The 57,671-nt window shown below is 45.0% G+C and carries 53 protein-coding genes, 1 tRNA gene and 1 rRNA gene (1 of these 55 running past the window's edge); 46 read left to right on the top strand and 9 right to left on the bottom strand.

Translation table 11 applies throughout. The annotated features are described in order from the left end of the window. The 6 genes from BUA79_RS12255 to lepB (BUA79_RS07800) all read left to right on the top strand — a co-directional run. A protein-coding gene (locus tag BUA79_RS12255; protein WP_094757370.1) for a diacylglycerol/lipid kinase family protein crosses the window boundary here: on the top strand, positions 1-168 show its 3' end. Its footprint begins 735 nt before the window's first position; 168 of the gene's 903 nt are visible here — the last part of the coding sequence; its start codon lies off the left edge, out of view; it ends in the stop codon at positions 166-168. 21 nt (positions 169-189) lie between these two features. Continuing rightward, on the top strand, positions 190-1,344 hold the full coding sequence (gene rpoD, locus BUA79_RS12250) for an RNA polymerase sigma factor RpoD (protein WP_178138561.1): 1,155 nt from the start codon (positions 190-192) through the stop codon (positions 1,342-1,344). A gap of 22 nt (positions 1,345-1,366) precedes the next feature. After that, positions 1,367-2,749, top strand: coding sequence for an MATE family efflux transporter (locus BUA79_RS07815; protein WP_073993859.1), 1,383 nt, complete (start codon positions 1,367-1,369; stop codon positions 2,747-2,749). A gap of 63 nt (positions 2,750-2,812) precedes the next feature. Continuing rightward, the gene (gene gltB, locus BUA79_RS07810; RefSeq protein ID WP_408633835.1) at positions 2,813-7,369 is read left to right on the top strand and encodes a glutamate synthase large subunit; all 4,557 of its coding nucleotides are present in this window, start codon (positions 2,813-2,815) and stop codon (positions 7,367-7,369) included. A gap of 12 nt (positions 7,370-7,381) precedes the next feature. Then, positions 7,382-8,869 (top strand): glutamate synthase subunit beta, encoded by a 1,488-nt coding sequence (locus BUA79_RS07805; protein WP_073993856.1) that lies wholly within the window; start codon positions 7,382-7,384, stop codon positions 8,867-8,869. Between the two features lie 22 nt (positions 8,870-8,891). After that, positions 8,892-9,449, top strand: a complete 558-nt coding sequence (gene lepB / locus BUA79_RS07800) for a signal peptidase I (RefSeq protein ID WP_073993854.1) — start codon at positions 8,892-8,894, stop codon at positions 9,447-9,449. Here the strand turns inward: lepB (BUA79_RS07800) and BUA79_RS07795 are convergent. After that, the gene (locus tag BUA79_RS07795; protein ID WP_073993851.1) at positions 9,446-10,207 is read right to left on the bottom strand and encodes a GNAT family N-acetyltransferase; all 762 of its coding nucleotides are present in this window, start codon (positions 10,205-10,207) and stop codon (positions 9,446-9,448) included. The genes lepB (BUA79_RS07800) and BUA79_RS07795 overlap by 4 nt on opposite strands. Positions 10,208-10,384: 177 nt before the next feature. On the opposite strand from BUA79_RS07795, the gene BUA79_RS07790 reads away from it, so the two are divergent. The 4 genes from BUA79_RS07790 (at position 10,385) to BUA79_RS07775 (ending at position 13,455) form a co-directional block, all read left to right on the top strand. Further along, a complete protein-coding gene (locus BUA79_RS07790; RefSeq protein WP_073993849.1) occupies positions 10,385-11,323 on the top strand; it encodes an AEC family transporter in 939 nt (312 codons plus the stop codon). Between the two features lie 18 nt (positions 11,324-11,341). Then, entirely contained in the window at positions 11,342-11,881 is a 540-nt protein-coding gene (locus BUA79_RS07785) for a hydrolase (protein ID WP_073993846.1), read from the top strand. 72 nt (positions 11,882-11,953) lie between these two features. Further along, a tRNA-Gly gene (locus BUA79_RS07780) sits at positions 11,954-12,025 on the top strand. Between the two features lie 455 nt (positions 12,026-12,480). Continuing rightward, positions 12,481-13,455 (top strand): magnesium transporter CorA family protein, encoded by a 975-nt coding sequence (locus tag BUA79_RS07775; RefSeq protein WP_073993843.1) that lies wholly within the window; start codon positions 12,481-12,483, stop codon positions 13,453-13,455. A gap of 95 nt (positions 13,456-13,550) precedes the next feature. On the opposite strand, the gene BUA79_RS07770 is transcribed toward BUA79_RS07775, so the two are convergent. Continuing rightward, complete coding sequence (locus BUA79_RS07770) at positions 13,551-13,742, bottom strand: YwbE family protein (RefSeq protein WP_073993842.1); 192 nt, start codon at positions 13,740-13,742, stop codon at positions 13,551-13,553. A gap of 180 nt (positions 13,743-13,922) precedes the next feature. Here BUA79_RS07770 and nrdJ point away from each other — a divergent pair, with 180 nt between their 5' ends. From nrdJ to BUA79_RS07755, 3 genes are read left to right on the top strand one after another with little or no spacing between them, the layout of a single operon-like run. Further along, positions 13,923-16,280: a ribonucleoside-triphosphate reductase, adenosylcobalamin-dependent gene (gene nrdJ, locus BUA79_RS07765; protein WP_330389225.1), complete on the top strand. Its 2,358-nt coding sequence runs from the start codon at positions 13,923-13,925 to the stop codon at positions 16,278-16,280. A 32-nt stretch (positions 16,281-16,312) separates the two neighbouring features. Then, on the top strand, positions 16,313-16,786 hold the full coding sequence (locus BUA79_RS07760) for an NUDIX hydrolase (RefSeq protein ID WP_073993837.1): 474 nt from the start codon (positions 16,313-16,315) through the stop codon (positions 16,784-16,786). Next, positions 16,770-17,447 carry an MgtC/SapB family protein gene (locus BUA79_RS07755; RefSeq protein WP_073993834.1) on the top strand — a complete coding sequence of 226 codons (678 nt, stop codon included), beginning with the start codon at positions 16,770-16,772 and terminating at the stop codon, positions 17,445-17,447. The genes BUA79_RS07760 and BUA79_RS07755 overlap by 17 nt, the downstream gene beginning before the upstream one ends. An 8-nt stretch (positions 17,448-17,455) precedes the next feature. Here BUA79_RS07755 and BUA79_RS12745 read toward each other — a convergent pair whose 3' ends face one another. Further along, positions 17,456-17,692 carry a hypothetical protein gene (locus tag BUA79_RS12745; protein ID WP_094757368.1) on the bottom strand — a complete coding sequence of 79 codons (237 nt, stop codon included), beginning with the start codon at positions 17,690-17,692 and terminating at the stop codon, positions 17,456-17,458. A 112-nt stretch (positions 17,693-17,804) separates the two neighbouring features. Here BUA79_RS12745 and eno point away from each other — a divergent pair, with 112 nt between their 5' ends. The 13 genes from eno (at position 17,805) to ybaK (ending at position 31,515) form a co-directional block, all read left to right on the top strand. Beyond that, positions 17,805-19,130 carry a phosphopyruvate hydratase gene (gene eno / locus BUA79_RS07745; RefSeq protein ID WP_073993832.1) on the top strand — a complete coding sequence of 442 codons (1,326 nt, stop codon included), beginning with the start codon at positions 17,805-17,807 and terminating at the stop codon, positions 19,128-19,130. Between the two features lie 41 nt (positions 19,131-19,171). Further along, the gene (lepB, locus tag BUA79_RS07740; protein ID WP_073993829.1) at positions 19,172-19,741 is read left to right on the top strand and encodes a signal peptidase I; all 570 of its coding nucleotides are present in this window, start codon (positions 19,172-19,174) and stop codon (positions 19,739-19,741) included. A 105-nt stretch (positions 19,742-19,846) separates the two neighbouring features. Continuing rightward, the gene (locus BUA79_RS07735) at positions 19,847-20,278 is read left to right on the top strand and encodes an Hsp20/alpha crystallin family protein (protein ID WP_073993827.1); all 432 of its coding nucleotides are present in this window, start codon (positions 19,847-19,849) and stop codon (positions 20,276-20,278) included. 91 nt (positions 20,279-20,369) lie between these two features. After that, positions 20,370-21,242 carry an ABC transporter ATP-binding protein gene (locus tag BUA79_RS07730; protein WP_073993825.1) on the top strand — a complete coding sequence of 291 codons (873 nt, stop codon included), beginning with the start codon at positions 20,370-20,372 and terminating at the stop codon, positions 21,240-21,242. Positions 21,243-21,252: 10 nt separating this feature from the next. After that, complete coding sequence (locus BUA79_RS07725) at positions 21,253-22,053, top strand: ABC transporter permease (protein ID WP_073993823.1); 801 nt, start codon at positions 21,253-21,255, stop codon at positions 22,051-22,053. A 14-nt stretch (positions 22,054-22,067) separates the two neighbouring features. Then, entirely contained in the window at positions 22,068-22,871 is an 804-nt protein-coding gene (locus tag BUA79_RS07720; RefSeq protein ID WP_073993820.1) for an ABC transporter permease, read from the top strand. Between the two features lie 140 nt (positions 22,872-23,011). After that, positions 23,012-23,491, top strand: a complete 480-nt coding sequence (locus BUA79_RS07715; protein ID WP_242941667.1) for a MarR family winged helix-turn-helix transcriptional regulator — start codon at positions 23,012-23,014, stop codon at positions 23,489-23,491. Next, a complete protein-coding gene (locus BUA79_RS07710) occupies positions 23,475-25,802 on the top strand; it encodes an ABC transporter ATP-binding protein (RefSeq protein WP_073993818.1) in 2,328 nt (775 codons plus the stop codon). Before BUA79_RS07715 ends, BUA79_RS07710 begins: the two co-directional genes overlap by 17 nt. Continuing rightward, positions 25,795-27,639, top strand: a complete 1,845-nt coding sequence (locus BUA79_RS07705) for an ABC transporter ATP-binding protein (RefSeq protein ID WP_073993815.1) — start codon at positions 25,795-25,797, stop codon at positions 27,637-27,639. Before BUA79_RS07710 ends, BUA79_RS07705 begins: the two co-directional genes overlap by 8 nt. A 238-nt stretch (positions 27,640-27,877) precedes the next feature. After that, on the top strand, positions 27,878-28,411 hold the full coding sequence (locus BUA79_RS07700; protein ID WP_143147891.1) for a hypothetical protein: 534 nt from the start codon (positions 27,878-27,880) through the stop codon (positions 28,409-28,411). Positions 28,412-28,414: 3 nt separating this feature from the next. Continuing rightward, entirely contained in the window at positions 28,415-30,325 is a 1,911-nt protein-coding gene (locus tag BUA79_RS07695; RefSeq protein ID WP_073993812.1) for a YgiQ family radical SAM protein, read from the top strand. Beyond that, entirely contained in the window at positions 30,288-31,013 is a 726-nt protein-coding gene (locus BUA79_RS07690) for an HAD family hydrolase (RefSeq protein WP_242941666.1), read from the top strand. Before BUA79_RS07695 ends, BUA79_RS07690 begins: the two co-directional genes overlap by 38 nt. 43 nt (positions 31,014-31,056) lie before the next feature. Then, positions 31,057-31,515: a Cys-tRNA(Pro) deacylase gene (gene ybaK, locus BUA79_RS07685; protein ID WP_334292711.1), complete on the top strand. Its 459-nt coding sequence runs from the start codon at positions 31,057-31,059 to the stop codon at positions 31,513-31,515. On the opposite strand, the gene BUA79_RS07680 is transcribed toward ybaK, so the two are convergent. The 4 genes from BUA79_RS07680 to BUA79_RS07665 all read right to left on the bottom strand — a co-directional run bounded on the left by BUA79_RS07680 (position 31,496) and on the right by BUA79_RS07665 (position 35,757). Next, positions 31,496-32,743: a sensor histidine kinase gene (locus BUA79_RS07680; RefSeq protein WP_242941665.1), complete on the bottom strand. Its 1,248-nt coding sequence runs from the start codon at positions 32,741-32,743 to the stop codon at positions 31,496-31,498. The two genes, ybaK and BUA79_RS07680, sit on opposite strands and share 20 nt — an antisense overlap. Before the next feature lies 1 nt (position 32,744). Then, entirely contained in the window at positions 32,745-33,431 is a 687-nt protein-coding gene (locus BUA79_RS07675; protein ID WP_278308910.1) for a response regulator transcription factor, read from the bottom strand. A gap of 62 nt (positions 33,432-33,493) precedes the next feature. Continuing rightward, positions 33,494-34,030 carry a DUF4342 domain-containing protein gene (locus BUA79_RS07670; protein ID WP_073993801.1) on the bottom strand — a complete coding sequence of 179 codons (537 nt, stop codon included), beginning with the start codon at positions 34,028-34,030 and terminating at the stop codon, positions 33,494-33,496. Positions 34,031-34,137: 107 nt separating this feature from the next. Then, positions 34,138-35,757 carry an MBL fold metallo-hydrolase RNA specificity domain-containing protein gene (locus BUA79_RS07665; protein ID WP_073993800.1) on the bottom strand — a complete coding sequence of 540 codons (1,620 nt, stop codon included), beginning with the start codon at positions 35,755-35,757 and terminating at the stop codon, positions 34,138-34,140. Positions 35,758-35,866: 109 nt separating this feature from the next. On the opposite strand from BUA79_RS07665, the gene BUA79_RS07660 reads away from it, so the two are divergent. Together BUA79_RS07660 and BUA79_RS07655 are read left to right on the top strand one after the other, a co-directional pair. Beyond that, positions 35,867-36,868 (top strand): NAD-dependent epimerase/dehydratase family protein, encoded by a 1,002-nt coding sequence (locus BUA79_RS07660; protein WP_073993797.1) that lies wholly within the window; start codon positions 35,867-35,869, stop codon positions 36,866-36,868. A 12-nt stretch (positions 36,869-36,880) separates the two neighbouring features. Further along, positions 36,881-38,218: an APC family permease gene (locus tag BUA79_RS07655; RefSeq protein WP_073993795.1), complete on the top strand. Its 1,338-nt coding sequence runs from the start codon at positions 36,881-36,883 to the stop codon at positions 38,216-38,218. A 53-nt stretch (positions 38,219-38,271) separates the two neighbouring features. On the opposite strand, the gene BUA79_RS07650 is transcribed toward BUA79_RS07655, so the two are convergent. Then, entirely contained in the window at positions 38,272-38,784 is a 513-nt protein-coding gene (locus tag BUA79_RS07650; protein ID WP_073993792.1) for a ferritin, read from the bottom strand. A gap of 63 nt (positions 38,785-38,847) precedes the next feature. After that, entirely contained in the window at positions 38,848-39,195 is a 348-nt protein-coding gene (locus tag BUA79_RS07645) for a cupin domain-containing protein (protein ID WP_073993790.1), read from the bottom strand. Between the two features lie 204 nt (positions 39,196-39,399). Between BUA79_RS07645 and BUA79_RS07640 the strand changes: the two genes are divergently transcribed. The 18 genes from BUA79_RS07640 to BUA79_RS07555 all read left to right on the top strand — a co-directional run. Next, positions 39,400-40,704, top strand: coding sequence for a dihydroorotase (locus BUA79_RS07640; RefSeq protein WP_073993787.1), 1,305 nt, complete (start codon positions 39,400-39,402; stop codon positions 40,702-40,704). Beyond that, positions 40,694-41,611 carry an orotidine-5'-phosphate decarboxylase gene (pyrF, locus tag BUA79_RS07635; RefSeq protein ID WP_073993785.1) on the top strand — a complete coding sequence of 306 codons (918 nt, stop codon included), beginning with the start codon at positions 40,694-40,696 and terminating at the stop codon, positions 41,609-41,611. The genes BUA79_RS07640 and pyrF overlap by 11 nt, the downstream gene beginning before the upstream one ends. Before the next feature lie 12 nt (positions 41,612-41,623). Beyond that, positions 41,624-42,400, top strand: a complete 777-nt coding sequence (locus tag BUA79_RS07630) for a dihydroorotate dehydrogenase electron transfer subunit (protein WP_073993783.1) — start codon at positions 41,624-41,626, stop codon at positions 42,398-42,400. Further along, complete coding sequence (locus BUA79_RS07625; RefSeq protein WP_178138562.1) at positions 42,400-43,302, top strand: dihydroorotate dehydrogenase; 903 nt, start codon at positions 42,400-42,402, stop codon at positions 43,300-43,302. The genes BUA79_RS07630 and BUA79_RS07625 overlap by 1 nt, the downstream gene beginning before the upstream one ends. Before the next feature lie 9 nt (positions 43,303-43,311). Next, entirely contained in the window at positions 43,312-43,992 is a 681-nt protein-coding gene (pyrE, locus tag BUA79_RS07620) for an orotate phosphoribosyltransferase (RefSeq protein WP_073993777.1), read from the top strand. Between the two features lie 106 nt (positions 43,993-44,098). Beyond that, on the top strand, positions 44,099-44,467 hold the full coding sequence (locus BUA79_RS07615) for a VanZ family protein (protein ID WP_408633833.1): 369 nt from the start codon (positions 44,099-44,101) through the stop codon (positions 44,465-44,467). Continuing rightward, positions 44,464-44,793: a DUF6142 family protein gene (locus tag BUA79_RS07610; protein ID WP_073993774.1), complete on the top strand. Its 330-nt coding sequence runs from the start codon at positions 44,464-44,466 to the stop codon at positions 44,791-44,793. The genes BUA79_RS07615 and BUA79_RS07610 overlap by 4 nt, the downstream gene beginning before the upstream one ends. Before the next feature lie 86 nt (positions 44,794-44,879). Then, positions 44,880-45,392: a 5-(carboxyamino)imidazole ribonucleotide mutase gene (gene purE, locus BUA79_RS07605; protein WP_073993773.1), complete on the top strand. Its 513-nt coding sequence runs from the start codon at positions 44,880-44,882 to the stop codon at positions 45,390-45,392. Between the two features lie 9 nt (positions 45,393-45,401). After that, entirely contained in the window at positions 45,402-46,427 is a 1,026-nt protein-coding gene (gene purM / locus BUA79_RS07600) for a phosphoribosylformylglycinamidine cyclo-ligase (RefSeq protein WP_073993772.1), read from the top strand. Further along, positions 46,421-47,047, top strand: coding sequence for a phosphoribosylglycinamide formyltransferase (gene purN, locus BUA79_RS07595; protein ID WP_073993771.1), 627 nt, complete (start codon positions 46,421-46,423; stop codon positions 47,045-47,047). The genes purM and purN overlap by 7 nt, the downstream gene beginning before the upstream one ends. 1 nt (position 47,048) lies before the next feature. Next, positions 47,049-48,320, top strand: coding sequence for a phosphoribosylamine--glycine ligase (purD, locus tag BUA79_RS07590; protein ID WP_073993770.1), 1,272 nt, complete (start codon positions 47,049-47,051; stop codon positions 48,318-48,320). A 15-nt stretch (positions 48,321-48,335) separates the two neighbouring features. After that, on the top strand, positions 48,336-50,408 hold the full coding sequence (locus BUA79_RS07585) for a dockerin type I domain-containing protein (RefSeq protein WP_073993769.1): 2,073 nt from the start codon (positions 48,336-48,338) through the stop codon (positions 50,406-50,408). Positions 50,409-50,455: 47 nt separating this feature from the next. Further along, the gene (locus tag BUA79_RS07580) at positions 50,456-52,270 is read left to right on the top strand and encodes a cadherin-like beta sandwich domain-containing protein (protein ID WP_073993768.1); all 1,815 of its coding nucleotides are present in this window, start codon (positions 50,456-50,458) and stop codon (positions 52,268-52,270) included. 146 nt (positions 52,271-52,416) lie between these two features. Then, on the top strand, positions 52,417-52,821 hold the full coding sequence (locus BUA79_RS07575; RefSeq protein ID WP_073993888.1) for a GntR family transcriptional regulator: 405 nt from the start codon (positions 52,417-52,419) through the stop codon (positions 52,819-52,821). A 39-nt stretch (positions 52,822-52,860) separates the two neighbouring features. Continuing rightward, on the top strand, positions 52,861-55,311 hold the full coding sequence (locus BUA79_RS07570) for an ATP-dependent Clp protease ATP-binding subunit (RefSeq protein WP_073993767.1): 2,451 nt from the start codon (positions 52,861-52,863) through the stop codon (positions 55,309-55,311). Positions 55,312-55,422: 111 nt separating this feature from the next. Beyond that, a complete protein-coding gene (locus tag BUA79_RS07565; protein ID WP_073993766.1) occupies positions 55,423-55,842 on the top strand; it encodes an endosialidase in 420 nt (139 codons plus the stop codon). Between the two features lie 11 nt (positions 55,843-55,853). After that, on the top strand, positions 55,854-57,212 hold the full coding sequence (gene radA, locus BUA79_RS07560; RefSeq protein ID WP_073993765.1) for a DNA repair protein RadA: 1,359 nt from the start codon (positions 55,854-55,856) through the stop codon (positions 57,210-57,212). 275 nt (positions 57,213-57,487) lie between these two features. Next, positions 57,488-57,671, top strand: a 16S ribosomal RNA gene (locus BUA79_RS07555); the annotation flags it as partial.

The following is a 57,671-nucleotide window of genomic DNA, read 5'->3' as shown; positions in this document are numbered from 1 at the left end:
AACGACCGAATTATAAGTTTTAAAGCAAGCAAAATATTTGTTAAATCGAAAGAACGCCTGCCCTGGGTATTAGACGGAGAATACGGCGGTACCACGAACAAAGTCATAATAAGAAACCATAGAAGAGCCGTAGAAATAATAGCCAACTGGGAAAAGATGTTTTCATGATAGATGGAGAGGGAAAAGATTTTGAGTAAAGAAAAATTTTTAGCGAATTTATTGCAATTGGTGGAAGTAGGCAAGAAGAACAAAAATGAATTGGAGATAGAGCAGATACAGGATTTTTTCAAGGATGCTGAGCTTTCCGTGGATCAGATGGAGATGGTTTATCAGTATCTTGAAGATCATAAAGTGAAGGTTTTGAAGATTTCGGAAGATGTGCTGGCTAAACACGCTGATTCGGAGCCGGACCTGGAAGTGGAAATCGATTTGGATTTAGATTTTCTGGAGCCGGAGGATGAGGATCTTGCTGTAGAGGAAAGCATAGACTTGGATGCAGTCGATCTTCTGGATGCGGTCGGTACGGATGATCCGGTAAGGATGTATCTTAAGGAAATCGGTACAGTCCCTCTGCTTACACCGGATGAAGAATACAAGCTTGCAAAACGGAAAGCGGAGGGTGATGCAAGAGCCAAAGAAATTCTCATTGAATCCAATCTTCGTCTTGTTGTCAGCATAGCCAAAAGATACACGGGAAGAGGCATGAGTTTCCTGGATTTGGTGCAGGAGGGAAATCTTGGCTTGATCAAGGGTGTCGAAAAGTTTAATTATGAAAGAGGCTACAAATTAAGTACATATGCGACCTGGTGGATCAGGCAGTCAGTCACTAGGGCCCTGGCGGATCAGGCAAGGACTATAAGGGTGCCAGTGCATATGGTGGAAACTATCAACAGAATGGTAAAGGCACAGAGAAACCTGACACTGGAACTTGGCTATGAACCCTCTACAGCGGAAATAGCAGAAAGGCTGAATGTCACGGAAGAGAAAGTGCTCGAAATCATGCAGATAGCAAGGGAACCCGCCTCCCTGGAAACACCGATCGGAGAGGAAGATGATTCCAACCTGGGTGATTTTGTGGCGGATGTTCATACGCTCTCTCCGGAAGCCAGTGTGGAATCTATCATGCTCAGAGAGCATATTGACACTATGCTTTTAGATCTGAAGGAACGTGAGCGACAGGTAATCATCCTGCGTTTTGGCCTGGAAGACGGACATCCGAGAACTCTCGAAGAAGTTGGAAAAGAGTTTAGCGTTACCCGGGAGAGGATTCGTCAGATAGAAGCGAAAGCATTGCGCAAATTACGAAATCCAGTACGAAGCAAAAAAATAAAGGGATTTTTATAAGAGTCAAAGGAGCAGGTTGGAAATGGATGAAAGCATAAAAGTTCAAGGGAAAAACCCGTTAGGTTATGAACCTCTGGGGAAACTGCTGATGAAATTCGCGATTCCCTCAGTTATTGCAATGATCGTCAACTCCATTTACAATATTGCGGATCAGATATTCTTACAAAGAGGAGTGGGCTCACTTGGGAATGCGGCGACAACGGTCGCGTTCCCCATGGTGATGTTCACTCTTGCCATGTCCCTGCTTATCGGAAATGGAGGAATTGCCCTGGCATCCATTAAACTGGGAGAAAAAAACAAAGACGGGGCGGAGAGGATCATGGGGAATGTTTTTATTCTTCTGATTATCATTTCAATAGTAATCTGTGTCCTGGGCCTCATCTTTCTGGACCCTCTGCTAAGGCTTTTAGGGGCATCGGACAATGTATTTCCTTATGCAGAAAGCTACCTTCGGATTATCCTGCTGGGGACTCCGTTTATGGCCATCGGAACCGGGATGAGCGGATTTATCCGGGCGGACGGGAGTCCCCTGTACAGCATGATGTGTCTGGTGAGCGGATGCGTAATAAATATTATCCTGGCTCCGATTTTTATAAGCGTTTTGGGATGGGGCGCGGCGGGGGCTGCCTTGGCCACAATCTTCTCCCAATTCATTACGGCTGCGGTAAATGTCTGGTATCTGCTCTTTTTAGGGAAAATCAAGCTCGTTTTTTCAAATTTCAAGCTATCCTGGAGGCTTGTCAGGACCTTCTGCGCTCTGGGTTTATCCAGCTTTATTACGCAGTTTGCCAATTCCATTGTACTGATAGTCACGAACAACTCCCTTAATCATTATGGGAGTCTGTCAAGCGTAGGAGGGGATACAGCCCTGACCGCTATGGGAATCGTCCTGAAGACAAACGGCCTTCTGATAAGCATCTGTATTGGGATTGCGGTAGGCGCCCAGCCGATTCTGGGATATAATACTGGTGCCGGGAATATAAAGAGGGTGAGGAAAGCTTTTTTGATGGCGTTGGTTGCCTCTTCGTCCGTGTCGTTCCTTGGGTGGATCCTGATCATGTTCTTTCCGAAGGCTATTTTGTCGATTTATGGCAGCAATGATCCAGCCATGTTCGAATTTGCGTCAAGAATCATGAAAATATTCCTGGGTCTCGTATTTGCGGCTGGTCTGCTCGTCGTATCCTCCCAGTATTTTCAGGCAGTGGGAAGGGCAAGAGAGGCATTTGTCATTTCCATGACGAGACAGGTGTTTGCATTGTTGCCGCTTCTGATCATTCTGCCCCTGTTCCTTGGACTGGAAGGGATTTTATGGGCCGGCTTTTTTGCGGATTTTCTTTCCTTTGTTGTTGTTGGAAGCATAGTATTCAGAGAAATACGCAGACTGAATCGTAACATAAAAAATTAATCTGACTATTTACAATGTCGGCGGATTATAGTATATTGACAAGAACTCAATATTTTCGAAAGGATGATTAGGATGGGTAGGAATGAATTATTAGAAACAGCTCATGTACAGGGACTTTATGATCCCGCATTCGAACATGACAACTGTGGAATTGGTGCAGTAGTTAATATTAAAGGTATAAAGTCTCACAAGACGGTTGAGGATGCATTGAAGATCGTTGAAAATTTAGAACATAGAGCAGGAAAAGATGCCGAAGGTAAGACCGGGGACGGAGTTGGAATTTTGTTACAAATTTCACATAAATTCTTCCAAAAGACGGTTTCAGCTTCCGGCATCTTTTTGGATACTGCAAGGGATTATGGTATCGGAATGTTTTTTTTCCCGCAGGATGAGCTTAAGCGGAATCAGGCGAAGAAAATGTTTGAAATCGTTGTACGAAAAGAAGGCATGGAATTCCTCGGATGGAGGGATGTGCCTGTAAATACCAAAGAGGCGGGCAGCCGCGCTCAGGAATGTATGCCATACATCATGCAAGGCTTTGTCAAACGTCCAGAGGGAGTTCCTCAGGGGCTGGAATTTGACAGGAAACTTTATGTGGCACGCCGCGTTTTTGAGCAAAGTATAGGTGATACGTATGTCGTATCACTTTCCAGCAGAACGATTGTCTACAAAGGCATGCTGCTGGTAAATCAGTTGCGTACGTTCTATCTGGATCTGATGGATGAAGAATATGAATCGGCAATAGCCATGGTCCATTCCAGATTCAGCACAAATACTTTTCCAAGCTGGCAGCGTGCCCATCCTAACCGCCTGTTAGTCCATAATGGTGAAATCAACACGATCAAAGGCAATGCAGATAACATGCTTGCTCGTGAAGAAAGCATGAAGTCCGAATATCTGGAAGAAGATATGGACAAAATTCTTCCAGTGGTCAACAGAGCCGGGTCGGATTCCGCCATGCTGGACAACACACTTGAATTTCTGATGATGAGCGGAATGGAACTTCCCCAGGCAGTTATGATAACCATTCCACAGCCGTGGGATAATGACAAGACACTGGATCAGAAAAAACGTGATTTCTATCAGTATTACTCGACGATGATGGAACCATGGGACGGTCCGGCCTCCATACTTTTCTCAGATGGTGACATCATGGGTGCTGTTTTGGATCGTAACGGGCTCCGTCCGTCCAGATATTATATTACGGATGACGATAATTTGATTCTTTCTTCTGAGGTTGGTGTCCTGGATATTGATCCAGCCAAAATCATCCTTAAGGAAAGGCTGAGGCCGGGAAGGATGCTTCTGGTGGATACCCTGGAGGGTCGCCTGATTGACAATGAAGAAATCAAAGACAGATATGCAGGAAGAAAACCTTATGGAGAGTGGTTGGATAGCAACCTTGTGCATCTTCATGAATTGAAAATACCAAACAAAAAAGTTGTGGAGTTTTCACCAGGAGATCTTAAAAAACTGCAGAAAAGCTTCGGATACTCATACGAAGATGTAAAATATACAATTATGCCAATGGCATCATGTGGCTCTGAGGCAACCGCGTCCATGGGAACAGATTCTCCCCTGGCAATCCTTTCTGATCAGCATCATCCGCTTTTTGATTACTTCAAGCAGCTTTTTGCCCAGGTAACCAATCCGCCTATAGACTCCATTCGTGAGGAGATTGTTACGTCCACCGCTGTGTACATTGGCAAGGATGGAAACATTCTGAAGGATGTTGCGGAAAATTGCCGTCTGCTTAAGGTGAATAATCCAATACTGACAAGCATTGACCTGCTGAAGATTAAAACCGCCAAGGTGCTTGGGATAAAGGCCTGCGTGGTTCCAATGATATACTACCGGGGTACAAAGCTGGAAGATGCCATCGGCCAGCTGTACGTGGCTGCAGATAAAGCCTATATGGACGGATGCAATATTATCATCCTTTCGGACAGGGGCGTGGACGAAAACCATCTGGCCATTCCATCCCTTCTGGCGGTGTCGGCCCTGAACCGTTACCTCGTAAATACAAAGAAGAGGACTTCCCTGGGGATTGTCCTGGAAAGCGGAGAACCGCTTGCAGTCCACCATTTTGCAACCCTTCTGGGATATGGTGCTTCAGCAATCAATCCATATCTTGTGTATGAGTCAATCCGGGAATTGATTGAAGATAATCTTCTGGATAAAGATCTGAATGCAGCTATAGACGATTATAATGATGCTGTGCTGCATGGCATTGTTAAGATTGCTGCGAAAATGGGTATTTCCACTATTCAGTCATATCGTGGTTCACAGATATTTGAGGCTGTTGGAATAAGTTCTGAATTAATAGCGAAATATTTTACCAATACAGTAAGCCGTATTGGCGGAATAACCATGGAAGATATCGAAAAAGAAGTGGAAAGAATGCATTCAAAGGCATTTGATCTGCTGGGATTAGATACCGACCTGACCCTGGACAGTGTGGGAAGCCACAGATACAGGTCTGGAAAAGAAGAGCATCTTTACAATCCAAGAACTATCCACCTTCTCCAGGATGCTGTGAGGACGGGAAATTACAGGAAGTTTAAGGAATATTCTTCTATATTGAATGATGAAATGCACGCGATGAATCTGAGAGGCTGCATGGAATTTAATTATCCGTCGGAGGGAATCTCCATTGACGAAGTCGAAAGCGTCGCCTCCATTGTGAAGCGATTTAAGACTGGTGCCATGAGTTACGGATCTATTTCGGAAGAAGCTCACGAAGCTCTGGCCATTGCCATGAACAGACTTCATGGAAAGAGCAACAGCGGCGAGGGCGGAGAAAGCCAGGACCGTCTGAAAACTCGGGGTAATGAAACGGACAGATGCTCGGCCATTAAACAGGTGGCATCCGGAAGGTTTGGTGTTACTTCAGAATACCTGGTCAGTGCCAATGAAATCCAGATTAAACTGGCCCAGGGCGCGAAACCGGGAGAGGGTGGTCATCTTCCGGGAACCAAGGTTTATCCATGGATTGCAAAGACCAGACATTCTACACCGGGCGTGAGCCTAATATCACCACCACCGCATCACGACATTTATTCTATAGAGGATTTGGCACAGCTGATTTATGATGTGAAAAATGCCAACAGAGCAGCCAGAATATCTGTAAAACTTGTGTCGGAAGCAGGAGTTGGTACTATCGCTGCAGGTGTTGCCAAAGCTGGCGCACAGGTAATCCTGATTTCAGGATACGAAGGCGGAACAGGTGCAGCTCCTGGAAGCTCCATCTATAATGCGGGACTTCCATGGGAGCTTGGTCTTGCTGAGACACATCAGACTCTTATTGCCAATGGACTTAGAAATAAGGTTGTATTAGAGACGGACGGAAAGTTAATGAGCGGCCGTGATGTACTTGCGGCAGCCCTGCTGGGAGCAGAAGAATTTGGTTTTGCAACAGCACCGTTGGTTGCCTTAGGATGTGTCATGATGAGAGTATGTAATCTGGATACATGTCCGGTCGGTGTTGCAACCCAAAATCCGGAGCTTCGCAAGAGGTTTGCCGGAAAGCCGGAATATGTAGTGAATTTCATGGAGTTTATTGCACAGGAACTCAGAGAATATATGGCAAAGCTTGGCATACGCACAATAGATGAAATGATTGGAAGAACAGATTTACTTGCTTTTTCCGATAAGAGAAACTGCAGGGCCGATAGACTGGACTTATCTGCCATAATAGACTGTGACCTCAGTGATAAGAAAATCCACTATGATCAGAAGAATATCTATGACTTTGAATTGGAAAAGACAATTGATGAAAAAATCCTTCTGAATACATGGGGAGAAGCATTAGAAAAAGGCGAAAAGTCCTCCATGGATATTGAAGTTACCAACACGGACAGAACCCTTGGAGCTATTTTCGGATCGGAAATCACCAAACGGTATGGGTCTTCCCTGCCGGAGGATACATTCACAGTACGTTGCAAGGGAAGCGGCGGCCAGAGTTTTGGAGCCTTTATACCAAGGGGTCTGACCCTCACGCTGGAAGGCGACAGCAACGACTATTTTGGAAAAGGTCTCTCAGGTGGAAAGCTTGCGGTTTATCCTCCGAAAAATGTAACATTTAAGCAGGATGAGAACATTATTATCGGTAATGTAGCCCTTTATGGCGCCACCAGCGGCAAAGCGTTTATCAATGGTGTGGCCGGCGAGCGCTTCTGTGTCCGTAACTCAGGTGCTTATGCCGTAGTAGAAGGCGTTGGCGATCACGGATGTGAGTATATGACTGGTGGAAGGGTTGTTGTACTGGGGCAGATTGGTAAGAACTTTGCGGCAGGTATGAGCGGTGGAATCGTCTATGCGCTGGATGCCAACAGGGACTTGTATATGAAGCTTAACAAAGAGCTGGTATCTTCTTCCGGGCTGGAATCAAAAAATGATATCGCGGAACTGCGCGAAATGATAGAGGAACATGTAGAGGCTACAAATTCCGTCAGAGGAAGGGAAATCCTGGAGAATTTTGATCAGTGTCTTCCATTCTTCAAGAAAATCATACCTCATGATTATGAAAGAATGCTTGTAACAACCGCCAGGATGAAAGAAAAAGGTTTAAGCGACGAAGAGGCAAATATTGAAGCATTCTATGCAGTGACCAGAGGATAGGAGGAAAACGGAATGGGAAAACCAACAGGATTTTTAGATTATAAAAGAGAAGACAATGAAGCAGTAGCACCCCTTGAAAGAATAAAAAATTATAACGAATTCCACGCTCCGCTCTCGCCAAAGGAAAGAAAAATCCAGGGAGCCAGGTGTATGGAATGCGGAGTCCCTTTTTGCCAGTCAGGGATTATGTTCGGAGGGGCTGTATCCGGATGTCCGGTAAACAATCTGATACCGGAATGGAATGATCTGGTATATAACGGAAACTGGAAACTGGCGTATGCACGCCTGAAAAAGACAAACAATTTTCCTGAATTTACGGGCAGGGTTTGCCCGGCTCCCTGTGAGTCGGCCTGCACCTGTGGAATAAATGACAAGCCTGTTACCATCAAACAGAATGAGCTGGCAATTATTGAAATGGCTTATCAAGAAGGTATTGCAGGTCCAAAGATTCCGGCCGTGAGGACAGGTAAGAAAGTCGCTGTTATCGGTTCCGGCCCTTCCGGATTGGCCGCAGCGGACCAGCTCAACCGCAGGGGACACGAAGTTACGGTTTTCGAAAGGGCAGACAGGGTCGGCGGACTTTTGATGTACGGTATCCCGAACATGAAGCTGGAAAAGCAGATCATTGAGCGTAAAACAGAAGTCATGAAGCAGGAGGGAGTCCGTTTTGTTACGAATGCCGATATTGGCAGAAACATGGAGGCCGATGACATCCTGAAGGAATATGACAGGGTAGTTCTGGCATGTGGAGCTTCAAATCCTCGTGATATACAGGTACCAGGAAGGGAATCCGGAGAAATCTATTTCGCCGTGGACTTCCTGAAATCAACCACAAAGAGCTTGTTGGATAACGGGCTTGAAGCGGGAACCTTTATAACAGCAAAAGACAAAAAGGTTATGGTAATTGGCGGCGGCGATACAGGAAATGACTGTGTCGGCACATCCATCCGTCATGGAGCGGCCTCCGTCATCCAGTTGGAAATGATGCCACAGCCTCCTGCAGAGAGGGCACAGGACAACACGTGGCCTGAGTGGCCAAGAGTTTGCAAGACGGATTACGGCCAGGAAGAAGCTATAGCGGTTTTTGGGGATGACCCAAGGGTCTATCAGACCACGGTCAAGAAATTTATTCCAGATGAAAAAGGAAATGTGGCTAAAGCCGTACTTGTAAAGCTGGCAGCCGAAAAGGATGAAACTACCGGAAGAATGTGCCTGAACCCAATAGAGGGCAGTGAATATACGGTCGAGGTTGACCTGGTGCTTATAGCGGCCGGATTTTTAGGAACCGAGTCCTATGTTGCTCAGGCCTTTGGTGTGGAAATGAATGAACGGACCAATGTGATGACTTCTGTCGGCTCATATAGGACAAAGCAGGAAAAAGTTTTTGCTGCTGGAGACATGCACAGGGGACAATCCCTTGTTGTTTGGGCAATCTGTGAGGGAAGAGAAGCAGCGAAAGCCGTGGATCTTGATTTGATGGGGTACACAAATCTACCCTAATAAAAGATGAAGAAGGTATCAGATGCTGCCAGAGGAATTTTCGGATAACAAGATAACAAAGTCAAACAAAAAAAAAGAACTTTTAAGCTTTATCAGGATGATAGTTATTGCCTTCCTGATTGCCCTGTTCATAAATAACTTTATTTTAATCAATGCTACCGTGCCTTCCGGTTCTATGGAGAAAACCATAATGACCGGAAGCCGCATGATCGGCCTGAGGCTGACCTATATGTTTGGACAGCCGGAGCGCGGAGACATCGTTATATTCCAGTATCCGGATGATGAAAGCCAGAATTTTGTAAAAAGGGTAATTGGACTGCCCGGAGAAACCGTGGAAATACGGGATGGGCTTGTATATATCGACGGAAGCGAGGTTCCACTGAATGAGCCATATCTTAAAGAAACACCGATTGGAAGTTATGGACCTTACGAGGTCCCGAAAGATTGTTATTTCATGATGGGAGATAATCGGAATGATTCCCTGGATTCCCGTTTTTGGAAAAACAAGTATGTATCAGATGACAGAATACTGGGGAAGGCCCTTCTGGTCTATTGGCCAAAGCCTTCCGTACTTCATTAACAAAGATATTCCCAGTAGTCTACCTGGTGAAGAATTTGAAAGCCGTTTGTCGTGTAAAGACGATAAGCGGCTTTGTTGCTTCCGGACAGGTGCAGGATTATATTATCCCTGCCGGAAGCCAGCAACTCTTCTAAGACAAGAAGCAGAGTTTCCCTGCCGTATCCCATGCCCCTCAGGGCCGGATGAATCTCGAAGCTGTAAATGGTTGAACTGCCCAGACTGTCGTCAATGAAGCACTCTCCAATATAGCGGCCATCCAGAAAAGTACGGTATCCAGTGACACCATCCTCCGTGAAAGGCTCAAGGTTCAGGAAATGACCGGGAACGGGGAGCTGTGAAGAGTCATATTTAAGGATATAGTCAGAATTATGGAAGGAAGCACCAATCGAAATCAGGGCCATTACACCTATCCTGCTTTCCGGACAATTCACAAACATGACAGTCGGGATATCAAAAATATCCAGCTGCTCTTTCACCATTCTAAAAAGAGTTTTGAAACAGCCTTTACCGCGGTAATCTGGCCGCGTGTATGCGTAAACTTCACATTCAAAGGGGTCAGGAATAAATACGGAAATAAAGCCGGCCAGTTGTGAACCATCATATATCAGAAAAAAACATGGAAAATCCGGAAATTCATTCATATCGGATTCCAGAAAAACAGGGGTTTCCATGTTGTCTTCTGATTTGCAGAGATTGATTAGATTGTTGATTTCGTCCAGTTGTTTCGGAGTCAGCGTGCCGGTTACGACAGTATCCATTGAGGCATTTCCTTTCGTTGAGAAATCTGTTGAGAATTCATTTTATCAGAGATTGTATTAAATTACCATAAAAAACGTGACGATTTGAAATAAAAATACCAGTATGGCAGCGCAGGATACTGGAAATATGTTTGCGGTTGTAGTAAAATTAAGGACATGTAGTTAAGGAGTGATGGCGTGGAAAATTTAATATTCAGTTTGAATGCAACAATCCCGGTTTTTCTTGTGATAATGATTGGTTACATTCTAAAAAAGATAAAAATGTTTAACGAAAACTTTTTGAATATCATGAACAAATTCAACTTCAAGCTCACCTTGCCAGCCTTGCTGTTTTCAGGCTTATACATGGTGCCAATCCGGGAAGCATTTGACATACGGTATGTCCTGTACTGTATGCTTGCGACCAGCATTGCGTTCTGGGGTTTGTGGGGGATTTCAAAACTGCTTGTGAAAGACAAATCCATAATTGGCGAATTCGTCCAGGTGTCCTTCCGGGGAAGTGCGGCTATTCTGGGAATTGCTCTGATACAGAACCTTTACGGGGATGCGGGGATGGCTCCCCTCATGATCATTGGCGCGGTACCTTTATTCAATTTATATTCCGTAATTGTTCTGACCTTTGAGTCGGGTGAAAAACAGCAGAATACCATCAAAAATGCATGTATCAGTGTTTGCAGGAATCCCATAATCATAGCTATTTTGGCAGGACTGCTGGTGTCTCTGCTGGGTTTGGATTTTCCACAGATGCTGGACACAACCATCGACAGCATTGCCAGAATAGCCTCGCCCCTTGCGCTCCTGGGGATTGGAGCTGGATTTGAAGGCAAAAAAGCGATAGCAAAGATGAAACCCACAGCGGTAGCATCCCTGGTCAAGCTTCTTATTCTTCCAGCACTGCTGCTGCCTGTAGCGGTCTGGATGGGATTCAGATATGATAAACTGATAGCGGTTCTGATCATGCTGGGCGCGCCGTCCACACCAAGCTGCTATATAATGGCCCGGAATATGGGACATGATGGTGTACTGACATCCAGCGTAGTGGTTGCCACAACGCTTTTATCTGCGTTTTCACTCACGCTGATTATATTTATACTGCGGTCATATAACCTATTATAATGAGAAAGGACGTAAAAAATGAAAATCAATTTTGATGACAGCGCAATGCTGGTAATCGACATCCAGGAAAAACTTCTTCCTGCAATGTACGCAATGGAAGAAATGTTTGAAAACAGTCTGACCTTAATCCGTGGGGCTGCCCAGTTGAAGCTTCCGACGATTATAACGCAGCAATACCCCAAAGGACTTGGATTTACTCAGAAGGAAGTCACGGATCTTCTTCCGGATTCAAAAATATTTGATAAGATGTCTTTTAGCTGCATGACGCCGGAAGTCGCCGGAGAACTGAAGGAAATGGGCAGAAAGAATATAATCATATGTGGAATTGAATCCCATGTATGTGTATTGCAGACCGTAATGGATCTGGTAAAGAACGGATATCAGCCGGTACTGGTGGCGGACTGCGTCTCCTCGCGGAAAAAGTCCGATCTGAAATTTGCCCTCCGCAGGGCTCAGGCAGAAGGCGCCATAATAACAACCTATGAATCTGTTCTCTTTGAGCTGATTGATAGCGCAAAGCATCCGGAATTCAAAGAAATATCAAAAATTATCAAATAAAATTTTTGGACAGATGCTTGACAAAAAAGGCACCTTATAGTATATTATCTAAGTGCTCAGCAAGAGCACTACGCACGAGTGGCTCAGTGGTAGAGCATCGCCTTGCCAAGGCGAGGGTCGCGAGTTCGAATCTCGTCTCGTGCTCTAAATAAAAGGTCCCAGCATTTGCCGGGATTTTTTTGTGATGTTGCAATGTTTCCTCGTTTCCTCGTATCGCCATCGTCTGTTCCGGATTCAAAGATGACAGGGTCTACGGCCAGTTCGGCCATATCATCTGTATATATGTTTACTGTAAGTACAAACTGGTTGCAATAAAAATAAGCTACGGGGAATTTATGATAAGAATGTGTAAAAAAGTCTGTTTCCATTCCTGCTCAAAGGCATCTGATGGAAATATTTGATTCCAAAACATCTGGCAGTTTTATTGACTTTGAATTAACGAAAGGGTATAATTTTACTTTATGGAGGTGATAGAAATGGAAGACAGTAGTGGCCATAGTATGCATACCGCAAAAATCAAAAAACATTCAAGGCATCAATTTTCCCTTTTCTATCATCAGGAGAGGATTATTTTGCCCTGAAAAGAAAAGGGGGAAAATATGCTCAAAATTTATAAAACTATACAAAACAGCATTTTGGAGATGACCTCATTGGAAGGCCAGAATCTTTGGGTTGATTTGGTGAATCCAACAGAGGAAGAATTGGGAAGAATCTGTGAACGCTTTCATACGGACATTGATTTGCTCAAGGCTCCTTTGGATTATGAAGAAAGACCCAGAATTGAAGCATATGACGGACAGGTGCTAATATTGATCAGCATGCCGAATTTTTTAACTGAGGAATCTCAAATATTATATAACACAATACCACTGGGGATTATTGTGACGGAAGAAGTGATTATTACAGTCGCTCTGACGAGCAGCATGCTCATAGACCAGTTCCTGAAATCAAAGATATTTCCGGTAACGCAAAAGAGGACGAGATTTGTCCTGCAAATGCTTTATAATAATGCAAGGTTATTTTTGAGCTGTCTGAAACAAATTGATAAAAAGTCCACAGAAATTGAAAAGTACCTGCATAAATCCTCAAAAAACAAGGAACTGATCAATCTTCTGAATCTGGAAAAAAGCCTGGTATACTTTACCACGTCCCTGCGCTCGAATGAAAGTGTATTAGAGAAGCTGCTGCGAACATATTTAAGAAAAGTGCATGATGAGGAAAGTGAAATTACAGTCCGAGTGCTGAAAAAATATGAAGAAGACGAAGATCTTCTGGAGGATGTAATTACCGAAAACAAGCAGGCGATTGACATAGCAGATATCTACAGCAACATTCTGAATGGAACTATGGATGCATTTGCCTCAATAATATCAAATAACCTGAACATCGTGATGAAATTTCTTGCCAGCATAACGATCGTAATGGCAATACCGACGATAATCACCAGCTTTTTCGGTATGAATGTTCTTCTGCCCTATCAGGACAGGCCCTTTGCATACGTTGGGATAATTATTCTGACCTTGGTATTGATGATTATCGGAGCCTTATTTATTACAAAAAAGAAAATGTACTAAACAATTATAGAGCAAGCCATCTTCCTGCGGAAGATGGCTTTTATTGTTTCAGGGAAATCTGTTATAATATGTACAGAAACTGTCAAGTTCGGTTGTTATCCGATTTCTTTTACCCTGCCAACGATGCCGTTTTCCAGCATTACTTTTATGCCGTGGGGATGGGTTTTGGAATTTGTAAGGATTTTGACCACCACCCCTTCGGTCAGCTTCCCGGTAGGCTGATCCTGTTTTTGTACGACCCTTACTTTTGCTCCTATAAAAACATTAGTACGTTTAGTGCCTGGCATATGATCCTCTTTCTTTCTTTTTTTTCTGCTTTTCAGTGTACTTTAAGAATACTCCGATTACAAGGGAATTCTGATTTAGAATATATTGCTTACTTATGCGCCAAATGATACACTTTCAATATAAGGATTCTGCAATAAAATCAGTGATATTTTGCAATGAAGGGACAGGGGGTATTGATTTTGAAAGTTCAAAAAAGGAGTCGGAACGGACAGCCGGGAGCAATCGTGGATTTTAACGGGCAATCCATCGTCACTGCCATAGAATCTGCAATGCGGGAGACAAAGGGAGGAATTGACCATGACCTTTCAAGTGAAATAGCCGAAAAAATCGAGAAGGATTTCGAGGATAAAAAAGTTGTATCTGTAGAAGAAATTCAGGATCAGGTGGAAAGCTTTCTTATGAAAAGTGCAAGACAGGATGTTGCCAAGAAATACATCATTTACAGGGAAAACAAGCTGAAGGCAAGAGAGGCGGAACCTAAGGGAGATACGCTTCTTACGGAGGAATTTGTCAGTGGATACAAGCACCTGGCCAATCCCATGGGACAGCTGGGTCAATTTGTTTATTACAGAACCTATTCAAGATATCTGGAGTCTGAGCAGAGAAGGGAATACTGGTGGGAAACGGTCAGGAGGGCCGTTGAATACAACTGCAGTCTGGTCAGGACTTCCAGAAAAGAAGCGGAAGAGTTATATGATAATATTTATCATATGAGGCAATTCCTTTCGGGAAGAACCTTGTGGGCAGGAAACACGCCGGCTGCAAAGGAATACCCCATGTCAAACTATAATTGCGCCTTTGAGATTATAGACGATTTCTCTGCGTTTGAAGATTTGTTTTACCTCCTGATGCTGGGGTCTGGCGTCGGGCTTAGGATACTGAAGGAAGATGTCGCCAGAATGCCTAAAATCCGTACAGACTTGGAAATTATTCATAAAAGCTATTTTCCACGGGCAAAATCAGAAAGGGAAGACAATACCAGCCTGCATTTCACATTTAACAATAGAGCTAAAATCACCGTAGGAGACAGTAAGGAAGGATGGATGCAAGCCTTAAGGTACTACGTTGACATAGCATACCGACGGGAATATCAGTATATCCGAAGCATCATAATCGACTATGATAACGTGCGTCCAAAGGGAGAAAAACTGAAAAAATTCGGTGGGACTGCCAGCGGCTATGAGTCCCTCCAGATTATGTTTGAAAAAATGGATGGCGTACTCAAAAGGGCGGGTGCAAGGAATGTTTCATCAAAAGTAAAGCTGCAGCCTATAGACTGTCTGGATATTGCCAATATTATCGGGGAAAATGTTGTATCGGGAGGCGTAAGACGCTCTTCGGAAATCATGCTGATTGATGAGGATGATAAGGACTGTATAGATGCAAAAAATAATCTGTACCAGGAAATCAACGGCAAGTGGTTTATAGATATCTCCATTGCTCACCGGCAAATGAGCAACAATTCCATATATTACAGCCATAAGCCGACAAGAGAAAAAATCCACTGGCAGATAGAAAAAATGAGATATTCAGGAGAACCGGCATGGATAAACGGAGAGGCCATGAACAGACGGAGCAGCGTGACCAGAAAGGGAGTCAATCCATGCGGGGAAGTATTGCTGGATGATAAGGGGATGTGCAATCTCACAACCATAAACGTACTTGGATTTGTCCGGGATGGAGTTCTGGATATACCTTCTCTGCTGAAGGCCCAGAGGCTGTCCGTCCGGGCGGGATACAGGATGACATGTGTGGAAATGGAGCTTCATAAATGGAATGAGGTGCTTCAGAGGGACAAGCTGTTGGGCTGTAGCCTGACAGGATGGCAGGATATGGTAAATGCGACCGGGATGACAAAAGCGGAACAGGTCCAGGTTCTCGAGCAGTTACGAAAAACTGCCCATGAGGAAGGGAAAGAATATGCCCATGAAATCGGACAGAATGAACCAATCCTGTACACAACCGTTAAACCGGAGGGAACCCTTTCCCAGCTGCCGACCGTGTCGAGCGGAGTGCACTTCTCGCATGCGCCTTTTTATGTAAGAAGGGTCAGAATCAGTGCTATGGATCCCTTGGTGAAGGTATGCGAGGAACTGGAATATCCCGTTTTCCCAGAAGTTGGACAGGAATGGGAAACCTGTAAAACAAAAGTGGTGGAATTTCCGGTGAAAGCGCCGTCCGGCCGCACGAAGAGCGATGTGTCCGCTATCGAACAGCTGGAAATATACAGGATGTTCATGAACCATTATGTCGACCACAACTGCTCCATTACGGTACATGTACGGGACAATGAGTGGGATGATGTCGAACAGTGGGTATGGGATAATTGGGATAATCAGGTCGGACTAACCTTCCTTTCATTTGAAGATGCATTCTATCAGCTGATGCCTTATGAGGCGGTCAGCGAAGAAGAATTTAATGAACGGGCAGCAAAAATGAGACCGTTCATACCGTCCCTGATATCACAATATGAATTGGACGAAGAGCCGGACATCGGTTCTGCCGATTGCCATACAGGGGTCTGCCCGGTCCGGTAAGAAAAGACAATAGAAAAGGAAACTAAATGTAGATGAAAATGACTACCTTATGTTATATTGAAGACAGTGAATGCTATCTTATGCTGCACCGAATTAAAAAAGAAAATGATTTTAACCGTGACAAGTGGATAGGCGTCGGCGGAAAATTTGAAAAGGATGAAAGCCCAGAGGAGTGCCTGCTGCGGGAGGTAAGGGAGGAAACAGGGCTCGTGCTCACCTCCTACAGGTTCAGAGGTATAATTACTTTCATTTCAGCTAAATGGGAAACGGAATACATGTTTCTTTATACGGCTGATTCATATGAAGGTCAGCTTGTACAAGACTGTAAGGAGGGGGTCCTTGAATGGATTCCTGTCAGGGATATCGAAAAGCTGAGTCTATGGGAAGGCGACCGTATATTCCTGAAACTCCTGGCTGAAGATGCACCATTCTTTTCCCTTAAACTCAGATATGACATGGAGGACAAACTGATTGAAACCGCACATTTTGATGGAAAGTATAATTAATTCACAGGAATTTATTATAACTATAAAACTTATGCTGGCGCTGGTCTGCGGAGGGATATTGGGACTGGAACGCGAGCAGAAAAAAAGACCGGCCGGATTCAGGACCTACATGCTTGTGTGTATGGGTGCCACCTTGGTTATGATTACAAATCAGTTTATGGTCACGGTCTATCCCAATATAGATCCATCCCGGATGGGAGCCCAGGTTATCAGCGGAATAGGCTTTCTCGGAGTTGGAACGATTATCGTCACGGGGATAAACGGCGTGAAAGGGCTGACGACGGCAGCCGGACTCTGGGCGACTGCCTGTGTGGGGCTTGCCATTGGAGCTGAAAACTATTATGCTGCAATTTTAGTGACAATTCTTGTCTATATTGTAATGGAATTTCTTCAGTCGTTCGATGAAAGGGTCAGTAAAAAGGCTAAAACGCTGAATCTTTATGTAGAATTCGAAGATGTTACAGATGTGGGGAAATTCATTAAGGAAGTCCGCAAGGACCAGGCGAGGATTTATGATCTGGAAATGAAGTCGTCCACAAGGATGTCAGGTATTTCCACAGCCGGGCTTATCACTCTTGCCTATCCCAAAAAAGTAAATCACTCGGAAATCATGGAAAGGTTTAATTCCATGGAAGGAGTGATTTACGCGGAAGAAATATAATAATGGACTTATTCTTCGATTTCTGAAGGGTCATACTCCATGATGACAGGCTCATCTGAATAGTCGTAGGCCATCACGATGGTTCTGTCGGGATCAGCTGTTTCAGCACGCAGATATGCCCCGAGAATGGTCACTATTAAATTATTGAGGGATCGGTTCTGATTCTTTGCCATCTCCTCTAATTTGCTTTTTAATTCTTTTGGGATCGTGATAGTTGTCCGGGTATTCGAATCTGAAATAGACATTGAATGCACCACCTTTCTGTCACTATGATTATACCATGCGGCAGTTATACGGACAATCCATTTAGAATCATATGAAATATGGGCCGAACATATGCGGAGAAAGAGGGAGAGAATGAAAAAGAAAATATTTATTAAGGAAGTAATAGGCAGGGAAATACTTGATTCGAGAGGAAACCCGACCGTTGAGGCGGAAGTTATTTTGGAGGATGGCAGCACGGGAAGGGCATCTGTGCCATCCGGGGCATCCACAGGAGCGTTTGAAGCCATGGAACTAAGGGATTGCGACGCAGACAGATGCCATGGAACAGGGGTCCTGAAGGCTGTTGAAAACGTAAATGGCCCTATAGCAAAGCTGGTGGTGGGCATGAACGCGCTGGATCAGGTAAGCCTGGATAGGGCGATGGTGGAAGAGGATGGTACACCCAATAAAAGCAGGCTTGGCGCAAATGCCATCCTTGCGGTATCCCTGGCCGTCGCAAGAGCAGCATCTGAATCCTTCGGCATTCCTCTGTTTCGCTATCTGGGAGGCGTGAATGCAAAAGTGCTTCCGGTTCCCATGATGAATGTGCTCAATGGAGGAAAACATGCGGATTCAAGCCTTAATATACAGGAATTCATGATAATGCCTGTTGGCGCAAAGTCGTTTACCCAGGCATTGGAGTGGTGCACGGATGTATTCCATACTTTGAAATTCCTGCTGAATGCAGACGGGTATGGTACGTCGGTCGGAGATGAGGGCGGTTTTGCTCCGAATTTTCCCTCGGATGAAGATGCCCTCCGGTATATCCTGAAAGCAATAGAGACAGATGGGTTTAAGCCGGGAGAAGATTTCTACATAGCCATCGATGCGGCCGCTACGGAGATGTACGATGAAGCTGTAAAAGCAGGACGTCCGGGGGAGTACTTTTTCTGGAAATCAGGTGAATATAAAACGACGGATCAGATGATTTCTTACTGGGAAGAGCTTTGCGGCAAATATCCGATAGTTTCTTTGGAGGATGGATTGGCAGAAGAGGACTGGGACGGATGGAAAAAGCTGGCAGTCAGGCTTGGAGACCGCATTCAGCTGGTAGGAGACGATCTTTTTGTCACCAACACGGAAAGAATTCAAAAAGGTATCGACCTGGATGTGGCAAATTCTGTTCTTATTAAGCTTAACCAGATCGGGACGCTGACAGAAACACTTGATGCCATAGAAATGGCCAAAAACAACAATTGGACTGCGATCATTTCCCATAGGTCCGGGGAGACTGAGGATGTCACGATTGCCGATATTGCTGTGGCAATGAATGCCGGACAGATTAAGACGGGGGCACCTTCAAGAAGTGACCGTGTGGCAAAATATAACCAGCTTCTCCGAAGTGAGCATGAGCTGGGGGAGGACGCCGTATATATGGGCAAAAGGGCTTTTGGGAAGGTCCTGAAAAGAAATGACTGAGTGATTGCACAGAAAGAACGTACAAAAGGACGGAGACGAATATGCAGATTGACGATGAACCAGGAATGAATACGGATGGAGACAGCAGCAGACTGAACAGACAGAAAGAACTGATCGGCCTTATAAAACTGATTGCAGCAGCATTCATAGTGGCCCTTCTGATAAAAAATCTGGTTATTATCAATGCCCTGGTGACTTCAGGCTCCATGGAGAACACCATTATGACAGATACAAGGATGCTGGGATTTCGTCTGGCGTATGTTCTGGACAAACCGGAACGGGGAGATATCATTTTATTCCGATATCCAGATGATGAAAGTCAGACCTTCGTGAAGAGAGTGATTGGTCTGCCCGGAGAAACCCTGGAAATAGTCGACGGCCTTGTGTACATCGATGGCAGTGAGGTGCCCCTGGAAGAACCCTACCTGAAAGAGGCAGCGGAAGGAAGCTTTGGGCCCTTTGTGGTACCCGCCGGGTGCTATTTCGTTATGGGCGACAACAGGAACGATTCGCTGGATTCCAGATTTTGGCGAAACAAATACGTGGAAGAAGATAACATCCTTGGTCAGGCTTTTTGGAAATACTGGCCGAAGCCGGCAATCCTTGAATAAACAATTTGTATTGAATTGTATGCACAGGAGGACTATAATGAAGGTGTAGCTAATGAACTGAATGCAGTGAAATGTAAAGAATCAAAGCATGAAGGAGGAATAGTTATGCTGGTACCAAGTATTTTCGACAAAGACTTCGTAGACGACCTTTTTGATAACGCCTTTTCTTTCCCAACCCGATTCAAGAAAAGCAGGCTGGTGACCATGAACACGGACGTCAGGGAAGCGGATGGAAAATATCTGATCGACATTGAAATCCCAGGATATGCAAAAGATGAGATCAAGGCAGAAGTAAAAAATGGTTACCTGATTGTAAAGGCCGACCATAAAGAAGAAAAGGAAGAAAAGGACGAAGCAAAGAATTATTTGCGTAGAGAACGCTACAGCGGACACAGTGAGAGAAGCTTTTATGTGGGACACGAACTGAAACAGGAAGACATCAAAGCTACATTTAAGGACGGAATCCTCAAATTAGAGGTGCCTAAAACAGAGAAGAAGGCGGAAGTAGAGGAGAAGAAGTTTATTCCAATCGAATAGCCTCGAAAATAAAATAAATAGAATGCCATGTCAGTGCCTGCTGCATGGCATTCTGTTTTTCAGGAGAAAAACCCGAGCTGGAGGAAATTTAATGAACACAGTGATTGAGACTCATAAGCTTACGAAATTTTATGGAAAGTCCAGGGGGATTTTGGACGTGGACCTTTCAGTATATGAGGGAGAGATATTCGGACTGATCGGGCCCAATGGCGCAGGCAAATCCACCCTCATCCGAACCCTGCTTTCCCTGATTTATAAAACAGAAGGGGAGGCCACGGTGTTTGGTCTGGACTGTCACAGGGATAAGACGAAAATACTTGAACAGGTAGGCTATCTGCCGGGAGAGGTTTTTTATTATGAAAACATGAAAGCAATCGACCTTCTCCGGTATTCTGCAAGCTTCTATAAAAGGGACTGCACGGACAAAATACAAGAGCTGGCTGGCCTTCTGGAGCTGGATCTCAGCAGAAAAATAGAGGATATGAGCCTGGGAAACAAAAAAAAGGTGGGGATTGTCCAAGGGCTGCTTCATTCTCCAAAACTGATAATCATGGATGAACCGACCAGCGGACTGGATCCACTTATGCAAAAGACATTTTTTGAACTGATCCGGAAGGAAAACCGCAATGGAGCAACAGTTCTTTTTTCCTCCCATATACTGAGCGAGGTGCAGCGGATTTGCAGTCGGGTGGGGATTATCCGGGAAGGAAAAATGATCGATATCCAGAAAATAAGCGATCTTCAGAAGAATACATATAAGAAAGTAGTATTTTCGGTAAAAGAGAACATAAATGATTTTGTAGTGGAGGGGGCGCGGGATATTGCAATCCGTGATAATATCGTCAGTTTCATTTTCAAAGGGGACTGCAATACGCTGCTCCGTACCATATCAGGATATCCTGTATTGGATGTGGAAATTTCCGAACCGACACTTGATGAGGTATTCCTGCATTACTATGAATAGGGGGACAGGATTGAACGTATATTTATTTGAATTGAGACAGCAATGGAAAACAGCCCTTATATGGACGGCAGCCACCATCCTCCTGTTTGCTTTTCTGCAATCAGGTGTCTATCCTATATTCTCCGACAGCATGATTGATGTAGAGGAAATATTCCGGTCCATGCCGGATGTTTTTTTAAATGCATTTGGATTTGATATATCATCCATGTCCGGTTTTGGTGAATTCTTCAAACTGACTTATCTGTACCTGGTACTTATGGGAGCAATAATGGCCATGGTTTTATCTGTTTCCGCTTTTTCCAGGGAAAAGAGGGGGAAATGCACAGATTTTCTGCTGACAAAACCTTACAGCCGCCGAAAGCTGTTTTTAATGAAATTATTGGAAGTGGCCACCCAGGTTACAGCCTCGTGGATTTTGATTTTCATATCCTCTGTCCCTCTGTACTTGCAATCCGGGGAACCGACAGAAGGGATGCACCGCTTTCTACTTTCTGTTTCCGGTATATATTTTACACAGCTGATGTTCATCGGGGTGGGGTCATTGTGCGGCATCTATGTGAAAAAGGTGCGCAGTGTTTCAGGAATTGCAATCGCAGCAGGATTTGCATCATTTATCCTGACATCCATGCATGGGATTACGGGGGAGGAGAAAATGAGGTATATTGCACCTTTGAAGTATTTTAATCCAGAGTCGGTGTATGGAAGCGGAGGATTTGAAATTAGATATGCAGCAGTCGCAGGTGTCATAACCGTCGCCTGTATTTTGGCAGCATGCCATGGTTATTGCAAAAGGGATGCACAGGCTGTCTGAAAGGAGAGCAGGGGATGAATATACTGAAAAAAGAGCTTCGAAGTGGAATTAAGGTGTTCACTTTCTGGATACTAGGACTGATTTTTATAGACTTCGCCGGATTGACTAAGTTTACGGGAATTGCGGGCAGTTCCGCCAGTGTGGATGTTGTGGAATTAATGGGTCGTTTTCCCAGGATAATTCTGGCCGTTTTTGGAGTTGTAAATCTGGACGTGAGCTCCCTGGGAGGATACTATTCCGTTTTACACTTTTACGTGCTGGTTTGTGTATCAATATATGCCATCCATATGGGCGGTGCTGCTATCAGCCGTGAAACATCCGACAGGACATATGAATTTATCTTTACAAAGCCCCGCAGCCGGAGTCATGTAGTTGGATATAAATTGCTTTCCGGCGCAATCTTTCTGGCTGTATTCTGCATCATACACGCGGTACTTTCCATGTTTGCCATTGCAAGTCTGAATCTGGACGGAGATATAGGGGGTCCGATTATTCTTTTTGGAACAACAGCTTTTCTGACAGGTATTTTGTATCTCACGGCTGGTGCTTTTCTGGCAGCCTTTAGTAAGAGAAACGGAATCGGAATGCTGGCAGGGAATATAATGTTTCTTGCAACATTTATAATTGGGGTTGTGTCTGATATGTTTGAAAAGGGAAGCGCAGTCAGATATCTGACTCCGTTGAAATATTTTTTGCCAAACGAAATATTGCAAAAAAATATGAGCATTCTGTTTTTTGTGATTAATATAGCAGCGGTGGGACTGCTGTTGTATGGGACGATGTTTTTATTTGACCAGAAGGATCTAATAGAAGGATAAAGATATGCGACCAGCCTTTAGAGACCGGTTTCTAAATGGCACAACAGCTTGACATTCATGATATCCGATGGTAATATATTTAACACTGCAATTAAATAACGTTGTTAAATAAAAATTAGGAGGCATATTAGTTGAATGAAATGCGAAACACTCACTTTGAAATTCTGCATTCGTTTCGAAAACTGAATATCTCATCACTTATGCCCAATATCACCCACTGCGAATTTGGAACGCTTAAGACAATCAAGCAATGCAGTTGGGAGAATATGGATAAGGGCGTAAGAATATGCATGCTTGCGGAACGTCTTGATGTGGCGGCACCCGCAGTGTCCAGGACCATACGGTCACTGGAGCAAAAGGAATTCGTCATAAGGGCGATTGATGAGAATGATCGCAGAAATGTCTTTGTGGAGCTCACCGCTGAGGGAGAAGAGATGCTTATGCAGATGGAAAACATCATGGAAGATTTTTCTAGTGCTGTCATGGACAAAGTCGGTTCTGAAAACATGGAGAAGCTGAATTACCATCTGAAACAATTATACGAAGTGTCAAAGGAAGAACTTGAACTTCGGAAAAACAATGACAGGAAGGAAAACACAGATAATGGGCAAAATATTTAAAAACCTAATTCCCTATTGGAAAATGCTGATTATTATACTGGTGCTGCTTGTTGTCCAGGCATGGTGCGACCTGTCGCTGCCTGGATATACATCCAAAATAATAGACGTGGGAATTCAAGACAGCGGGGTCGAGCACGTGGTGCCGGAAGCGATAACAAGCGAGTCGTATGAAATGGCCGAATTGTTCATGTCAGATAAGGAAACAGCCATCTGGCGGGAAAGCTATGATAAAGACGGAGATATATACCGGCTGAACGTTACCGATAAAGCAGCTCTCGACAAACTGGATACCGAGCTGTCCACTGCCCTGATTATGGACTATCAGATGTCTGCGGTGAATGAAACATCCTTCAAGAGAATGATGGCAGCCCAGATGGGTAAGGAAAAAAATGCATTCGATGATATGACAGTTCAGCAAATCGGCCAGATGATCGGGATGGACCTTAAGACTTTTACACGGATCGAGGATGATGCGAATGGAAATCCTGTCGAAGTACTCTGTGTGGATGTAAGGGAAATCTTTAAACATATGCTGGATACGGGCATCATGTCTAAGGACAATGTGCTCGCCATGCGTGGCACACTGGAAAAAACAATAGATGCCATGGGAAGTTCTCTGGCATCCTCGATGGGAGTTGCGTTTGCTGTACAGGCTTCCAGTGAGGCAGGAATTGACGTGGATGCGATTCAGATAGCCTATCTGTGGAAGGCCGGATTGAAAATGATTGGTCTTGCGCTGATAATGGGGCTGACGACGGTTGTGGTCGGTTTTTTTGCAGCAAAGGTAGGTGCCGGAGTCGGCATGAATCTGAGGAAGAATATATTCACCAAGGTTATAGGCTTTTCCAATGCAGAGATGGATAACTTTTCTACAGCATCCCTCATCACGAGAAGCACCAATGATATTCAGCAGATCCAGCTGGTATCCACAATGATGCTGAGAATGATTGCATATGCCCCCATACTGGGTATCGGTGGAATCATAAAGGTTACCCAGACTGGTGCGGGAATGGGTTGGGTCATCGGGCTTGCTGTGCTTGTAATGCTCGGCTTCGTAGGCGTGTTGGTTTCCGTGGCCATGCCGAAGTTCAAAATGATGCAGAAAATGGTAGATGGAGTCAATCTTGTTGCCAGGGAGATTCTTACCGGGCTTTCAGTAATCCGGGCATTTGGCAGGGAAAAAACGGAAGAGGAACGTTTTGACGTGGCAAACAGAGCCCTGACAAAAACTATGCTTTTTACAAACAGGGTGATGACATTCATGATGCCGGGCATGATGCTGATTATGTACGGCCTGACGATATTGATCGTCTGGGTAGGAGCACACCGTATAGATGCGGGAGTGATGCAGGTCGGTACCATGACGGCATTTATTACCTATGCAATGATGATAATCATGTCGTTTTTAATGCTGACATTTATGTCAATCATGCTTCCACGTGCGGCAGTATCCGCGGAACGTATCGATGAAGTGGTGCGCACGGAGAATACCATTGTGGAAATTAAGAACCCTTTGAAAATAAATGAACCAAAGGGTGTGATAACTTTTGAACATGTTGACTTCTGCTATCCAAAAGCGGAGGAAAATGCTCTGGATGATATTGACTTTACAGCAGAACCCGGTAAGACAACCGCAATTATCGGCAGCACGGGAAGCGGAAAAACAACCCTGATAAGCCTGATACCGAGATTGTATGATGTAACTGCAGGATCGATCAAGATGGATGGTGTTGACATAAGAGATCTTTCTTTGAAAGATCTAAGGGACGAGATCGGATATGTCCCCCAAAAGGGAATTCTCTTTTATGGGACAATCGCTTCCAACTTAAGGTTTGGAAACAGAAATGCGACGGATGAAGAAATCAGGGAGGCTGCCCAGATAGCCCAGGCTGTGGACTTCATCGAGGAAAAAAATGATAAGTACGAAAGCAGCATTGCCCAGGGAGGCTCAAATGTTTCAGGAGGCCAGAAGCAGCGTCTTTCCATCGCCCGTGCGATAGCCAAAAAGCCGCGGATTTTCATATTTGATGACAGCTTTTCTGCCCTGGATTTGAAAACGGATTCGGCCCTGAGGAAGGCATTGAAGGAGCAGCTGCAGGGAAGTACGGTGATCATTGTAGCGCAGCGCATCAGTACGATTTTACATGCCGACCAGATTCTGGTGCTGGATGACGGCCGGATTGTGGATAAAGGCACTCATGGCGAGCTTCTGCTCAGATGTGAAGTTTATCAGGAAATCGCGACATCCCAGCTGTCTGAAAAGGAATTGGACATGATGGAAGAAAGAAAGGAGGAAGCTATCCATGAGTAATGAATCCCAGCCAAAACGCCAGGGCCCCATGGGCTTCGGTCCAGGAATGATGGGGAGCGTAGAGAAAGCCAAAGACTTCAAAGGCTCCTTGAAAAAACTCTTTGCATATATGGGAAGATATAAGATCGCTATTTTCATCGTATTCGTATTTGCCATATGTTCCACCGTATTCAGTGTAGTCGGACCTAAAATATTAGGTAAGGCGACGACAGCCCTTGCGACCGGCCTTGGCAATAAAATTGCGGGAACCGGCGGAATAGACTTTACATATATAGGAAAGATCCTTTTTACTGTCCTTATATTATATATATTAAGCTCCGGATTCGGCTTTGTACAGGGCTGGATAATGACGGGTATCACCCAGCGGATATGCTACCGTCTCCGCAGGGAAATCACGGAAAAAATTAACCGTATGCCGATGAAATATTTTGAAAGCAGAACATACGGAGAAGTTTTATCCAGAATTACCAATGATGTGGATTCACTGGGTCAGGGACTGAATCAGAGTATTACACAGATTATTACATCTACTGCCACGATTATAGGTGTTCTGATTATGATGCTCAGTATTTCTCCACTGATGACACTGATTGCCATCATTATCCTGCCTGTTTCAGCCGGACTTCTGGCATTTGTCATGAAAAAATCGCAGAAATTTTTCAAGACCCAGCAGGAATACCTGGGGCATATCAATGGCCAGGTGGAAGAAACATATGCGGGTCACATGGTTATCCAGGTATTCAATAAAGAAAAAGAATCCATTGAAAAGTTTAATGAAACCAATGACGTACTATATGATTCAGCATGGAAATCCCAGTTTTTCTCAGGACTTATGCATCCGGTCATGATGTTTGTCGGGAACTTGGGATATGCGGCTGTAGCCCTTTCAGGCGGACTTCTGGCTATAAGAGGTGCAATTACTATAGGAGATATCCAGGCCTTTATCCTATATGTAAGAAATTTCACACAGCCGATTCAGCAGATTGCACAGGTGCTGACACAGGTTCAGTCCATGGCGGCGTCTTCAGAGCGTGTGTTTGAATTTTTGAGTGAGGAAGAAGAGGATCAGTTTGTAGAAAATGCGGTCAGCATGGACGATATACAAGGTGCCGTTGAATTCAAAAATGTTCGTTTTGGATATAAGGAAGACCAGACCATCATTCGTGATTTCAGTGTTTCTGTTAAACCTGGAAACAAAATTGCAATTGTTGGGCCGACAGGTGCTGGAAAAACGACTATTGTAAAATTGCTGATGAGGTTCTATGATGTTACCCAGGGCGAAGTGCTTGTGGACGGACATAATATAAAAGAATTTAACCGCAGGGAACTTCGTGAGGTCTTCGGAATGGTGCTTCAGGATACATGGCTCTTCAAGGGCACAATCATGGAGAACATCCGGTACGGACGAATGGATGCGACTGACGCGGAAGTGATTGAGGCGGCCAAGGCAGCCCATGCGCACCATTTCATAAAGACCCTGCCAGGCGGCTACTGTATGGAACTGAACGAGGATGCAAGCAATGTTTCCCAGGGACAAAAACAGCTCCTGACCATTGCCAGGGCTATTCTTGCCGACAACAGGATTCTTATTCTGGACGAGGCGACATCTTCCGTGGATACAAGGACGGAAATACTGATACAGAAGGCTATGGACAATCTGATGATGGGAAGGACCAGCTTTGTTATAGCGCACAGACTTTCCACCATCCGAAATGCAGATATGATTCTCGTCATGAGAGACGGGGATATTGTGGAACAGGGCAATCATGAAGAGCTCCTTGCAAAGAATGGCTTCTATGCAGACCTGTATAATTCGCAGTTCGAGCAGGCCTCCTAGCAGTTTAGGGACAGAGATCAGAAGAAACCATAATGGGGGAGGAATTCTTATTAAGGATCACAGAACAAATGTCATACTGATTATTGTATTGTCGGCTTTGTCATTCGCCATTTATTCCGTTCAGTACTTGATTTTTCACCAGACGGATAATACAGTATTTTATTTTCTCCAGGACCTTGCCTTTGTACCTATTCAGGTACTCATGGTAACGCTTATTATCAACCGGGTGCTAAGCATTATGGAAAAGCGAAAAAAAGTCAAAAAAATCAACGTCATCATCAGTGCCTTTTTTGTAGAAGCGGGAATCTCCATTCTGGCCGGTATGTCAGCATTCAACCGGAATAATGCGAAACTTGTGGAAATCATACAGGGGAAAGAAATAAGCAGGAAAAACCTGACCTCTCTGGTCAAGTCAGCCAGAGAGGTCAGGTTGGACATTCAGGCCGATGCGGAGTGTCTGCAGAAGCTTTCGGTGGTGCTGAGTAAATATAGCGGTTATACGCTGGACATGCTCGGCAATGACAATCTCCTTGAACATGATTCCTTTACGGATATGCTTTGGGCGGTTTTTCACGTGAATGATGAACTTAAAACAAGAGGTGACTGTAAAGAGCTCGGGGAAGCGGATATTGCCCACATAGAAAATGATATAAAAAGGGCATACTCGGCGCTGATACTTGAATGGATAAAATATATGGGATATCTGCAGGAAGAATATCCATTCCTGCATGCGGCGGCTCTGCGGAAAAACCCATTCAGTGAAGGAAATTAAGGAATGAATAATGATTTTTTACCAATAAACAGAGACGACATGGAAAAACGTGGATGGGAACAGTGCGATTTTGTATATGTTACAGGAGACGCATATGTTGACCACCATTCCTTTGGACCCGCCATCATAAGCAGGGTTCTGGAAAGGCACGGATATAAAGTGGGAATAATTTCCCAACCGGATTGGAATGACAGTACCAGTATTGCCATCCTCGGGAAACCCCGGCTGGGATTTTTGGTTTCGGCTGGAAACATGGATACAATGGTCAATCATTATACGGTTGCAAAAAAGAAAAGAAAACAGGATGCCTATACGCCGGGCGGAGAAATGGGCAAGCGGCCTGACCGGGCAACGGTGGTTTATTGCAGTTTAATACGTAAAGCCTATAAAAACACTCCGATTATAATCGGAGGCATTGAGGCCAGCCTTAGAAGAATGGGGCATTACGATTATTGGAGCAACAAGGTGAAGCATTCGATCCTGATCGATTCAAAAGCCGATCTTATTTCCTATGGCATGGGGGAAGATTCCATTGTGGAGATTGCAGATTCGTTAGACAGCGGTCTTTCCATCCGTGATATTACCTTTATAAATGGAACCGTATATAAGGCTAAGGATCTGTCGTCCGTATATGATGCAGTTGTGCTTCCATCCTTCCAGGCCATCCGGGAGAGCAAAGAAGAGTTCGCCAGAAGTTTCCTGATCCAATACAGGAATACAGATCCATACTCCGGCAAAAGGCTGGTGGAACAGTACAAAGAGGACGAGTATATCGTCCAGAATCCTCCGGCTAAACCGCTTGACCAACAGAAAATGGACTGGGTGTATTCCCTTCCGTTTATGAGGGCATACCATCCTTCATATGAAAAACTGGGTGGAATACCTGCTTTTAATGAATTGAAGTTCAGCCTGGTCAGCAACAGGGGCTGCTTCGGCGGCTGCAATTTCTGTGCGCTTACCTTTCACCAGGGAAGAATCATTCAGACTCGGAGTCATGAATCCATAATGGAGGAAGCAAGACTTTTAACAGAAGATAAGGATTTTAAAGGATATATCCATGATGTGGGTGGTCCTACAGCCAATTTCCGTCATCCGGCCTGTGAAAAACAGCTGAAGAAAGGGGCATGTGTAGATAAACAATGCCTGTATCCATCCCCTTGCGCAAATCTGCGGACAGACCATAAGGACTATCTTTCCCTGTTACGGAAGTTGCGGGAAATCCCGAAAGTCAAGAAGGTATTTATCCGTTCCGGAATCCGGTTTGACTACCTGGTGAATGATAAAGATGATACTTTCATGAACGAGTTATGTGAACATCATGTAAGCGGCCAGCTGAAGGTGGCACCGGAACATATCAGCGACAAGGTGCTGTCCTACATGGGGAAACCGAAACATTCAGTATATGAGGAATTTATTAGAAAGTTCAAGAAAACTAATGAAAAATTAGGGAAGAATCAGTTTGTGGTTCCGTACCTGATCTCCTCACATCCGGGATCCACATGGAAGGAGGCCGTTGCTCTGGCTGAATATCTGAGGGATTTAGGGTATATGCCCGAGCAGGTTCAGGACTTTTATCCTACACCCGGCACCATGTCCACCTGTATGTATTACACAGGTTTGGATCCACGAACGATGCAGCCGGTTTATGTTCCCTTTTCATCCCATGAAAAGGCGATGCAGAGGGCACTGATTCAGTACAGGAATCCAAAGAACTATGATCTTGTAAAGGAAGCCCTGACATTGGCTGACCGGGCTGACCTGATCGGATTCGACAAAAAATGTCTGATTCGCCCGCGGGAAATTCAAAAGAAATCTAATATTCAAAAACCGAAGGTCCAGAATGGTAAAAAAAACCAGAGCAGGACAAAGGTAAAAAGTGAAGGACGTACGAATGGCCGGAGGGGATCCCGTTGAGATTCCTCTGGAATATCAAATAAAATGCGAGGAAGAACCAATGAAATATGAGTATCTTTTGTTTGACCTGGATGGTACGCTGACGGATTCCGGAAAGGGTATAACAAATTCCGTTGCCTATGCCTTAGATAAATTTCAGATAAATGTGACCGATAAAGCTGAGTTGAACAGATTTGTCGGTCCGCCTCTGGTTGATGCATTTATGGAATATTATAGTTTCAGCCTGGAAGAAGCCAGGCTGGCTACGAAATATTACAGAGAATATTTTACCCGGAAAGGCATGTTCGAGAACACGGTCTACGATGGGGTAGAAGAGATGCTGCACAAGCTTAAGGAAAGCGGACGACACCTTCTGGTGGCTACTTCAAAGCCGGAACCCTTCTCAGTGAAAATTCTGGAATATTTCAAACTGTCCGCTTTTTTTGATGTTATTGCCGGAAGCACTTTATATGAAACCAGAGTGAATAAGGCTGAGGTCATTGCTTATGCGCTTTCGTCTGCCGGCATTACGGAGAAAGAAAAGACAGTGATGATCGGAGACAGAAAACACGACATCATTGGAGCCAGGAAGAATGGGATAGATTCCATTGGCGTTCTCTATGGGTATGGCTGTCGGGAAGAATTTGAAGCTGAAAATGTAAGCTATATAGTTGAAACAGTTGCAAAACTTTATGAGTTGATCAAGTGAGGATAGGATATTGGGCAGAGAGAAGGAAACTAAAACGAACGCAATGCGCATCCTGGAAAAAATGAGAATCGGATTCACGCATTATTCCTATGATTGCAATGAATTCATGGATGGTTTGGAAACTGCCGATATGCTTAATCTTCCGCACGAACAGGTTTTCAAAACGTTGGTGACGGTCGGAAATAGTAAGGACTACTTCGTGTTCGTAATCCCGGTGGAAGAGGAGCTGGATATGAAAAAAGCCGCCAAAGCGGCAGGTGAAAAGTCAATTTCCATGCTTCCCTTAAAGGATCTTACAGCAGTCACCGGATATGTGCGAGGAGGATGCACGGCAATCGGAATGAAAAAACAATTCAAAACCATTATCAGCGGTCTGGCAGAACGGCAGGATCAGATTTATATCAGTGCCGGGAAATTAGGGGCACAGCTGCGGCTGCGTCCGACAGATTTCTGCAGAGCGGCGGGAGCCGATTATGGAGATGTCACTGCGGAGAGGAATTAAGAACCACGGAAATACGGGTTCCTATATCCTTCCTGGATAAAATCTCAAAGTAGCCTTTGTGTCTGTCAACGATCCATTTTGCAATGGAAAGTCCCAGACCTGTTCCGCCCCTGTAATTGCTGCGGGCACTGTCGGCGCGATAGAACCGCTCGAACATATGGGTTACGTCTGCTTCACACATACCGATTCCGTTGTCCTGAACATAAAAATATGGCTCTTTTCTTTGGTTGATACCAGTCCTTATGGAGATGGTATCATTTTCTTTTGTATATTTCACTGCATTATCTATCAGTATTCTTGCCGTCTGCTTAAGCATCTCAAAGTCTCCATAAACCATAATGACTTCTGATTCTGCAAACTCATACTTATGAACGGGATCTATCATGACGGATTCTTCGTATACTTCTTTTATCATATCCGAAAGAGGAAAGGTCTTAAAAGTCATCTTGTTGCGTCCGCTGTCTCCTCTGGCCAGAAAAAGCAGCTGTTCAACCAGCTTGTTCATGTGCTCCGATTCCTGTTTCAGGGCTTGAATGGATTCTTCCATGACGGTTGCGTCCTGTTTGCCCCATCTGTCAAGCATATCAACATAACCCTTTATGACGGCAATGGGAGTCCTCAATTCGTGAGAAGCATCAGAAACGAACCGGGCCTGCTGCCGATAGGAATCCCTCATACGATCCAGCAGGTTGTTGAGCGCGATTTCGATTCCCTGCAGATCTTTGTCGCCCGTCTGGATTTTCACATCTGTTTCTTCGGGAATCAGGTTCGAGATGGTTTCCTCCAAGTGGTGAAATTTATTTTCATCAAATACCGCGCTGCTGAGGACCTCGGCCTTTTGAGCAATGTCCTGCAGTGGTTTCAGTTTGCGGCGGATTCTTCGGGTGCCGGATAGGAAAGAATCTGATAGTATGAGGAGCTGTATGACTCCGAGAATGACTGCAGTATTCATCAGTGTCCAAAGAAAAACGGAAGCATCGGTCTGGATGCTTTCGCCCCCGTCGATGGACACAATGTACAGAATATCGGAATTGACCGAAGTCCGAATGCTTCTGTGTGCATTCAGAAAAAAACCACCAAATCCGGAAACCTCAATATTGTAGCACCACCCCGCAGCCGCCATAACCAGAAGAATGACATCAAGGGACAGAAAAATAAAAAATAATTTTCCTGTCCAGGATAAATTCAGCTTTCTTGCCGTGGAAGACATTCGCTTGCTTTCGTTCATATTATTGTTCATCCTTTATAACATACCCAACGCCTCTTACGGTATGGATCATTTTTATTCCAAAACGGTCGTCTATTTTCGATCGGATGTATCGGATATATACATCTATCAGATTTGTTTCACCCATATAGTCATATCCGCACACTTTTTCCATCAGGGTATCTCTTGAGAGGACTATGTTCTTGTTTTCGAGAAGAATTTTGAGCAGCTCAAATTCTCTGTGGGTCAGTTCAATATCATTTCCGTCGCACGTAACATTGTAGGCGGCAGCATCCAGGATAAGATTTCCGAAAGAGCAGCATGTCCTTGATTTGTCAGCCATACCGCTGCGCTTCTTAAGGGCTGCACGGATTCTTGCGAGAAGCTCTTCAATGGCAAAGGGTTTGGTTATATAATCGTCCGCTCCGGCATCGAGGCCGGATACTTTGTCCATTACAGCGTCCCGGGCAGTCAGCATTATGACCGGCATGTCCGTAGTCTTCCGCAACCGGCGGAGTACTTCCAGTCCACTCAGTTCTGGGAGCATGACGTCCAGAAGCACCAGATCGAAACGGCTGTTTGTGGCAAGCTCCAGTCCCACCCTGCCGTTATTCGCCTTGGAAACCATATATCCTTCATGAACCAGCTCCAATTCGATAAATCTCGCGATTTTTTCCTCGTCTTCCACAATCAGTATATTTACAGCCACGATGGTTCCTCCCAGTAAAAAAGTTCTGGCGCAGCCTAAAAGACTGCGCATTCAGAACCATATTATTCGTTGAAATTATTTTTGATGTCGTTTTTGATGTTTTCGGCCGCTGCGGATGCTTTTCCCATGGCATTATTTATTGTGTCGGTTTTAATGTCCGGTCCCCGCAGACTGTAGTGGCAACCAAAGAACAAGCCTACAATCAGAAGTATGATGACCGCCCAGAATGCCACTAATATCAGAACGACCAGAATTGTGATTGGAATGCTGATAAGGCCTTCACCTTTCCGTTTGACGTCGAAATGATGTTCGTTCCCTTTCTTTATCATTTTTGAGCACCATTTGAAAAACTTCTTTACGGTGTTTTTAAACGAGGATTTTTCTTCCGTATACTGGGACGCGGTCTGCTCAAAGTGTTCTGGCTCTTCGTAATGAGTGGTGTGCCTGGTACTCTGAAAACCATGAACCTTACCCAGTTTTTCAAGATAAACGATTGCATCCAGCATGTCCCAGTTACAAGCGTCCAGGGCTGCTCTCGCTTCCTCATATGTGACGTCAGCCTTTTCCCTTAATTTTTCAACCTTTTCAAACTGATTCATTTTATAGTCCTCCTTGTTTGATCCGTGTTATCTGATGAGCCCATATTAACAGTCCTGGATTAAACAAAGGGGTGGGTTAGATTAAAATCAGATTAAAACTTTCATAATTAACGTTCCCATTGGTCTATCAGATCCAGAATCTGCCTTTCAAATCTGGACAGATCCTTATTGGCCCCGTCTCTGTTGGTTTGTATTACTTCGGATAGCCGACGGCCGGCTGTTACCAGGTGCTCGAAAACAGAATCCGTTCTTTGCCGCGATTCGGCTTTTTTGTCGCCGTGTTCGCCCTTAATGAGTTCTATGGCTGTGCCTTCCTTCAGCACGGCATCTGCCGCAAGGTCGTAAATGGCTCCACTGTAAGGGGCATAAACATCATAGCCGTATTCGGACCTCAGAAGTTCGGAAAAGGATTCGACTACATTTCCTTCTCCGTGGACAACGAATACCTTTTGAGGCTTTACTTTGAATTTTCTCAGCCAGAATATGAGACACTCCATGTCAGCATGACTGCTTATGCCGGCGAGGGTGCGAATCTCTGCATTGATTTTAATCAGCTCGCCAAAAAGCTTTACTTGAGGGACGCCGTCCAGAATCATGCGTCCCAGGGTGCCGCCGGCCTGATGGCCTACAAAGAGGATTGTAGATTCCTTTCGCCACAGGTTATGTTTCAGGTGGTGCCGTATCCTTCCTGCTTCGCACATGCCGCTGGCGGAAATAATGACCTTGGGATCATTATCCATGTTGATGGCCATGGAGTCCGCCGTTGTTATGGATGTAATGAGACCTTTGAAGGCGATGGGATTTTCTCCGGAACGTATTATGTCCAGAGTCGCCTGATCAAAATAACCGAACATATTTTCTTCATAAATTCGAGTTGCCTCATTTGCCAGCGGGCTGTCTACATAAACCTTGAAATCCCCATATCCCTTCACCAGCTGCGCATCCTTGATCTGGTGGATGAAATACAGAAGTTCCTGAGTCCTTCCGACGGCAAAAGAGGGGATTACCACGTTTCCGCCCCGGTCAAAGGTTGTCTGTATGATTTTGCTGAGCTCTGCTACATAGTCGGGATTTTTTACGTGTTTTCTATCCCCGTAGGTGGATTCCATAACCACATAATCGGCCTCCTCGATGTACTGAGGTCTTTTTAGGAGGGGTTTGTGGATATTTCCGATATCTCCGGAAAACACGATTTTCTTGGTGACATCGGCCTCTGTAATCCAGACTTCAATACTGGAGGAACCTAAGAGGTGGCCGGCGTCATTGTAGCAGACTTTTATTCCCTCGAAGGGCGAAACAATCTCTTTATATGATACAGATACGAACAGCCTGACTACTTCCCTGGCATCTTCATCGGTATAGGCCGGTTCAACAAAAGTGTCTCCGGAGCGCTTCCGCTTGCGGTTCTTCCATTCAGCCTCTGTCATCTGGATATGGGCACTGTCCCGAAGCATGATTTCACATAAATCATAGGTTGCACCGGTTGCATAAACTTTGCCGCGGAAACCTTTTTTATACAACAGAGGCAGGTTGCCCGAATGGTCAATATGGGCGTGTGTAAGAAGAACAGCATCGATTTCAGATTCAGGAACGGGAAGGTTTTGATTGACGTAGAAATCCATACCCTGTTCCATACCGCAGTCAACTAAGATTTTCTTTCCACAAGCTTCCAGGTAATAGCAGCTGCCGGTTACTTCATGTGCCGCACCAATAAATGTCAATTTCATAAGAAGTCCTCCAATCCGGTTTTTTGTTATGCTTTTATTATACACTTTTATGAGTGCAATTTCACCTGAAATATGGTAATATCTGCATATAAGAAAGCAGGGATAATTTATGGGGATAAAATATCTTATCACAGGTGCGGCAGGACATTTAGGCTATACTCTAGTCCGGATTTTGTCAGAAAAAGGAGCGGAGGTACGGGCTTTGGTGTTGCCATGCGACAGGGAAACTCTGTGCTTTCCAGATAACGTCGAAATTTTTGCAGGTGATGTCCGAGATGTTGATTCTCTGGAAGGTTTCTTTATTGTTGGGCCGAAGACGGATTCGGTACTGATTCATTGTGCCGGAATTGTTTCCATAGCCTCAGGATATCTGAAGGATGTCATTGATGTAAATGTACATGGCACCAGAAACATCGTCAGGCTCTGTATGAAACACCGGGTAAGCAAGCTGGTTTATGTCAGCTCAGTGCATGCAATTCCGGAATTGCCCGGACGGGAAGAGATTACGGAAGTTAAGGATTTTGAACCTGGAAACGTAAAAGGGCTTTATGCAAAGACAAAAGCGGCAGCGACGAAGTACGTGTTGGAAGCGGCTAAAAGAGGGCTGAACGCATCAGTGGTTCATCCATCAGGCATCTGCGGGCCATATGATAACGGTGCGGGGCACCTGACACAATTGGTTCTGGATTTTTACAAAGGGAGACTTGTGGCCGGAACGACCGGAGGATACGATTTTGTGGACGTCAGAGACGTGGCCGCCGGGATCCTTTCCTGCTGTCTGAATGGAAAAGCCGGGGAATGCTACATACTATCCAACCGGTATTATAAAGTGACAGAGATATTGGATATGCTCTCAGATATATCCGGAAAAAAGAAAATCCGGATTGTGATACCTATGCAGATTGCCCGTGCGACGGCGCCTCTGGCTGAGCTGTATTACCGTTTCCGAAAAAGCACACCACTATATACAGCGTATTCCCTATATACGATTACCAGCAATTCCAATTTTTCACACGAAAAAGCGGACAGAGAACTTGGATATAAGGTGAGACCTTTCCAAGAAACGCTGGCTGATACCGCAAACTGGCTGCAAAAAAACAATAGATGCTGATAAGGAGACTATATGCAGAAAAGACATTATGGCTTATTGACTGCAATCACCATGATCACCGGCATTGTAATCGGATCCGGAATATTCTTTAAGGCCGACGACATCCTTGTATATACAGGTGGCAGCACCATTCTTGGGATCATCGTTTTCTGCATAGCGGCCTTTGCTATAATTTTTGGATCCCTTACCATTTCTCAGCTGGCGATGCGTACCGACAGGCCGGGGGGGATTGTCACCTATGCGGAAGATTTTGTAGGGATGGGGGCGGCCTGTGCCTTTGGCTGGTTTCAGGTACTGCTGTATCTGCCGGCGCTGTGCGCGGTAGTGTCCTGGGTGACTGGTATCTATATCTGCCAGCTTTTTGGGTGGGAAGGTACAGTATTTAAATTCACCATTGTAGGATTTTTTGTTCTGGTATTCCTTTTTGTGGTCAATACCCTTTCCGCAAGGCTGGGAGGAATATTTCAGAATGCGACCATGTTCATAAAACTGATCCCGTTGCTGCTGATTGCGGTTCTGGGCCTTGTGTTCGGCAATCCGGGTGGAATGATGGCCGCCGATGCAGAAGCTTTTAAGGAAGCCACCCGTACGGCAGGATGGATGACGGCGTTTGCCCCGATTGCCTTTTCATTGGATGGATGGATTGTTTCTACATCCATCGGCCATGAAATTAAAAACAGCAAGCGCAATTTCCCGATTGCCCTTACCGTTGCCCCTTTGGTCATACTTGTGGTGTATCTGCTTTACTTTGTTGGAATCTCTTCACTGGTAGGAACAGAAACCATCATGGCGGAGGGGAATGACAGCGTGTTTCTTGCCTCCACAAGGATATTCGGAGATTTTGGGGCAAAGATGATCCTGATTTTTGTAATCGTTTCAGTCATAGGTACAGTGAATGGCCTGGTTCTGGGATTCATACGTATGCCTTATTCCCTGGCCATAAGAGGGATGATTCCGGGCAGCAAAAAAATGAAAAAGTTAGAAACAGGCGTCAACGCCATGCCTTTGAATTCTGCAATAACTGCCTTTTTGCTTTCTCTGTTCTGGCTGGTAATCAACTATATCACCCAATCCATGGGCATGAAGGGAGACGTGTCGGAAATAGCCATCTGCATCAGTTACCTTATATATGTGGTTCTTTATGTGGCGGTTATCCGTCTGGCCAGGAAAAGGGAAATCAAGGGTGTTTTTAAGGGATATATCATCCCCTGCCTAGCCATTGTGGGTTCGTTTATTATCCTGACGGGCAGCATAACCCATCCCCTGTTTCCTTATTATGTGCTGATCTGCCTGGCTGTGCTGGCAGCAGGAGCGCTCTATTACAGGAAAAACAGAGAATCTATCCACTGAAATACAACGAAACAGCCGTCTGGTCCCTGAGGGATAGACGGCTGTGATTTATCTTATAATACCAGGGATGGAGGAGCATACACCCGGGTTGCCAATTCGTTATCCAGCATATACAGACCCTTCGGATCACTGCCGAACAGTTCCATTTTGGAGATATTGTCATTGGCATTTGTTTCTTCTTCGCCCTGTTCCTTTATAAACCATTCTAAAAACTGCATTGTTCGGAAGTCCTTTACGGAAAATGCCACGTCATAAATGGCATGAATCAGGCCGGTCACATATTCTTCATGTTCCAGTCCGGCTTTCAGCGGACCGATCAAATCCGAAAAATCAGTATCCGGTTTGTCAATAGCTTCCAAAACTACTTTTTCGCTGTTGTTCTGAAGATATTGCATAAAAAGAAGTGCATGGTCACGCTCTTCCTGCGCCTGGATTTTATACCAGCTGGCAAAACCTTTCAGACCTTTTCCTCCATAGTAGCTGGCAAAATCCAGATAAAGGTAAGCTGAGTAAAATTCTTTGTTAATCTGGCTGTTGAGCAACGATGAAACGGTTTTATCTAACATAATAATCCTCCTTTCAGCATATCTTTATTCTACTCTATTATACAAAAATGTCAAATAAATAAGCTATTTGGAAGAAGGGAAAATCACTGTGAGAATCATTTTGAAATCTTCTTCCCCGTAAACGGAATGCGGCTTATTTGCAGGCATGACAAGGGACTGGCCTGTTTTTAAAATGTATTCATGCCCATCTACAATAAACTTGCCGGTTCCTTCCAGGACACTGACCATGGCATCTCCGTCAGAATCGTGAGTGCCGATTTCCTCGCCTTTGCCAAAAGCGAACAAGGTTATGCTTACCGCACTGTTCTGTGCCAATGTTTTGCTCACAATCTGACCGGGAATTGTCTGCACCTGTCCAACCAGCTCAAAAATGGATTCGTGTGGTATGTTTTTTAAATAAATCTGACTCATAATAATATCCCCTTTCGTATGACGCTTGTTTTTATGATTATAGCATATACTAAATATGAACAAGGTTGCGTACACAACGTTTTCAAAATTGTCTATATCTACCGAAATGGGATTTAACCGAAATCTATCTTGAAACACGATTTTGATTCTGATATAATAACGCGAGGCCTTATCGGAACCTTATTTGGAAAGGTGAGAAATACCGTGAAAATTATTATAAAAAATGGAAGAGTTATTGACCCGGCAACCGGAACAGACATGGTAACGGATCTGCTGTTGAAGGATGACAGGATTGTTGCCGTTGGCCCTGTCCTGAATCAGGAAGCAGACAGAATCATTCATGCTGACGGTTGTTTTGTTTTGCCCGGATTGATTGACCTGCACGTTCATCTGCGGGAACCGGGTTTTGAATATAAGGAAACGATTGAAAGCGGCACTGCGGCTGCGGCTGCGGGAGGATTCACAACTATATGTGCCATGCCAAACACCAGCCCGGTTACGGATTCCAGGGAAACAGTGGAATGGATCAAGGAAAAGGCGTCTCTGGTATCTGGTATAAATGTTCTGCCTGTAGGAGCTATCACCGTCGGACAGCTTGGCAAAGAGCTTGCAGATATAAAAGGAATGAGAGAAGCCGGCATTTGCGCAATTAGCGAGGACGGTAAATCAGTAATGGACACCGGGATGTACAGAAAAGCCATGGAGGCGGCGGTTGAAGCGGGAATACCTGTTTTTGCCCATTGTGAAGACAGAGACCTGGTGGCCGGCGGGGTAATGAATGCAGGGAAAAAAGCAGAGCTGCTGGGACTTCCGGGCATCACGAACCAGGTTGAGGATGTGATTGTCCGCAGGGACATAGAATTGGCACGCAGCACAGGCGTGAAGCTGCATCTGTGCCATTGTTCGACGGAAGGAAGTATGGAGCTTTTGGCCCAGGCAAAAGAAAACGGACTGACTGTGACCGCAGAAGTATGCCCCCATCATTTCAGTCTGACAGAGAATGATATTGAAGATATGGATACAAACTTTAAGATGAACCCGCCCCTAAGAACGGAAAAGGATAAGCAGGCACTCATAAATGGACTGAAAAATTCCCTTGCAGATGTAATCGCAACAGATCACGCCCCGCATTCAATGGAAGAAAAGGCACAGCCATTTTTAACCGCTCCTTTCGGAATCGTAGGACTTGAGACAGCCGTAACCCTGACAATCACAAATCTGGTTAAGCCCGGAATTTTGACACCGATGCAGATGGCAGAAACAATGAGCTATAATCCCGCACGTATTCTTGGAATCGACAGAGGAAGCCTTCGTCCGGGTGAAGTGGCAGACATAACCATAATAGATCCGAACGAGGAATATATAATCGACGCGGATAGGTTCGTATCCAAGGGCAGAAATACGCCTTTTAACGGCAAGAAGGTTTCAGGCAGGGTGAAATTCACCATTGCCCAGGGAAAATTCGTATATGAGGACCAGGATGGTCAGGAGGTAAATCATGATAAATAAGCTAATTGAAAAGATAAAGGAAACGCAGGCACCCATTGTGGTTGGCCTGGATCCTATGCTGGATTATATACCGGAGCAGGTGAAAGAGAAAGCATATGAAGAATTTGGGGAAACCTTGGAAGGTGCTGCCTGGGCCGCTTGGGAATTCAATAAAAATATTATTGACACAACTTATGACCTGATTCCCGCCGTGAAACCTCAGATTGCAATGTATGAGCAGTTTGGTCTGCCGGGGCTTTTGTCCTATCAGAAGACGATTGACTATGCAAGAAGCAAAGGCCTTGTTATTATTGGCGACGTAAAAAGAGGCGACATTGGAAGCACTTCTCAGGCGTACGCCACAGCCCATATAGGCAGGATAAAAATAGGAAGCAATGAATTCAGAGCCTTTGACGAGGATTTTGCCACCATAAATCCTTATTTCGGAACGGATGGAATCAAACCCTTCCTGGATGTGGCCAAGGAGGAAAACACTGGTATGTTTATCCTTGTCAAGACCTCCAACAAATCCAGCGGAGAATTTCAGGACAGGCTTGTTGACGGAAGGCCTTTGTATGAAATTGTAGGAGAACAGGTGTCGAAATGGGGCGAAGAACACATGGGGAATGAATACAGCTATGTGGGCGCAGTCGTTGGAGCAACGTATCCCCAGATGGCAGTGACCCTTCGGAAACTGATGCCAAAGACTTATTTCCTGGTACCCGGATATGGAGCTCAGGGAGGTACCGCAGCAGATTTGAAGCCGTGCTTTAATGAGGATGGACTGGGAGCCATCGTCAACTCTTCCAGGGGCATTATAGCGGCATATAAAAACGAGAAATATGCCGAATTTGGGGAAGAGAATTACGCAGATGCGTCAAGGCAGGCAGTAATCGATATGATAAATGATATAAAGAGCGTATTTTAGATGGAGGATATAATGGAGTATAAACGCGAATCCGTACTGATTACCAGTCAGGTAAAAATCACCAGCGATATATACCGGATAAGCTTCCAAAGCGTCACCATGGCACAGAACGGAAAACCGGGACAGTTCGTTACAGTATACTGCAGGGATGGTTCCAGGCTGTTGCCAAGGCCCTTCGGCATATCGGAAATCGATAAAGAGAAAAACGAAGTTTCCTTCGTATACAAGGTAGTCGGAGGAGGAACAGAAGAATTTACCACCTATAGGCCTGGTGAATTCATGGAAGTCATGGGACCTCTGGGGAACGGATTTTCACTGGATGGCAAAAAAGCCCTGCTTGTGGGGGGAGGTACTGGAATTCCGATTCTTCTGGAACTTGCAAAGCAGATTAAGCAGACAACGGGGCGGGAGGCTGTGACCGTAGTGGGATTCAGAGATGAGACCTATCTGACTGCAGAGCTGTCCAAGTACAGCAGAGTACTCGTTGCTACAGAGGATGGAAGCAAGGGAACAAAAGGAAACGTGCTGGATGTCATCAATCAGAGCGGATTGGAAGCAGACGTCGTTTACGCCTGCGGTCCTCACCCGATGTTAAGAGCACTGAAAAATCATTTTGGACCTCTGCAGGTGGAACTTCAGATTTCCATGGAAGAAAAAATGGCGTGTGGAATTGGGGCGTGCCTGGCGTGCACTTGTAAATCCAGGGAAACAGACCCATACACAAAGGTACATAACAAAAGGATATGCAAGGAAGGTCCGGTATTTGACTCGAATGAGGTGCTGCTATGATAAATACAAAGGTTAATATTGCAGGGGTCGAACTGAAAAATCCTGTAATGCCCGCATCCGGTACCTTTGGATCGGGAAAAGAATTCTGTGGTCTGATAGATCTGAACAGGCTGGGAGCAGTCGTTACCAAGGGCGTTTCAAACATTCCGTGGGAAGGCAACCCTACACCAAGAATAGCGGAGACCTATGGCGGCATGCTCAACGCAATAGGGCTGCAGAATCCAGGGATAGATACTTTTATAGAGAGAGATCTGGTATTTCTGAAACAGTTTGACACAAAAATCATTGTGAATGTCGTGGGGAAATCCATAAGTGATTACATTGAAGTTGTGGAAAGACTTGGCGATGAGGCTGTTGATCTTCTGGAAATCAACATTTCCTGTCCAAACGTAAAAGAAGGCGGAATCGCATTCGGACAGAATCCCGCTTCAGCGATGGAGATTACTTCGGAAATCAAAAAAAAGGCAAAACAGCCAATAATCATCAAACTGAGTCCGAATGTAACAGATATCCGGGAGATGGCGAAGGCGGCAGAATGTGGCGGTGCGGATGCACTTTCCCTGATAAATACTCTGATTGGAACGAAAATTGACATACATACGGGACGGTTTGCCCTGGCCAACCGCACAGGAGGTCTGTCAGGACCGGCTATCAAACCGGTTGCATTGAATATGGTATATCAGACAGCGAATGCTGTAAAACTGCCTATTATCGGCGTGGGGGGAATCCGGAATGCGGAAGATGCCCTGGAATTCATTCTGGCAGGAGCAACAGCCGTGGAGGTGGGAACCTCCAACTTTGTAAACCCGGCAAGTATGGAAAAATGCATAGAAGGAATCGAAAGATTCCTGGAGAAAAAAGGAATATCTGATATAAACAGCCTGATTGGAACGGTATGTTAAGGAGGAAATATGGAACAGTACAAGAAAGAATTTATTGAATTCATGGTAGATTGCGGAGTCCTGAAATTCGGGGACTTTGTAACAAAAAGCGGACGCAGGACTCCATTTTTTATCAACACCGGATTTTATAGAAGCGGAGGACAGCTGATAAAATTGGGCGAGTATTATGCCAAGGCAATTGAGGCGGCGTTTGGCCTGGATTTCACCATACTTTTCGGTCCTGCGTATAAAGGGATACCCCTGGCCGTCGCTTCGACCATGGCAATAAGCAGAATGTATGGGAAAGAAATCAAATACTGTGCGAACCGTAAGGAGGTCAAAGATCACGGCGATACCGGAATTCTTCTGGGCAGTCCGATGACTCCGGAGGATGAAGTTGTAATCATTGAGGATGTTACCACAGCAGGAACATCCATCCGTGAAACGCTTCCTATTATTGCAGCCCAGGGAGGGGCAAAGGTAAAGGGTCTTGTGGTATCTGTTGACAGAATGGAGAGAGGCACCACGGATAAAAGCGCATTGGATGAAATCGGGAACACCTACGGATTGAAAACAACCGCCATCGTCACTATGTCTGAGGTCATTGAACATTTATACAATAGAGAGTATAATGGGAAAATAATTATTGACGATGAATTGAAACACAGAATAGACGAGTATTATATCGAATATGGTGTTTTGGAAAATTAGAGGAATGCATGTGATTGGAAATGTCAGACGGCTGAAAATACTTAGCCGTTCATTATTTGTTTTATATCTGTTTGTGGCAATTTATTTTCTGTTTTTTTCAGAGGCCATGGGAAGAACCGTTGCAAGCCAGGGATACAGATATAATCTTGTTCTGTTTAAGGAAATAAACAGATTTCTATCCAACGTGGGTACCCTGGGGCTGTATGCGGTCGTTCTGAATATTGCAGGTAATATCCTGGTCTTTATTCCTTTTGGTTTGCTGGTCCCGGTCATATCCATCCAAAAAAGGGGATTCCTTTTCGTCGCATTCATGGCTTTTGGATTCAGCCTGCTCGTAGAGGCAGTCCAGCTTATCCTTAAAATCGGATGCTTTGATGTGGATGATTTGTTGATGAACACTATTGGGGGATGCATCGGATATTTGATATTTCTGGTTTATAGAAAAATTTCTTACAGGAGAAAGACGGCAGGATGAAAGAAAATAAAGCAAAGAACAAGCGGCATTATAAATTTACAGACAAAAAACATTCCATTCCCGGGATCGTATCAACAGGAATGGCACTTGTTGCAATTTTTCTTGTTGTCCTGGCCGTATCGATATCTTTCGGAGAGAGAGGCGGAGCCGGGATCGGGATCGGCCTGCTCGGCTTTTTTGCCTTTGTTATCGGACTGGCCGGATTCGTTGTAGGAATGAAGAGCTTCAAAAACGAGGACGTCTTCCATCTGTTTTCCTATGTGGGCACGGTCCTGAGCACCGCAGTTTGGTTTTGCATATTGTTCATCTATCTGATTGGTGTCTAGTATGCATCTTAATTTAATCAGTTCTCTTGACTGCGGAAAGTATTGTTAGTACAATGAATTTGTATATAAAAAAAGGAGATTTTGTAATGGCTAAAGTTGGAATTGTTATGGGCAGTGATTCGGATTTGGAAATAATGAGCAAGGCTGCACAGGTGCTTGATGAATTAGGAGTTTCGTATGATATGACAGTTATTTCGGCCCACAGAATGCCGGATATATTCTATGATTATGCGGGAAGCGCAGTAGAAAAAGGCATAAAAGTAATAATTGCAGGCGCAGGCGGCGCGGCACATCTTCCAGGCATGACGGCAGCTATTTTTCCCTTGCCGGTAATAGGGGTGCCTATCCACACTAAATCTTTAGGAGGAGTTGACTCTCTGTATTCCATAGTACAGATGCCAAGCGGGATTCCGGTTGCGACTATGGCAATCAACGGAGCAGCCAATGCAGCCCTTTTAGCTGCAAGAATTCTTGCAGTGTCGGATGAAGCACTTCTGGAGAAACTGAGGAAATATTCAGCGGACCAGAAGGAAAAAGTCGTCAAAAAAGCAGACAAATTAAATGAAATAGGATACAAGGCTTATTTAGAGCGCATGTAGGAGGATAACATGGATTACAAGATGGCAGGAGTCGACATTAAGGCTGGATATCAGTCAGTAGAACTGATTAAAAAACATATCGAAGCAACCAGAAGGCCTGAGGTGTTGTCAGGTATCGGAGGGTTTGCAGGTGCTTTTTCTATAGCAAATTTTAAAAACATGGAAAAACCAACACTGGTTTCAGGTAACGATGGAGTAGGAACCAAACTGAAACTGGCCTTTATCATGGATAAACACGATACGGTGGGAATCGATTGCGTGGCCATGTGCGTCAATGATGTTATATGTTGCGGGGCAGAACCTCTTTTCTTTTTGGATTATATCGCCTGCGGAAGGAATGAGCCGGCAAAAATCGAGCAGATCGTCAGCGGAATTGCAGAAGGCTGCAGGCAGAGCGGAGCATCCCTGATCGGGGGAGAAACCGCAGAGATGCCAGGCTTCTATCCGGTAGATGAATATGATCTGGCTGGATTTTCCGTCGGAATCGTAGATGAAAAAGATATCGTTACCGGAGAAAATATTAAACCGGGAGAAGTATTGATCGGCATTGCTTCTTCCGGCGTTCACAGCAACGGCTTTTCGCTGGTTAGACAGGTGTTCAACATGACACATGAAGCTTTATCCACGCGCTATGAATCATTAGGCAAAACTCTTGGGGAAGAGCTTCTCACCCCAACGAAAATATATGTGAATTCCCTGAAGGAACTGAAGGCGGCAGGCATCAGGGCAGGCGGCTTCAGCCATATAACGGGCGGCGGCTTCCATGAGAATGTGCCAAGAATGCTTCCCGAAGGAATCCACGCAGTGATCAACAAAAACAGCTATGAAATACCGGCTATTTTCAGGATGCTTTCCGTTGACGGAGATGTTCCGATGGAAGCCATGTACAATACCTATAACATGGGAATTGGTATGGTAATGTCTGTTGCACCTGCGGATGTGGACGCAGCAGTCGCGGCCATTGGACGTGCTGGTGAGAAAGCATTTGTAATTGGTGAGACCAAGGCAGGTGAAAAGGGCATTACCCTATGCTAAGAGTCGGTGTACTTGTATCCGGCGGAGGGACAAACCTGCAGTCGGTTATGGATGCGGTGGCGGAGGGCAGGATAAAGAATGCCTCGATAGAAGTGGTTATCAGCAACAATAAAAAGGCCTATGCCCTCGAGAGGGCGGCAAAAGCGGGGATCAGTGCAGAATGTGTTTCCCTGAAGGACTGCGGCAGCAGAGAATCTTTTAACCATAAACTGGAAGAAACGATAGACTCATATAAATTGGATCTTCTTGTTCTGGCTGGTTTTCTGGCAGTTTTGCCGCAAGAGATTATCAAAAAATATACGAATAAAATCATAAATATTCACCCATCTCTGATTCCGGCCTTCTGCGGTCCTGGCTTTTACGGGCTCAGGGTACATGAAGCGGCTCTTGAACGCGGAGTGAAGCTTACGGGCGCCACCGTTCATTTTGTGGATGAGGGGACGGATACAGGTCCCATTATCCTTCAGAAAGCTGTGGATGTCTGCGTGGATGATACCCCGGAAATCCTCCAGAAAAAGGTGATGGAAGAAGCGGAATGGATTCTGCTTCCTCAGGCAATAGATCTGATCGCCCGTGGGATGGTTACGGTTAAGGACAACAGAGTGATTATAGGAGGCTGAAATGAAAGTACTGATTGTTGGAAGCGGTGGAAGAGAACATGCGATTGCGTGGAAGGCTTCAAAGAGCAGACATGTGGATAAGCTGTACTGCGCGCCCGGAAATGCCGGAATCGCACAGGTTGCAGAATGCGTGGATATAGGTGCAATGGAATTTGACAGGCTTATTTCTTTTGCACAGGAAAATAAAATCGACCTTACAATTGTCGGTATGGACGAACCTCTTGTGGGCGGCATAGTGGATGCGTTTGAAAAAGAAGGCTTGCGGGTATTCGGTCCCAATGAAAAGGCGGCCATTCTGGAAGGCTCCAAAGCTTTTTCAAAGGATCTCATGGAGAAATACAATATACCGACAGCATCATATGAAACATTCAACGATGCCCAGTCCGCTATTGCATATTTGGAAAAAGCAGATTATCCCCAGGTTTTAAAGGCGGATGGACTTGCTCTCGGAAAAGGCGTTTTGATCTGCGAGACCCGCGAAGAGGCCATAGAAGGTGTAAAAGCCCTTATGGAGGATAAGAAATTCGGGTCAGCCGGGAATACCATCGTTGTCGAGGAGTTCATGACAGGCAGGGAAGTTTCCGTCCTTTCTTTTGTGGATGGAAAAACAATCCGTGTCATGACTTCCGCACAGGATCATAAAAGAGCCCTGGATGGCGATAAAGGCCTGAACACCGGAGGGATGGGAACCTTTTCTCCGAGCCCTTTCTACACTCCGGAAGTGGATGAATTCTGCAAAAAGCATGTTTATCAGGCAACTGTGGATGCAATGAAAGCTGAAGGACGGGAGTTCAAGGGGATTATTTTCTTCGGTATCATGCTGACAAAGGATGGACCCAAGGTTTTGGAATATAATGCAAGATTTGGAGATCCGGAAGCCCAGGTTGTTATTCCAAGAATGAAAAACGACATCATAGAGGTTATGGAAGCCTGTGTGGATGGAAAGCTGGATGGAGTAGAACTTGAATTTGAGGATAATGCTGCTGTATGTGTAATACTGGCTTCAAAGGGATACCCGGAAAGCTATGAAAAAGGCTTCCTGATTACCGGCCTGGAAAAATTTGACGGCAAAGAAGATTACTATGTCTTCCACGCCGGTACAAAGATGGGTAAGGAAGGCTTCCTTACGAACGGAGGCAGAGTCCTGGGCGTAACGGCCAAAGGGAAGAATCTGATCGAGGCAAGGGAAAATGCTTATGAAGCAACAAAACAAATCAATTTCGAAAATAAGTATATGAGGACGGACATCGGAAAAGCAATTGACGAAGTATAAACAAGGGGAGATTATATGGATCAATTTCTGAGTATGGGAGGAAAGAAAACTAAATTTTTGTATGCGGCAGTCTTCGCATTGATTATGCTGGGCGTGCTGGTTACGAATTTTATTGTATCGGAAGCTTATACGGAAAAGACCGGATATGTGAACGGGACAAATGTGCGGAGCAGAACAAGCCCGGACACGACAGCGAATACAAATGTTCTCACCTTCAACGGCTCCAATATCTATTTAAACACCGGGGATGTAGTGACAATTACCGGGGAGGAGACAGGTACAGACAATTACATATGGTATCAGGTCAGGTTCAATTATGCAGGAACGTCTTTCAACGGATATATTCGAAGTGATCTTGTCAGCCCGGCTTATGCCGCTGATGCGAATTTCGAACAGTATCTGAATGATCAGGGCTTTCCTGAATCCTATAAAGAATCTCTGCGTTCTCTTCATACCAAATATCCAAATTGGGTATTTGTCGCAGACAAGATAAATTATGACTGGTCGGCTGTGGTGACAGCTGAGAGCGTTGTGGGAAGAAGCCTTATTGCATATAATTCTATCAGCTCGTGGAAATCGCTGGCCGACGGAGCTTATGACTGGGGCACCGGAACCTGGTCAGCTTTTGATGGGGGAGCCTGGGCTGCGGCTTCTGAGGAGCTAGTGGCATATTGTCTCGATCCAAGAAATTTCCTAAGTGAAACGTCCATATTCCAGTATGAAGCGTTATCTTATCAGCCGGCCTATCATAATCTGTCAGGAGTTCAGAACATGGTAGCTGGATCATTTTTGGATTCGTCGGTTGAAGGAAAAACATATTCCCAGATATTTATGGATGCGGCTGTCCAGTCTGGAGTCAGCCCTTACCACCTGGTCGCGAGGGTGATTCAGGAACAGGGTAAAAATGGTGGCGGAAATGCAATTATTTCCGGTACGGTCAGCGGATATGCCAATCTCTTCAACTATTACAATATCGGAGCATATGCAAGCGGCGGAAGAACAGCTACTGTCAATGGCCTGATATATGCGGGCGGAACGGATGCTGCAACGCTCAGGCCCTGGAATACAAGATATGCATCACTGCTGGGCGGTGCCAGCTTTATTGGCCAAAGCTACATATGTAGAGGCCAGGACACTCTGTATTATCAGAAGTTTGATTTTGTGGAGAATCCATACACACATCAGTACATGACTCATATACTGGCACCAAGTAAAGAAGCAGTTAATGTTGCGAACGCCTATTCTTCAGAAGTCAAGAATTCAACAACTTTTACATTTAAGATACCGGTATTCAATAATATGCCGGTGTCGGCAGCTGGCTGTCCGACCGGGACTGGAAGTCCGAATAATGTACTGAATTCTCTCAGCGTCGGAAACAAAACATTGACACCTACATTCAGTAAATTCACGACATCCTATGACCTGGTGGTTGAAAATACAGTCTCATCCATGGACATTAACGCTGCTGCAGTTGATTCGTCTGCCAGGATTTCGGGCACAGGCAGTAAAAGTCTGAATGTCGGAGCCAATGTATTCCAGATAAATGTTACGGCTGGCAACGGAGAAGTAAGGACGTATACTATCACAATAGTAAGACAGAGTGCACCAGCTCCGGAAACTACTACTCCTGTGGCGCCGACGGAATCATCTGCTCCCGAAGGAACATCTGTCACCACTACCTACAATCTGTCCCAGGATGGTTTCCTGAGCGGGGTTAGCCTGGGAACCAGCACAAGTGCGGCATGTTCAGCGTTTACCCTGAAAAATTGTACCGGAAGGTTTTTGAATGCAGATGGAACACCCAATACCGGAATCGTGGGAACGGGCAGCAGCTATGTGGTTTATGATAATGCAGGAGGTATAATTAGCAAGTATCCAGTGATTATTTATGGAGACGTAAATGGGGATGGAAATGTGAACAGTGCAGATGCCCTGTATCTAAAAAGACATATCCTGAACATTTCTTTACTAAGCGGAGTATATGCCCAGGCTGGGAACGTGGACAAAAGCGGCAGTGGAATAAACAGTCTGGATATGCTGTATCTAAAACGTCATATTCTGAGCATATCTTTAATTGGCCAGTTTTAATCAGAGTCCCACTGTTACAATGGACATAAGAAAGGACAAGACTGAACATGAAAATTTTTAGAATAGCACCATTTTTTGCTTTGTTGCTGGTATTTATCTTTGCCTTTAATCCGGTACCTGTTAAGGCTGCATCAGCTTCCGTGAACATTTCATCTGCGACGGTTTCAGTCGGAGGCACCGCAAGTGTTAAAATCACGATATCTTCGGATGTAGAAATAGGCGTATATGATTTGATTTTTTCCTATTCGGGCGATGTGCTGGAGTATAGCGGAGGCGCTACAAGCGGCGGTAACGGAACATTCAGGTTATATGCGGATGGAAGCATTGGGACTTCAGATACATATACGGTTACCTTTAAGGCAAAAGCTGCCGGAGCAGGCAGGGTGTATTTGCAGGCACCAAGTCAGGCTAATCAGACGGGTGTGATATTTCCTTTAGCCGGAACAGATTCTGCGAGCATCCTCAACTCCTATAATGAAGGAACTGTTACGGTCCAGGCTCCTTCCAATGCATCCACGAACAATAATCTTTCCACCCTGGTGGTTTCAGCCATAACATCTGCAGGCGAAACCAGGCCGGTTACATTGTCCCCTGCATTTTCCCCGTCGGTTGTGACATACTCTGCAACGGTAGGAGAGGATGTAACCAAGCTTTCCATTTCGGCAACTCCTGCTGACGGGAAAGCAACAACGAAGGTTGAATGGGCTACGTTGGATCCAGGTGACAATAAAACTTATATAAAGGTTACTTCTGAAAGTGGAGCAGTAAAGACTTATACAATAAATACGACTGTATCCGGTGAAACAGTTACATCAACCGAGACAACTGCCGCAGCAACAGATCCAAATGCCATTTCCGTCGACGCAGAAGGAACAACCATGACAGTGGCAACAAGCCTTGAGGGTGTTGCTCTGCCATCCGGCTATACTGCTGAAACATATACATACAAAGGAACGGAAATCCCGGTAGCGAAGAGTGCTGACCTTGGTCTCATGCTGTTTTATCTGACGAATGCGGACGGGGTGGGGAGTTTCTATGTTTATGATGAACAGGGAGATCTTTTCTACAAATATCAGACGATTACAGCCGGCGGACTCGTTTATACTGTTATGCATGCGGATGATACCGTTACACCTCCGCTGATTTATGAGCGAACTAAGGTAACAATCGACGACCAGGAAATGGAAGGCTGGCTGAATGCTTACGAACAGGATTTCAGCCTTGTATATGTAATGAATCCTTCCGGTGAAAAGGGTCTTTACGTGTATGACTTCAAAGAAGATACTATCCAGCGGTTCAATGAAAAATTGTTTGCGGCGGCAGTATTTGGGGAAAACACGCAATCCGGAACAAATGGGGACGGAAATGCCCTGGTGGCCAAACTTAAAGGTGTCCTGGGAAGCTTATACGGACTGATAGCTTTCGCTGTATTGGCTTTGATATGCATCGTATTGATTGTTATATGCATCATACTGGCAGTTAAGAACAGCCGGCTGGCCGCCTATGAAGATGATACGGATTTGTCGGAAACGATTGATGAACCCGATGAATTTGATCATGATGATTTCCTGTCTGACGAAATCGAATCCAACAATGCAGTGCCGGCACCCAAAGTAGAAGAGCCAACTGTACCGGTCCAAGTGCAGAAACCTGAAGAAGGAGAAGCAAAAATTGCTGAAGATGTGATGACGGAAGCAGAATTGCTGGCGTTTAAAAAGCAGTGCGAAGAAATATTAAGTGCAGGAGATTCTTCTGCATCAGGAAATGCCAACGGATTTGACACTTCTGAAAAAAAGGACCTAGACCTGCTCAAAGACGATGATTTTGAAATCATGGACGATGACGATCTGGACAACAAATAAAAGCATAATTTTCAACCGGAGCAGATCGTGAAAACGTTTGCCCCGGTTTTTTTGAAAATAAAAAAATATTGACAAAATGATCATGCTGTTATATCATGCGTATAACAGATATAACTATATATCGAAAGAGGTGGGGAATGGGTCAAATGATAATTCATATAGATTTTAACAGTGAGGAAGCGATTTATGTCCAGCTTAGGAATCAAATCATTATCGGAATCGCGACATCCGATTTAAAGGAAGGCGACACCCTCCCATCTGTAAGGCAACTGGCGGATAATATCGGGATAAATATGCATACAGTCAATAAGGCTTATTCCGTGCTCCGAAAGGAGGGGCTGGTCAAACTGGACAGAAGAAAAGGAGCCATTGTATCGATTGACATCGACAGGATGCAGGCGATTAATGAAATGACTGGAATGTTGCGGATCGTCCTTGCAAAGGCAATCTGCAAGGATATAACAGAGGATGAGGTGCATGATATCATTAGCGGGATATACCGGGAGTTTATCATGTGCGAATGTAAAAAAGAAAAGGGAAAAGATACGTAAAATCGTTTGATTATAAAAGAAAGAAATGAGGTGCGTGGCATGCAGAGCAGATTTACGAGAATGGCTACAGAAACAATTCAATATGCCAATAAAACAGCAGCACAATTAAATCATAGTTACATCGGGACCGAACATATACTGGTCGGTCTGACCATGGCCAAGGAAGGTGTGGCCTCCGTCATCCTGAAAAATCATAAGGTTACAACGGAACGCCTTATAGAACTTATCCAGCAGCTGATTGCCCCAGTGAAGCCAATTGGATTGGCGGAACCGGCTGGCTTTACTCCAAGAGCTAAAGAGGTAGTGGAGAATAGCCACAACGAGGCTGTCCGTTTTAAATCCCAGTTTGTGGGAACAGAACATATACTGATGGCTATGATTAAAGAGACAGATTCTGTGGCTTCCAGGCTTCTCAATACCCTGGGAGTGAATGTTCAGAAAATATATGTGGATATACTGATTGCTATGGGCGAAGACATCAGCCTTTATAAAGAAGACTTTCAGAACGGGAGACCTGTCAAGGAGAGGTCAAGGACGGATACGCCAACTCTGGAGCGGTACAGCAAGGATCTGACACGGATGGCCAGAGATGGAAAGCTGGACCCTGTTATTGGAAGGGATATTGAAATCCAAAGGGTGATTCAGATACTTAGCAGAAGGACCAAAAATAATCCTTGCCTGGTGGGAGAGCCTGGGGTGGGCAAGACAGCCATCGTAGAGGGCCTGGCAACCAGAATCGTGGAGGGCAACGTGCCTGAAACTATCAAAGAAAAAAGAGTTATGACACTGGATGTATCTGGTATGGTAGCCGGTTCTAAATACAGAGGGGAATTCGAAGACCGTATCAAAAAAATCATTAATGAAGTGATGGATGACGGAAATGTGCTTCTGTTCATCGATGAAATCCATACCATCATCGGTGCAGGAGGAGCAGAGGGTGCTATTGATGCATCCAGTATCCTGAAGCCATCTCTTGCCAGGGGCGAACTCCAGATAATTGGAGCCACTACCATTGAAGAATACAGAAAGAGCTTTGAAAAGGATGCAGCCCTGGAACGACGCTTTCAGCCGGTGAACGTGGATGAGCCGGATGCGGATGAAACCATCCTCATCCTGAAGGGGCTGAGGGAGAAATATCAGGATCATCATCATGTAACCATTACGGATCAGGCTGTGGAGGCTGCCGTGAAAATGTCCCAAAGATATATTACAGACAGATATCTTCCGGATAAGGCTATAGACCTGATTGATGAGGCGTCTTCCATGGTAAGGCTGAATGCGTACGTCCAGCCGCCCGGAATAATTGCGCTGGAGGAAGAATTAGCCAGAATGGACCAGGAAAAAGAGGATGCGATCCGTGCTGAACGATATGTGAAAGCAGGGAAGATCAAGCAGCTTCAGGAAGAAAAACAAAAAGAACTGGATAAGGAAAAACTCCGGTGGGAAAATGAAAAAAGCACCAAGAGACTTATCGTGAATGAAAATAACATAGCTACGGTTGTATCGGAGTGGACCAAAATTCCGGTGCGGAAACTGGAAGAAGAAGAAAGTGCCCGTCTGCGGAAGCTGGAAAAAACACTGCACAAGCGGGTTGTAGGGCAGGATGAAGCGGTAGTTGCGGTTGCCAAAGCTATCCGGAGAGGCAGAGTAGGCCTCAAGGACCCAAAACGTCCAATCGGCTCCTTCCTTTTCCTGGGACCGACAGGCGTAGGAAAGACAGAACTGTCTAAAGCCCTGGCAGAGGCTATGTTTGGAACTGAAGATGCAATCATCAGGGTTGATATGTCAGAATATATGGAGAAACACAGTGTTTCCAAACTGATAGGATCGCCTCCGGGATACGTGGGATATGATGAAGGGGGACAATTAAGCGAACAGGTAAAAAAACACCCTTATTCCATCATTCTCTTTGATGAAATTGAGAAAGCCCACCCGGATATTTTCAACATTCTTCTGCAGGTACTGGATGACGGACATATAACCGACGCCCACGGAAGAAAAATAGATTTTAAGAACACAGTGATTATCATGACCTCAAACATCGGGGCAGCCAAAATCGTCGAACCTAAGAAGCTTGGTTTTGCCACAGAAGTAAGCGAAAAAGAGATATATAACAACATGAAAAACGGCGTAATGGAGGAGGTTAAAAAGCTCTTCAAACCGGAATTCATGAACCGGCTGGATGAAATCATTGTATTCTCATCCCTCTCCAAAGCGGATATTCGAAATGTCGTGAGTATAATGCTGGATGGGGTCAGGAAGAGAGCTCTTGAACAGATGAATATCGACCTGGTGTTTACCGGGCCGGCCAAATCATATCTGGCGGAGCAGGGATATGACAAGAAATATGGGGCCCGGCCTCTGCGCAGAAAAATACAGACACTTATTGAGGACGAACTTGCCGACCAGGTCCTGCGCGGGGTCATTAAGGGCGGAGATTCGGTGACGGTATCTGTTGCCGATAAACACTTGAAATTTAACAAGAACTAATTTCCGGAAGGGTAGAAATTCAGTATGGACTCATATTGCGTTTTTACCCTTTCTAACATATAATTGAAGTATATTACAAATTTAATTACAACCACCCTAGGAGGAAAAATCATGTCAGTAGTAAAAGGTTTAATACAGTCAGAGGATAACGGCACAATTAGTTTTGGGGACTATAACCTTGAAGAGAAGAGTAAACTGTCGGATTTTGGACATAAAGGAGATTTATATAAAGTAAAAACTTTTAAGGAAATTACCAAGCTGGAGAAGAACGGATCTTTTGTATATGAATCCGTTCCTGGCACGGCTGTGAATGATTTTGAAATCACGGACGAAGGCATGTCATTTAAGGTGGAAGGCACTGGCGATGCCCAGATTACAGTTGAATTGGAGGGGGATACAGAATACACTGTGTTTATTGATGATATGAATGCCGGAAAAATGAAAACGAACCTGGCAGGTAAGCTTATGTTTAGCGTGGAACTGGATAACAATGAACCATCCCCCGTTAAAATAGTGAAAAACCAGTTATAATCGGAGGCAGGATGGCTAAGGCGAAAGCAACCGCATTTTTTTGCAAAGAGTGCGGTTTTGAAACGACAAAATGGGCAGGACAGTGCCCGGCCTGCAGAGAATGGAATTCCCTGGTGGAGGCACCGGCCACTGTCTCTGTTAAGAAGGCGAATGCAAACAGAGAGATGTGCAGCTCTCGACCCCTTACACTGTCGGGAGTAAATCTGGAAGATGATGAAAGAACCAGAACAGGATTTGAAGAACTGGATGGAGTTTTGGGTGGCGGAATTGTGCGTGGTTCCCTGGTATTGGTGGGTGGAGATCCGGGTATCGGGAAATCCACCCTGCTTTTACAGGTTTGTAAAAATGTGTCGGATAATCATAAAGTTCTGTATGTCTCGGGAGAGGAATCCTTAAAACAGATTAAAATTCGTGCGAACAGGATTGGAGAGTTTTCGGATAATCTTTTTTTGTTGTGTGAAACCAGCATTGGTGCAATTGAGGATGCCATAACGGAACTTATGCCTGAGATCGTAATCATTGATTCAATCCAGACAATGTATATGGAAGAGGTCTCGTCCTCCCAGGGAAGCGTCAGCCAGGTCAGAGAGTCGACTAATGCCCTGATGCACATTGCAAAAGGGAAAGAGGTCTCCATATTTATTGTAGGGCATGTCACCAAAGAAGGTGTTGTTGCGGGCCCTCGGGTGCTGGAACACATGGTGGATACTGTGCTCTATTTCGAAGGGGACAGAAACGCGACTTACAGGATACTGAGAAGCGTCAAGAACCGCTTTGGCTCTACCAATGAAATCGGTGTCTTTGAAATGTCTGGAATCGGCCTGAAGGAGGTTAAGAATCCTTCGGAATTTATGCTGGATGGAAGGCCACATGATGCATCAGGCTCCGTAGTCGCCTGTTCTATAGAAGGGACCCGCCCGATTATGGTGGAAATACAGGCCCTGGTGGCAAAAAGTGGTTTCGGTATGCCAAGAAGGACCGCTGCCGGCACGGATTATAACCGGGTGAATCTTCTGATGGCTGTTTTAGAAAAGAGGCTGGGGATGCATCTGGGTGACTATGATGCGTATATAAATGTAGCCGGTGGAATGAAAATCAATGAGCCTGCCCTGGACCTGGCTATAGCTATGGCTCTTGTATCCAGCTATAAAGAGAAAGTAATGGATAGCGATACCGTGGTATTTGGGGAAATTGGTCTTTCCGGAGAGGTAAGATCGGTAAGTCAGGCCGCAAACCGAGTAAATGAGGCGATGAAGCTGGGGTTCAAAAGATGCATACTTCCCAGGAGCTGTGCCGAAAGTCTGAAGGCTGTCAAAGGGATAGAACTGGTCGGCGTGGCAAGTGTCAGGGATGCCGTAAATCTGCTTTAAAATGGGTAAATAATTTAAAATAAAATTTCTTGGAAATCTTGTTGACAAAAATAAGACCAAGTGATAATATATCTAAGTCGCTTGTGGGCGGCAAAGTAAATAAGCAAAAGAACATTGATAACTAAACAGTATAACCATCCCTGAAAATTTCAAAAGACAAACAAAAATTTTCAGCGAACATCGTCAGCGGAGGAGTCCGTTGGCGGTATCCAAAACAGAAACAGTAATAAAAAAACGGATGAATCAGCCATAGTTGATTCTGAAGGGAAAAAACTTTTAACGAGAGTTTGATCCTGGCTCAGGATGAACGCTGGCGGCGTGCTTAACACATGCAAGTCGAACGAAGCATGCAGGACGGAGTTTTTCGGAACGAAGGAATGCATGACTTAGTGGCGGACGGGTGAGTAACGCGTGGGTAACCTGCCTTATACAGGGGGATAACAGTTAGAAATGGCTGCT

Source organism: Parasporobacterium paucivorans DSM 15970 (assembly GCF_900141895.1).
Classification (GTDB): Bacteria; Bacillota; Clostridia; order Lachnospirales; family Lachnospiraceae; genus Parasporobacterium; species Parasporobacterium paucivorans.
Note: the sequence above shows the minus strand (reverse complement) of the source record. Positions and strands in the feature narration are given on the sequence as shown.

Excerpts from the sequence above, each read along its gene's own strand:
- BUA79_RS07815 (WP_073993859.1), top strand. The coding sequence starts at position 1,367 with ATGGATGAAAGCATAAAAGTTCAAGGGAAAAACCCGTTAGGTTATGAA.
- gltB (WP_408633835.1), top strand. The coding sequence starts at position 2,813 with ATGATTAGGATGGGTAGGAATGAATTATTAGAAACAGCTCATGTACAG.
- BUA79_RS07805 (WP_073993856.1), top strand. The coding sequence starts at position 7,382 with ATGGGAAAACCAACAGGATTTTTAGATTATAAAAGAGAAGACAATGAA.
- lepB (WP_073993854.1), top strand. The coding sequence starts at position 8,892 with ATGCTGCCAGAGGAATTTTCGGATAACAAGATAACAAAGTCAAACAAA.
- BUA79_RS07795 (WP_073993851.1), bottom strand. The coding sequence starts at position 10,207 with ATGGATACTGTCGTAACCGGCACGCTGACTCCGAAACAACTGGACGAA.
- BUA79_RS07785 (WP_073993846.1), top strand. The coding sequence starts at position 11,342 with ATGAAAATCAATTTTGATGACAGCGCAATGCTGGTAATCGACATCCAG.
- BUA79_RS07775 (WP_073993843.1), top strand. The coding sequence starts at position 12,481 with ATGCTCAAAATTTATAAAACTATACAAAACAGCATTTTGGAGATGACC.
- BUA79_RS07770 (WP_073993842.1), bottom strand. The coding sequence starts at position 13,742 with ATGCCAGGCACTAAACGTACTAATGTTTTTATAGGAGCAAAAGTAAGG.
- BUA79_RS07760 (WP_073993837.1), top strand. The coding sequence starts at position 16,313 with ATGAAAATGACTACCTTATGTTATATTGAAGACAGTGAATGCTATCTT.
- BUA79_RS07755 (WP_073993834.1), top strand. The coding sequence starts at position 16,770 with ATGGAAAGTATAATTAATTCACAGGAATTTATTATAACTATAAAACTT.
- BUA79_RS12745 (WP_094757368.1), bottom strand. The coding sequence starts at position 17,692 with ATGTCTATTTCAGATTCGAATACCCGGACAACTATCACGATCCCAAAA.
- eno (WP_073993832.1), top strand. The coding sequence starts at position 17,805 with ATGAAAAAGAAAATATTTATTAAGGAAGTAATAGGCAGGGAAATACTT.
- lepB (WP_073993829.1), top strand. The coding sequence starts at position 19,172 with ATGCAGATTGACGATGAACCAGGAATGAATACGGATGGAGACAGCAGC.
- BUA79_RS07735 (WP_073993827.1), top strand. The coding sequence starts at position 19,847 with ATGCTGGTACCAAGTATTTTCGACAAAGACTTCGTAGACGACCTTTTT.
- BUA79_RS07730 (WP_073993825.1), top strand. The coding sequence starts at position 20,370 with ATGAACACAGTGATTGAGACTCATAAGCTTACGAAATTTTATGGAAAG.
- BUA79_RS07720 (WP_073993820.1), top strand. The coding sequence starts at position 22,068 with ATGAATATACTGAAAAAAGAGCTTCGAAGTGGAATTAAGGTGTTCACT.
- BUA79_RS07715 (WP_242941667.1), top strand. The coding sequence starts at position 23,012 with ATGCGAAACACTCACTTTGAAATTCTGCATTCGTTTCGAAAACTGAAT.
- BUA79_RS07710 (WP_073993818.1), top strand. The coding sequence starts at position 23,475 with ATGGGCAAAATATTTAAAAACCTAATTCCCTATTGGAAAATGCTGATT.
- BUA79_RS07705 (WP_073993815.1), top strand. The coding sequence starts at position 25,795 with ATGAGTAATGAATCCCAGCCAAAACGCCAGGGCCCCATGGGCTTCGGT.
- BUA79_RS07700 (WP_143147891.1), top strand. The coding sequence starts at position 27,878 with ATGGAAAAGCGAAAAAAAGTCAAAAAAATCAACGTCATCATCAGTGCC.
- BUA79_RS07695 (WP_073993812.1), top strand. The coding sequence starts at position 28,415 with ATGAATAATGATTTTTTACCAATAAACAGAGACGACATGGAAAAACGT.
- ybaK (WP_334292711.1), top strand. The coding sequence starts at position 31,057 with ATGCGCATCCTGGAAAAAATGAGAATCGGATTCACGCATTATTCCTAT.
- BUA79_RS07680 (WP_242941665.1), bottom strand. The coding sequence starts at position 32,743 with ATGAACGAAAGCAAGCGAATGTCTTCCACGGCAAGAAAGCTGAATTTA.
- BUA79_RS07670 (WP_073993801.1), bottom strand. The coding sequence starts at position 34,030 with ATGAATCAGTTTGAAAAGGTTGAAAAATTAAGGGAAAAGGCTGACGTC.
- BUA79_RS07665 (WP_073993800.1), bottom strand. The coding sequence starts at position 35,757 with ATGAAATTGACATTTATTGGTGCGGCACATGAAGTAACCGGCAGCTGC.
- BUA79_RS07660 (WP_073993797.1), top strand. The coding sequence starts at position 35,867 with ATGGGGATAAAATATCTTATCACAGGTGCGGCAGGACATTTAGGCTAT.
- BUA79_RS07655 (WP_073993795.1), top strand. The coding sequence starts at position 36,881 with ATGCAGAAAAGACATTATGGCTTATTGACTGCAATCACCATGATCACC.
- BUA79_RS07650 (WP_073993792.1), bottom strand. The coding sequence starts at position 38,784 with ATGTTAGATAAAACCGTTTCATCGTTGCTCAACAGCCAGATTAACAAA.
- BUA79_RS07645 (WP_073993790.1), bottom strand. The coding sequence starts at position 39,195 with ATGAGTCAGATTTATTTAAAAAACATACCACACGAATCCATTTTTGAG.
- pyrF (WP_073993785.1), top strand. The coding sequence starts at position 40,694 with ATGATAAATAAGCTAATTGAAAAGATAAAGGAAACGCAGGCACCCATT.
- BUA79_RS07630 (WP_073993783.1), top strand. The coding sequence starts at position 41,624 with ATGGAGTATAAACGCGAATCCGTACTGATTACCAGTCAGGTAAAAATC.
- pyrE (WP_073993777.1), top strand. The coding sequence starts at position 43,312 with ATGGAACAGTACAAGAAAGAATTTATTGAATTCATGGTAGATTGCGGA.
- BUA79_RS07615 (WP_408633833.1), top strand. The coding sequence starts at position 44,099 with ATGGGAAGAACCGTTGCAAGCCAGGGATACAGATATAATCTTGTTCTG.
- BUA79_RS07610 (WP_073993774.1), top strand. The coding sequence starts at position 44,464 with ATGAAAGAAAATAAAGCAAAGAACAAGCGGCATTATAAATTTACAGAC.
- purE (WP_073993773.1), top strand. The coding sequence starts at position 44,880 with ATGGCTAAAGTTGGAATTGTTATGGGCAGTGATTCGGATTTGGAAATA.
- purM (WP_073993772.1), top strand. The coding sequence starts at position 45,402 with ATGGATTACAAGATGGCAGGAGTCGACATTAAGGCTGGATATCAGTCA.
- purN (WP_073993771.1), top strand. The coding sequence starts at position 46,421 with ATGCTAAGAGTCGGTGTACTTGTATCCGGCGGAGGGACAAACCTGCAG.
- purD (WP_073993770.1), top strand. The coding sequence starts at position 47,049 with ATGAAAGTACTGATTGTTGGAAGCGGTGGAAGAGAACATGCGATTGCG.
- BUA79_RS07585 (WP_073993769.1), top strand. The coding sequence starts at position 48,336 with ATGGATCAATTTCTGAGTATGGGAGGAAAGAAAACTAAATTTTTGTAT.
- BUA79_RS07580 (WP_073993768.1), top strand. The coding sequence starts at position 50,456 with ATGAAAATTTTTAGAATAGCACCATTTTTTGCTTTGTTGCTGGTATTT.
- BUA79_RS07575 (WP_073993888.1), top strand. The coding sequence starts at position 52,417 with ATGATAATTCATATAGATTTTAACAGTGAGGAAGCGATTTATGTCCAG.
- BUA79_RS07570 (WP_073993767.1), top strand. The coding sequence starts at position 52,861 with ATGCAGAGCAGATTTACGAGAATGGCTACAGAAACAATTCAATATGCC.
- BUA79_RS07565 (WP_073993766.1), top strand. The coding sequence starts at position 55,423 with ATGTCAGTAGTAAAAGGTTTAATACAGTCAGAGGATAACGGCACAATT.
- radA (WP_073993765.1), top strand. The coding sequence starts at position 55,854 with ATGGCTAAGGCGAAAGCAACCGCATTTTTTTGCAAAGAGTGCGGTTTT.